The 57,671-nt window shown below is 64.9% G+C and carries 45 protein-coding genes and 2 pseudogenes (1 of these 47 running past the window's edge); 20 read left to right on the top strand and 27 right to left on the bottom strand.

Features of this window, described 5'->3' with window-relative positions; translation table 11 throughout:
* Positions 1–58, bottom strand: the start of a protein-coding gene (locus tag AYJ54_RS11945) for a GntR family transcriptional regulator (protein WP_063699116.1). Its footprint begins 659 nt before the window's first position; 58 of the gene's 717 nt are visible here — the first part of the coding sequence; its start codon is at positions 56–58; its stop codon lies off the left edge, out of view.
* A 97-nt stretch (positions 59–155) separates the two neighbouring features.
* Between AYJ54_RS11945 and AYJ54_RS11940 the strand changes: the two are divergent.
* From AYJ54_RS11940 to AYJ54_RS11920, 5 genes and pseudogenes are all read left to right on the top strand, one after another.
* Positions 156–1,170: pseudogene (locus AYJ54_RS11940) on the top strand (ABC transporter substrate-binding protein).
* Positions 1,170–1,931, top strand: coding sequence for an ABC transporter ATP-binding protein (locus AYJ54_RS11935; RefSeq protein ID WP_063699115.1), 762 nt, complete (start codon positions 1,170–1,172; stop codon positions 1,929–1,931). Before AYJ54_RS11940 ends, AYJ54_RS11935 begins: the two are co-directional and overlap by 1 nt.
* Positions 1,932–1,942: 11 nt before the next feature.
* Complete coding sequence (locus AYJ54_RS11930; protein WP_063699114.1) at positions 1,943–2,806, top strand: ABC transporter permease; 864 nt, start codon at positions 1,943–1,945, stop codon at positions 2,804–2,806.
* Positions 2,803–4,539: an L-arabinonate dehydratase gene (araD, locus tag AYJ54_RS11925; RefSeq protein WP_063699113.1), complete on the top strand. Its 1,737-nt coding sequence runs from the start codon at positions 2,803–2,805 to the stop codon at positions 4,537–4,539. Before AYJ54_RS11930 ends, araD begins: the two co-directional genes overlap by 4 nt.
* 157 nt (positions 4,540–4,696) lie before the next feature.
* Positions 4,697–5,416, top strand: coding sequence for a ribonuclease activity regulator RraA (locus AYJ54_RS11920; RefSeq protein ID WP_063699112.1), 720 nt, complete (start codon positions 4,697–4,699; stop codon positions 5,414–5,416).
* Positions 5,417–5,611: 195 nt separating this feature from the next.
* On the opposite strand, the gene AYJ54_RS49220 is transcribed toward AYJ54_RS11920, so the two are convergent.
* The 5 genes from AYJ54_RS49220 to AYJ54_RS11900 form a co-directional block, all read right to left on the bottom strand.
* Positions 5,612–5,977, bottom strand: coding sequence for a DUF7674 family protein (locus AYJ54_RS49220; protein WP_136623633.1), 366 nt, complete (start codon positions 5,975–5,977; stop codon positions 5,612–5,614).
* A 108-nt stretch (positions 5,978–6,085) separates the two neighbouring features.
* Positions 6,086–8,206, bottom strand: coding sequence for a S9 family peptidase (locus AYJ54_RS11915; RefSeq protein ID WP_063699111.1), 2,121 nt, complete (start codon positions 8,204–8,206; stop codon positions 6,086–6,088).
* Positions 8,207–8,365: 159 nt separating this feature from the next.
* Positions 8,366–9,553 carry a pyridoxal-phosphate-dependent aminotransferase family protein gene (locus AYJ54_RS11910; RefSeq protein ID WP_063699110.1) on the bottom strand — a complete coding sequence of 396 codons (1,188 nt, stop codon included), beginning with the start codon at positions 9,551–9,553 and terminating at the stop codon, positions 8,366–8,368.
* A 187-nt stretch (positions 9,554–9,740) separates the two neighbouring features.
* Positions 9,741–10,466 carry a thermonuclease family protein gene (locus AYJ54_RS11905; protein WP_063699109.1) on the bottom strand — a complete coding sequence of 242 codons (726 nt, stop codon included), beginning with the start codon at positions 10,464–10,466 and terminating at the stop codon, positions 9,741–9,743.
* 240 nt (positions 10,467–10,706) lie between these two features.
* Positions 10,707–12,437 carry a hypothetical protein gene (locus AYJ54_RS11900; RefSeq protein ID WP_063699108.1) on the bottom strand — a complete coding sequence of 577 codons (1,731 nt, stop codon included), beginning with the start codon at positions 12,435–12,437 and terminating at the stop codon, positions 10,707–10,709.
* 428 nt (positions 12,438–12,865) lie between these two features.
* Here AYJ54_RS11900 and AYJ54_RS11895 point away from each other — a divergent pair, with 428 nt between their 5' ends.
* Complete coding sequence (locus AYJ54_RS11895) at positions 12,866–13,714, top strand: caspase family protein (protein ID WP_063699107.1); 849 nt, start codon at positions 12,866–12,868, stop codon at positions 13,712–13,714.
* Positions 13,715–14,031: 317 nt separating this feature from the next.
* Here AYJ54_RS11895 and AYJ54_RS11890 read toward each other — a convergent pair whose 3' ends face one another.
* The 3 genes from AYJ54_RS11890 to AYJ54_RS50625 all read right to left on the bottom strand — a co-directional run bounded on the left by AYJ54_RS11890 (position 14,032) and on the right by AYJ54_RS50625 (position 16,549).
* Positions 14,032–14,922: an efflux RND transporter periplasmic adaptor subunit gene (locus AYJ54_RS11890; RefSeq protein WP_063699106.1), complete on the bottom strand. Its 891-nt coding sequence runs from the start codon at positions 14,920–14,922 to the stop codon at positions 14,032–14,034.
* Between the two features lie 201 nt (positions 14,923–15,123).
* A complete protein-coding gene (locus AYJ54_RS11885) occupies positions 15,124–16,251 on the bottom strand; it encodes a lactonase family protein (RefSeq protein ID WP_063699127.1) in 1,128 nt (375 codons plus the stop codon).
* 160 nt (positions 16,252–16,411) lie between these two features.
* Positions 16,412–16,549 carry a hypothetical protein gene (locus AYJ54_RS50625; RefSeq protein ID WP_161491841.1) on the bottom strand — a complete coding sequence of 46 codons (138 nt, stop codon included), beginning with the start codon at positions 16,547–16,549 and terminating at the stop codon, positions 16,412–16,414.
* 146 nt (positions 16,550–16,695) lie between these two features.
* On the opposite strand from AYJ54_RS50625, the gene AYJ54_RS51250 reads away from it, so the two are divergent.
* Together AYJ54_RS51250 and AYJ54_RS53465 are read left to right on the top strand one after the other, a co-directional pair.
* Positions 16,696–16,872: a hypothetical protein gene (locus AYJ54_RS51250; protein ID WP_201724173.1), complete on the top strand. Its 177-nt coding sequence runs from the start codon at positions 16,696–16,698 to the stop codon at positions 16,870–16,872.
* A 115-nt stretch (positions 16,873–16,987) separates the two neighbouring features.
* On the top strand, positions 16,988–17,110 hold the full coding sequence (locus AYJ54_RS53465; RefSeq protein ID WP_283808651.1) for a hypothetical protein: 123 nt from the start codon (positions 16,988–16,990) through the stop codon (positions 17,108–17,110).
* Positions 17,111–17,245: 135 nt separating this feature from the next.
* Here the strand turns inward: AYJ54_RS53465 and AYJ54_RS11880 are convergent, their stop codons facing one another.
* The 4 genes from AYJ54_RS11880 to AYJ54_RS11865 form a co-directional block, all read right to left on the bottom strand.
* On the bottom strand, positions 17,246–17,605 hold the full coding sequence (locus tag AYJ54_RS11880) for a hypothetical protein (RefSeq protein ID WP_063699105.1): 360 nt from the start codon (positions 17,603–17,605) through the stop codon (positions 17,246–17,248).
* A gap of 301 nt (positions 17,606–17,906) precedes the next feature.
* A complete protein-coding gene (locus AYJ54_RS11875; RefSeq protein WP_063699104.1) occupies positions 17,907–18,833 on the bottom strand; it encodes a hypothetical protein in 927 nt (308 codons plus the stop codon).
* 646 nt (positions 18,834–19,479) lie between these two features.
* The gene (locus tag AYJ54_RS11870) at positions 19,480–22,143 is read right to left on the bottom strand and encodes a bifunctional diguanylate cyclase/phosphodiesterase (protein WP_063699103.1); all 2,664 of its coding nucleotides are present in this window, start codon (positions 22,141–22,143) and stop codon (positions 19,480–19,482) included.
* A gap of 61 nt (positions 22,144–22,204) precedes the next feature.
* Positions 22,205–22,810, bottom strand: coding sequence for a hypothetical protein (locus tag AYJ54_RS11865; RefSeq protein ID WP_245328997.1), 606 nt, complete (start codon positions 22,808–22,810; stop codon positions 22,205–22,207).
* Positions 22,811–23,270: 460 nt separating this feature from the next.
* On the opposite strand from AYJ54_RS11865, the gene AYJ54_RS11860 reads away from it, so the two are divergent.
* The coding region (locus AYJ54_RS11860) for a LysM peptidoglycan-binding domain-containing protein (RefSeq protein WP_245328996.1) at positions 23,271–23,986 on the top strand (716 nt) is incomplete at its 5' end.
* Between the two features lie 329 nt (positions 23,987–24,315).
* The gene (locus tag AYJ54_RS11855; RefSeq protein ID WP_063699126.1) at positions 24,316–25,572 is read left to right on the top strand and encodes a Spy/CpxP family protein refolding chaperone; all 1,257 of its coding nucleotides are present in this window, start codon (positions 24,316–24,318) and stop codon (positions 25,570–25,572) included.
* A 33-nt stretch (positions 25,573–25,605) separates the two neighbouring features.
* Here AYJ54_RS11855 and AYJ54_RS11850 read toward each other — a convergent pair whose 3' ends face one another.
* The 3 genes from AYJ54_RS11850 to AYJ54_RS11840 all read right to left on the bottom strand — a co-directional run bounded on the left by AYJ54_RS11850 (position 25,606) and on the right by AYJ54_RS11840 (position 31,117).
* Entirely contained in the window at positions 25,606–26,040 is a 435-nt protein-coding gene (locus AYJ54_RS11850) for a hypothetical protein (RefSeq protein ID WP_245328995.1), read from the bottom strand.
* A 340-nt stretch (positions 26,041–26,380) separates the two neighbouring features.
* A complete protein-coding gene (locus AYJ54_RS11845) occupies positions 26,381–28,828 on the bottom strand; it encodes an adenylate/guanylate cyclase domain-containing protein (protein WP_063699101.1) in 2,448 nt (815 codons plus the stop codon).
* 249 nt (positions 28,829–29,077) lie between these two features.
* Entirely contained in the window at positions 29,078–31,117 is a 2,040-nt protein-coding gene (locus AYJ54_RS11840; protein WP_063699100.1) for an AsmA family protein, read from the bottom strand.
* 228 nt (positions 31,118–31,345) lie between these two features.
* Between AYJ54_RS11840 and AYJ54_RS11835 the strand changes: the two genes are divergently transcribed.
* A complete protein-coding gene (locus tag AYJ54_RS11835) occupies positions 31,346–32,020 on the top strand; it encodes a Crp/Fnr family transcriptional regulator (protein ID WP_063699099.1) in 675 nt (224 codons plus the stop codon).
* 131 nt (positions 32,021–32,151) lie between these two features.
* Here the strand turns inward: AYJ54_RS11835 and AYJ54_RS11830 are convergent, their stop codons facing one another.
* The 4 genes from AYJ54_RS11830 to AYJ54_RS11815 all read right to left on the bottom strand — a co-directional run bounded on the left by AYJ54_RS11830 (position 32,152) and on the right by AYJ54_RS11815 (position 38,746).
* Complete coding sequence (locus AYJ54_RS11830; RefSeq protein WP_063699098.1) at positions 32,152–35,316, bottom strand: efflux RND transporter permease subunit; 3,165 nt, start codon at positions 35,314–35,316, stop codon at positions 32,152–32,154.
* Complete coding sequence (locus AYJ54_RS11825) at positions 35,316–36,245, bottom strand: efflux RND transporter periplasmic adaptor subunit (RefSeq protein ID WP_063699097.1); 930 nt, start codon at positions 36,243–36,245, stop codon at positions 35,316–35,318. The genes AYJ54_RS11830 and AYJ54_RS11825 overlap by 1 nt, the downstream gene beginning before the upstream one ends.
* A 157-nt stretch (positions 36,246–36,402) precedes the next feature.
* Positions 36,403–37,074: an OmpA family protein gene (locus AYJ54_RS11820; RefSeq protein ID WP_063699096.1), complete on the bottom strand. Its 672-nt coding sequence runs from the start codon at positions 37,072–37,074 to the stop codon at positions 36,403–36,405.
* A gap of 145 nt (positions 37,075–37,219) precedes the next feature.
* Positions 37,220–38,746 carry a caspase family protein gene (locus tag AYJ54_RS11815; RefSeq protein WP_063699095.1) on the bottom strand — a complete coding sequence of 509 codons (1,527 nt, stop codon included), beginning with the start codon at positions 38,744–38,746 and terminating at the stop codon, positions 37,220–37,222.
* A gap of 376 nt (positions 38,747–39,122) precedes the next feature.
* On the opposite strand from AYJ54_RS11815, the gene AYJ54_RS11810 reads away from it, so the two are divergent.
* The gene (locus AYJ54_RS11810; RefSeq protein ID WP_063699094.1) at positions 39,123–39,929 is read left to right on the top strand and encodes an N-acyl homoserine lactonase family protein; all 807 of its coding nucleotides are present in this window, start codon (positions 39,123–39,125) and stop codon (positions 39,927–39,929) included.
* 136 nt (positions 39,930–40,065) lie between these two features.
* Here the strand turns inward: AYJ54_RS11810 and AYJ54_RS11805 are convergent, their stop codons facing one another.
* On the bottom strand, positions 40,066–40,605 hold the full coding sequence (locus tag AYJ54_RS11805; RefSeq protein ID WP_063699125.1) for a MarR family winged helix-turn-helix transcriptional regulator: 540 nt from the start codon (positions 40,603–40,605) through the stop codon (positions 40,066–40,068).
* A 108-nt stretch (positions 40,606–40,713) separates the two neighbouring features.
* On the opposite strand from AYJ54_RS11805, the gene AYJ54_RS11800 reads away from it, so the two are divergent.
* The 5 genes from AYJ54_RS11800 to fahA all read left to right on the top strand — a co-directional run bounded on the left by AYJ54_RS11800 (position 40,714) and on the right by fahA (position 46,337).
* Positions 40,714–42,327: an FAD-dependent oxidoreductase gene (locus tag AYJ54_RS11800; protein WP_063699093.1), complete on the top strand. Its 1,614-nt coding sequence runs from the start codon at positions 40,714–40,716 to the stop codon at positions 42,325–42,327.
* Positions 42,328–42,335: 8 nt separating this feature from the next.
* On the top strand, positions 42,336–42,557 hold the full coding sequence (locus AYJ54_RS11795) for a DUF2783 domain-containing protein (protein WP_063699092.1): 222 nt from the start codon (positions 42,336–42,338) through the stop codon (positions 42,555–42,557).
* Between the two features lie 24 nt (positions 42,558–42,581).
* Positions 42,582–43,538, top strand: coding sequence for an MBL fold metallo-hydrolase (locus AYJ54_RS11790; RefSeq protein ID WP_063682027.1), 957 nt, complete (start codon positions 42,582–42,584; stop codon positions 43,536–43,538).
* 2 nt (positions 43,539–43,540) lie between these two features.
* A complete protein-coding gene (gene hmgA, locus AYJ54_RS11785; protein WP_063699091.1) occupies positions 43,541–44,887 on the top strand; it encodes a homogentisate 1,2-dioxygenase in 1,347 nt (448 codons plus the stop codon).
* 175 nt (positions 44,888–45,062) lie between these two features.
* Entirely contained in the window at positions 45,063–46,337 is a 1,275-nt protein-coding gene (gene fahA / locus AYJ54_RS11780) for a fumarylacetoacetase (RefSeq protein ID WP_063699090.1), read from the top strand.
* Between the two features lie 96 nt (positions 46,338–46,433).
* On the opposite strand, the gene AYJ54_RS11775 is transcribed toward fahA, so the two are convergent.
* Together AYJ54_RS11775 and AYJ54_RS11770 are read right to left on the bottom strand one after the other, a co-directional pair.
* Positions 46,434–46,745, bottom strand: a complete 312-nt coding sequence (locus tag AYJ54_RS11775) for a DUF1272 domain-containing protein (RefSeq protein ID WP_063699089.1) — start codon at positions 46,743–46,745, stop codon at positions 46,434–46,436.
* Between the two features lie 73 nt (positions 46,746–46,818).
* The gene (locus AYJ54_RS11770) at positions 46,819–47,298 is read right to left on the bottom strand and encodes an Lrp/AsnC family transcriptional regulator (protein WP_063699088.1); all 480 of its coding nucleotides are present in this window, start codon (positions 47,296–47,298) and stop codon (positions 46,819–46,821) included.
* A 123-nt stretch (positions 47,299–47,421) separates the two neighbouring features.
* Here AYJ54_RS11770 and hppD point away from each other — a divergent pair, with 123 nt between their 5' ends.
* On the top strand, positions 47,422–48,540 hold the full coding sequence (hppD, locus tag AYJ54_RS11765; protein WP_063699087.1) for a 4-hydroxyphenylpyruvate dioxygenase: 1,119 nt from the start codon (positions 47,422–47,424) through the stop codon (positions 48,538–48,540).
* A 213-nt stretch (positions 48,541–48,753) separates the two neighbouring features.
* Here the strand turns inward: hppD and AYJ54_RS11760 are convergent, their stop codons facing one another.
* The 4 genes from AYJ54_RS11760 to AYJ54_RS11745 form a co-directional block, all read right to left on the bottom strand.
* Positions 48,754–49,860, bottom strand: a complete 1,107-nt coding sequence (locus tag AYJ54_RS11760; RefSeq protein ID WP_063699086.1) for a CaiB/BaiF CoA transferase family protein — start codon at positions 49,858–49,860, stop codon at positions 48,754–48,756.
* 323 nt (positions 49,861–50,183) lie between these two features.
* A complete protein-coding gene (locus AYJ54_RS11755; protein ID WP_063699085.1) occupies positions 50,184–50,984 on the bottom strand; it encodes an FAD binding domain-containing protein in 801 nt (266 codons plus the stop codon).
* A 15-nt stretch (positions 50,985–50,999) separates the two neighbouring features.
* The gene (locus AYJ54_RS11750; protein WP_063699084.1) at positions 51,000–53,342 is read right to left on the bottom strand and encodes a xanthine dehydrogenase family protein molybdopterin-binding subunit; all 2,343 of its coding nucleotides are present in this window, start codon (positions 53,340–53,342) and stop codon (positions 51,000–51,002) included.
* A gap of 81 nt (positions 53,343–53,423) precedes the next feature.
* The gene (locus AYJ54_RS11745; RefSeq protein WP_063699083.1) at positions 53,424–53,909 is read right to left on the bottom strand and encodes a (2Fe-2S)-binding protein; all 486 of its coding nucleotides are present in this window, start codon (positions 53,907–53,909) and stop codon (positions 53,424–53,426) included.
* 339 nt (positions 53,910–54,248) lie between these two features.
* Between AYJ54_RS11745 and AYJ54_RS11740 the strand changes: the two genes are divergently transcribed.
* Positions 54,249–56,288, top strand: a complete 2,040-nt coding sequence (locus AYJ54_RS11740; RefSeq protein WP_063699082.1) for a methyl-accepting chemotaxis protein — start codon at positions 54,249–54,251, stop codon at positions 56,286–56,288.
* A gap of 335 nt (positions 56,289–56,623) precedes the next feature.
* Positions 56,624–57,671, top strand: a pseudogene (locus tag AYJ54_RS11735) (methyl-accepting chemotaxis protein); the annotation flags it as partial.

The raw sequence follows: 57,671 nt of genomic DNA, 5'->3' as shown, positions 1-57,671 counted from the left end.
GGTCGAGCCGGGCGCCGGGGCGCAGCACCGAGCGAGGCGCGGTGTGGGGTAGTTCCATGGTGGCTCCCGCCGGCTTGCCTTTGATGCACTAATATATTAGTGCATCAGGGCGGTCAACGCACGCCGCCGCCCTCCCGGGAAGGAAACGCACAACAATGATCAGATATCTTCGTCACAGCCTTGCCGCGGCAGCGGTGCTCGTCGGCCTTTTCGTGTCCGCGTCGGCCCAGGCGCAGCAGAAATCCGAAATCTCGCTATCGCGGCAGCCCGGCATCTTCTACATGCCGAGCCACATCATGGAGAAGCAGAAGCTGATCGAGAAGCACGCCGCTGCGCTGGGCGTGTCCGGTGTCACCACCAAATGGATCACCTTCTCCGGCGGCGGCGCAGACCGACGCGCTGCTCGCGGGCGGCGTCGATATCCTCAACACCGGCACCGGCAATCTCTTGCTGCTGTGGGATCGTACCCGCGGCGGGGTCAAGGGCATCGTCGCGACCTCGGCGCAGCCGATGACGCTGATCAGCAGGGATCCCAACATCAAGTCGATCAAGGATTTCGGGCCCGCCGACAAGATCACGGTACCGACGGTCAAGGTCTCGACCCAGGCCATTGTATTGCAGATCGCGGCCGCCGAAGCGTTCGGCGCCGACCAGTGGTCGAAGCTCGATGCCAACACGGTGCAGCTCGGTCACCCCGACGCCTATGCGGCGCTGTCCAATCCCAAGCACGAGGTGCACAACCACTTCTCGATTCCGCCGTTCACCTTCCTGGAGCTGAAGAACGTGCCAGGCGCGCATGTCGTGCTGTCCTCGCCTGACGTGATGGGCGGGCCGCTCAGCCAGGCGCAATTCTTCACCACGACCAAATTCGCCGACGCCAATCCCAAGATCATCCAGGCGGTGCGCGATGCGACGAAGGAAGCGCAGGACCTGATCCGGAGCGACACCAGGCAGGCTGTCGAGATCTACAAGGAGATCACCGGCGACAAGACCTCGGTGGAGGAGCTGCTCGACCTCCTGAAGGAGCCCGGCATGATGGAGTGGAATCTCGAGCCGCAGGGCACGATGAAATTCGCCGCGCATCTGTATCGGACCGGGACGCTGAAGACGCAGCCCAAGGCGTGGACGGACTATTACCTGCCGGTCGCGCATGACCTGAAGGGCAACTGATGGCGCTGCTCGATGTCAGCGGCGTGACGCTACGCTACAAGACCACGAGCGCCGTCGTCACCGCAACCGAAAAGGTCTCCTTCACCGTCGACAAGTCCGACCGCTTCGTGCTGCTCGGTCCCTCCGGCTGCGGCAAGTCGACCTTGCTCAAGGCCGTCGGCGGCTACATGATTCCGAGCGAAGGCCGCATGGCGATCAACGATCGCGAGATCCACGGCCCCGGCGCCGACCGCATGATGATCTTCCAGGAGTTCGACCAGCTCCTGCCTTGGAAGAGCGTGCTTGCGAACGTGATGCTTCCGCTCCTGACCGCGCGTCGGTTGCCGCGCAAGGAGGCCGAGGCACGCGCGCGGGCCTATATCGAGAAGGTCGGGTTGACCCGCGTGGTCGATGCCTATCCGCACACGCTGTCCGGCGGCATGAAGCAGCGCGTCGCGATCGCGCGCGGCATGGCGATGGAGCCGGACATTCTCTTGATGGACGAGCCGTTCGCGGCGCTCGATGCGCTGACACGGCGGACCTGCCAGGACGAGCTGCTCCAGCTCTGGAGCGAGACCAAATTCACCGTGCTGTTCGTGACCCATTCGATCGCGGAAGCGATCCGGATCGGCAATCGCATCCTGCTGCTGTCGCGGCATCCCGGCCGCGTCAAGGCCGAGGTCGTCGATGTCGACCGGGTCTCGAATGACGACGGCAGCGCCGGCCGGCTGGAGAAGGAGATCCACGATCTCCTGTTTGCGCAAGCCGAAACGGCGCATTGAGAGAGGCCGCCATGGGCGAAGCGAGAATCCTGCTGCGAGCCGCGCCGGCCGCCACGTCCACTGGAGCCGGCGAAGTCGAGCGCAAGCTCAGCGTGCTTGAGCTGCTGTGGAACGACGGCTTCGTCCGCAAGACCGTCATCATCCTTTTCCTGGCCGCCATCTGGGAAGCTTACGGCGTCTATCTCGACAATCCCCTGCTGTTTCCGACGCTGCACGACACCTTCATCACGCTGTTCGAGCGGATCAAGGACGGCACCATTCCGATGCGGGCCTGGACCTCGCTGAAGGTACTGTTCATGGGCTATTCGGCCGGCATCGCGCTTGCCGCCATCTTCACCGTGCTTGCGATCTCGACCCGTATCGGCACCGATTTCCTGGAGACGGTGACGGCGATGTTCAATCCGCTGCCGGCGATTGCGCTGTTGCCGCTGGCCCTGATCTGGTTCGGGCTCGGCAATGGCAGCCTCGTCTTCGTGCTGATCCATTCGGTGCTGTGGCCGGTCGCACTCAATACCCATTCCGGCTTCAAGAGCGTGTCGAACACGCTGCGCATGGTCGGCCGCAATTATGGCCTGCGCGGCCTGCCCTATGTCGCAAAGATCCTGATCCCGGCCGCCTTCGGCTCGATCCTCACCGGCCTCAAGATCGGCTGGGCGTTCGCCTGGCGCACCCTGATCGCCGCCGAGCTCGTGTTCGGCGTGTCGTCAGGGCAGGGCGGGCTCGGCTGGTTCATCTTCGAGAACCGCAACCTGCTCGACATTCCCGCCGTCTTCGCAGGACTGCTGACTGTGATAATCATCGGGCTCTTTGTCGAGAACCTGATCTTCCGCGCGATCGAGCGGAATACCGTCCAAAAATGGGGCACCCAATCATGACCAAGAAGAAAACGCCCGACCAGCTCCGCAGCGCGCGCTGGTTTGCGCCGGACGATTTGCGCTCCTTCGGCCACCGCTCCCGCGCCATGCAGATGGGCTATGCACCGGAGGAGTGGAAGGACCGCCCGATCATCGCGATCCTCAACACCTGGTCGGACGCCCAGCCCTGCCACATGCACTTCAAGTCGCGCGTCGACGACGTCAAGCGCGGCATCCTGATGGCCGGCGGCCTCCCGCTGGAGCTGCCGGCGCTGTCGCTGTCGGAATCGCTTCTGAAGCCGACCACCATGCTCTACCGCAACCTGCTGGCGATGGATGCGGAGGAACTGCTGCGCAGCCATCCCGTCGATGGCGTGGTGCTGATGGGCGGCTGCGACAAGACCACGCCGGCGCTGCTGCTGGGCGCGACCTCGATGAACATCCCGGCGATCTATCTGCCGGCAGGCCCGATGCTGCGCGGCAACTGGAAGGGCAAGACGCTCGGCTCCGGCTCCGACGGCTGGAAGTATTGGGACGAGCGGCGAGCCGGCAAGATCTCCGACAAGGATTGGGTCGACATCGAAGCTGGCATCGCCCGCAGCTACGGCACCTGCATGACCATGGGCACGGCCTCGACCATGACCGCGATCGCCGAAGCGATCGGCATGACGCTGCCGGGTGCCTCCTCGATTCCGGCGGCGGACGCCAACCACATCCGCATGGCCTCCGAATGTGGCCGCCGCATCGTCGAGATGGTCTGGGAGGATCTGACGCCGAAGACCATCCAGACCCGCAAGGCCTTCGAGAACGCGATCGCGGTGGCGATGGCGATGGGCTGCTCGACCAATGCGATCATCCATCTGATCGCGCAGGCCCGTCGTGCCGGCCAGGACATCGGGCTCGACGATTTCGAAAAGGCGAGCCGGAAGGTGCCCGTGATCGCCAATGTCCGGCCGAGCGGTGATGCCTATCTGATGGAGGACTTCTTCTATGCCGGCGGCCTGCCGGCGCTGATGAGCCAGATCAGGCCGCATCTGCATCTCGACTGCATCACGGTGACCGGCCAGACGCTGGGCGAGAACATCGACGGCGCCGAGGTTCACAACGACGACGTGATCCGCTCGATCGACAATCCCATCTACAAGGAGGGCGCACTCGCGGTGCTCAAGGGCAATCTCGCGCCCGACGGCTGCGTGATCAAGCCGAGCGCCTGCGCGCCGCGCTTTCTCAAGCATACGGGGCCGGCGCTGGTGTTCGACGACTATCCGTCGATGAAGAAGGCGGTCGACGATCCCAATCTCGACGTCACCGAGGACCACGTCCTCATCCTGCGCAATGCGGGGCCGCAGGGCGGTCCGGGCATGCCGGAATGGGGCATGCTGCCGATCCCGACCAAACTCGTGAAGCAGGGCGTGCGCGACATGGTGCGCATTTCCGACGCGCGCATGAGCGGCACCAGCTACGGTGCCTGCATCCTGCACGTCGCGCCCGAATCCTATGTCGGCGGCCCGCTGGCGCTGGTGCAGAACGGCGACCGCATCACGCTCGATGTCGCCGCGCGCACCATCAATCTCGATGTGCCTGAAGCCGAGCTCGCCAGGCGCCGCGCCGCCTGGAGGCAGCCCGAGCGCCGCTTCGAGCGCGGCTATGGCTGGATGTTCTCGAAGCACATCAAGCAGGCCAATGACGGCTGCGACTTCGACTTCCTGGAGACCGGCTTCGGCGCGCCGATCGGCGAGCCGTCGATTTATTAGTGACCCCGTCATTCCGGGGCATCGCGAAGCGATGAGCCCGGAATCCATCGCGCCGCAGTGCGTGCTGCTCGATGGATTCCGGGCTCGATGCTCCGGGCCGCGCTTCGCGGTCCCGTCGGATCGCCCCGGAATGACGACCAATGAGAGAGACCTAGCAATGTCAAAACTCAGCGACGCCACCCGCAACAAGCTCAAGACCGTCTCGACCGCCACGGTCGCCACCGCGCTGTTCAAGCGCGGCCTGCGCATCCAGATGATCCAGGATGTGCATCCGCTCAGCCCGGAACAGCCGACCATGGTCGGCGAGGCCTTTACGCTGCGCTACATGCCGTCGCGCGAGGACCTCAATACCATCGACGTGTTCCGCGACCGCGCGCATCCGCAGCGCAAGGCGGTCGAGGACTGCCCGCCCGGCGCGGTGCTGGTGATGGACAGCCGCAAGGACGCGCGTGCGGCATCAGCCGGCGCGATCCTGGTGACGCGATTGATGAAGCGCGGCGTCGCCGGCGTTGTCACCGATGGCGGTTTCCGCGATTCCGCGGAGATCGCAAAGCTCGGCTTTCCCGCCTTCCACCACCGGCCGAGCGCGCCGACCAACCTGACGCTGCACCAGGCGATCGAGATCAATGTCCCGATCGGCTGCGGCGATGCGCCGGTGTTTCCCGGCGATGTCATCCTGGGCGACAGCGACGGCGTCATCGTCATCCCCGCACATCTTGCGGATGAGATCGCCAACGAGACCTTCGAGATGACGGCCTTCGAGGATTTCGTCACCGAGGAAGTCGGCAAGGGCCGCGGCATCTTCGGCCTCTATCCGGCCACCGATCCGCAGACGATGACCGATTTCGCGGAATGGCGGAAGAAGAACGGGCGATAGTCGGCGTCCGGACGGTCATCTCACGTCGCTAAGCAAGCCGGTCCGGCTCCAAATCAAATCAGCGAGGCAAGCTGCCACTCCGTCTAAGCGCTCAGCGTGGAAGCGCATCTGGGTAGCCGCTGTCCATACTCACTGTCGTCCCGGCGAGGGCCGGGACTCACAACCCGGGTAGCTTGGCAAAGACCGGTAGCTGCATTATGCGGCTAACCAGGCCTCCGTGTGATGCAGCGATCGTGGACCTAGAAGTGAAGCCACTTCCTTCCATACGCTTTCACTTCGGACGGCCCGAGTCGCCAAAGCTTCGATGAGGCCTGTAGCGACGGCCGTTACCAGTCCTTGGTCGCTACTCTCCATCGCCTGCTCAATCAACGAAAATACGCGGCGGTTGGCATCAACGCCAGCGCGGCCAAAGTCTTCAGCGATCCGATCACCAAGGGCGGCAAATAGCGTCGTGACAGGCGGCTCTCCCGGCTGCCATTCCTCAAGAACTTCTTGGTATGCAGCATGTACGCCGCCAGAGGCTGCTACCAACAAATTTACAAAATCTTCACAGCCCATCATCACCGTCCTCCCGGCGGTGCGTAGCCCGGATGGAGCGCAGCGCAATCCGGGACAGTCTTGCCGGATGCCTAATCCCGGATTTCGCTGCGCTTCATCTGGGCTACAATGCTACACCCCTGCCTCCGCCGTCCCCACCGCCCACAGCGCAAATGCATAGACGATCGCGACTTCATCGAGCCGGTCGAAGCGGCCGGAGGCGCCGCCGTGGCCGGCGCCCATGTTGGTGCGGAGCAGGACCGGGCCGCCGCCGCTCATGGTGGCGCGCAGGCGTGCGATCCATTTGGCGGGCTCCCAGTAAGTGACGCGGGGATCGGTAAGCCCTCCCATCGCGAGGATCGCTGGATAGTCTTTCGCTTCGACATTGTCGTAGGGCGAGTAGGACAGGATAGTCCTGAAATCCTTCTCGCTCTCGATCGGGTTGCCCCATTCCGGCCATTCCGGCGGCGTCAGCGGTAACGTGTCGTCGAGCATGGTGTTGAGCACGTCGACGAACGGCACTTCGGCGACGATACCGGCGAACAATTCGCCGGCGCGGTTGGCGACCGCGCCCATCAGCATGCCGCCGGCCGAGCCGCCATGGCCGACGATGCGCTTTGCGCTGGTGTATTTCGCGTCGATCAGCGCGCGTGCGCTTGCGGCGAAATCGTCGAAGCTGTTGGTCTTCTTCTCGCGCTTGCCGTCGAGATACCAGCCCCAGCCCTTGTCGGCGCCGCCGCGGATATGGGCGATGGCATAGACGAAGCCACGATCAACCAGCGACAGGCGGTTGGCGTTGAAGGATGCCGGCATCGCCATGCCATAGGAGCCGTAGCCGTAGAGCAGCAGCGGCGCCGTGCCGTCGAGCCTCAAGCCGCGCTTATAGAGGATCGAGACCGGCACCTCCGCGCCATCATGGGACTTCGCCATGATGCGCGTGGTGACGTAGTCGGCTGCGTTGTGCCCGGACGGAATCTCCTGGCGTTTGCGCAAGACGCGCGTGCGCTTCGCCATGTCGTAGTCATAGACCTCGGACGGCGTCGTCATCGACGAATAGGAAAAGCGCAGATTCGTCGTCTCGAATTCGTAGGAGCCCATCGTATCGAGCGAATAGGCCGCCTCGTCGAACGCGATCGCGTGCTCTTCGCTATTGGTGAGGTCGCGGATGATGATCCCCGGCAGCGCATTGGCGCGCTCCAGCCGCACCAGATGGCCGGCATAGAGATCGAAGTCGATGATGTAGATGCCCGCGCGATGCGGGATCAAATCGCGCCAGTTTGCCCGCTCGGGAGATGCGAGCGGCGCTGTGACGATCTTGAAGTCGATCGCATCATCCGCATTGGTGAGGATGAAGAGCTGATCGCCGCGGTCGGCGAGCGAATATTGCACGCCCTCTTGCCGCGCCGCGACGAGGCGCGGCGGCGCCTCGGGATTATCGAGATCGATCAGCCGCTGCTCGGAGGTCTCGTGATCGCCGCCCGCGATGACGCAGAAGCGGCCGCTGGTGCTCTCATGCAGATGGGTGAACCAGCCGGCGTCCTGCTCCTCATAAACCAGGACGTCGTCGGCCGGCTTCGTCCCGAGCCGGTGCCGCCACACCTGCATCGGGCGGTGATTGTCGTCGAGCTTTACATAGAAGAAGCTCTTTGCATCCTTGCTCCAGACGATGCCGCCGTCGGTCGCCTCGACGACGTCGTCAAAGTCCTTGCCCGTCGCCCAGTCGCGCACGCGGATCGAAAAATATTCGGAGCCCTTGGTGTCCGCGCTCCAGGCTTGCAGCCTGTGGTCGGGCGAGTGCCGGCTGCCGCCGAACTTGAAATATTTGTGGTCTTTCGCGAGCGCGTCGCCATCGAGCACGATATCGCTGTCGCCGCCCTCGCGCGGCATGCGGCCGAACAGCTCGTGTTGTCCGCCTTCGCGGAATCTCCGGAAGTAAGCGAACGGCCCGTCGGGCGAAGGCACGCTGGAATCGTCCTCCTTGATCCGCCCGCGCATCTCGCGCACCAGCGTCTTCTGCAGCGGCGTGGTATGCCCGAGCAGGCTCTCGGTGTAGGCGTTCTCCTCCTCGAGATATTTGCGGATGTCGCCATCGAGCACCGCAGGATCGCGCAGCACCTCCTGCCATTTCGCGTCCTTCAGCCAGGCATAGTCGTCGGCAACGGTGATGCCGTGCCGGGTGAAGGAATGCGGCCGGCGCGGGGCGACGGGAGCGGTCTGGGTCTTGCTGGTGGTCTTGCTGGTGGTCTTGGGCAAATCGATCCTCGTGCGAGTGCTTCGTGTCTCGCACCTATATCAGATCGATCGCGGGGGATTTAAAGAACCCAGCACTCCGATGTCGTCCCGGCCTTCGCCGGAACGACGGCGGAATTTGTGGCTGCGCTTCTCCCCGCACGGGGGGAGAGGCGAAGAAACCTACGCCTCAACCTGCTGACCGAGATACGCAACCGCCGCCTCGAGCCCGCCTTTGCCGTGCGGGATCTTCAGCGCGTTCAGTGCGATCTCGACCACGCCGAGCGTGCCGAGCAGCATCGGGGCGTTGACGTGGCCCATATGGGCGATGCGGAAGGCCTGGCCGGAGAGGTCGCCGATGCCGGTGCCGAGCACCACGCCGCATTTGTCCTTGCAATAGCGCTGCAGCACCGCCGGATCATGGCCGTTGCCCATGGTCACCGTTGTCACGGTGTTGGAGCGTTCGTTGGCTTCGGTAACGTTGAAGCCGAGCACCTGGCCTTCCGACCATGAGGCGACCGCGCGGCGCGCGGCTTCGCCGAGCAGGCGATGACGACGGAAGGCATGCTCGAGCCCTTCCTCGTGCAGCAGGTCGATCGCCTGGCGCAGCGCGAACAACAGATGCACCGGCGCGGTGCCGGCATATTTGCGATAGTGCTCGGTGCCCTCGCGCTCGCTCCAGCTCCAGTAGGGCGTGCTCATGTTGGCCTTCTTGTGTGCCTCCAGCGCGCGATCGTTGGCGGCGACGAAGCCGAGGCCGGGCGGCGTCATCAGGCCCTTCTGCGAGCCGGACATCGCGACGTCGATACCCCATTTGTCCATCTCGAACGGCATGCAGCCGAGGGAAGCGACGGTGTCGACCATGTACAGCGCGGGATGGCCGCTCGCCTTGATCGCTTTGCCGATCGCCTCGATGTCGTTCTGCACGCCGGAAGCGGTGTCGACCTGGACGACGACGACCGCCTTGATCTTGTGCTCCTTGTCGCGGCGCAGGCGCTCCTCGACCTCGTGCGGCCGCACCGCGCGCCGCCAGTCGCCCTTGAGCACCTCGACCTCGGCGCCCATCAGCGCCGCGGCATTGCCCCAGCCGACTGCGAAGCGGCCGCTTTCCAGCACCAGCACCTTGTCGCCGCGCGACAGCACGTTGCTGAGCGCCGCTTCCCAGGCGCCGTGGCCGTTGGCGATGTAGATGTAGGATTTGCCCTTGGTCGCAAACAGCTTCGAGAGGTCATGAAGCAGGCTCTCGGTCAGATCCGTCATCTGCTTGGAGTAGATGTCGATCGCCGGACGGTGCATCGCCCGCAGCACCTCGTCGGGCATTGAAGTGGGCCCGGGGATGGCCAGAAATTCCCGGCCCGCGCGAACGGTCATTGTCGTTTGTCCTTGTTGCTTGAGAACAGGCTGATGGGTTGCTCGATCACGCTTTTACGCGCCGCGGGGACCCAGGAAAAGTACGTAAAATGCAGGTCTGAGGTGGCTTTTTGTTTTGAGCATGGTCTTAATCGGAAAACCGCTTCACACTTTGCGCTGACGCGGCCCTTCGGGTCCGGACCATGCGCTATCTCCGCGTCTCGCGGCAGCCGGCGGCTTCCGCCTCCTCGACCGAGCAGAACCAGCGGGTGCCCTTGCTGATCTTCATCTTGATCTGCGTGTACCAGCGGCTGGTCGGGGTATGGTAGATGCATTCGCCCGAGGTGTTGACGTTGCCCTTGATGGTGCAATCCGGCGAGGGCGCGACCGGCCCCGAGGCCGAGGCAAGCAGCACCGCATGCGCGCCCTCGGGCGGCTTGGTGGCGCCCAGGATCGGGGTCCTCTTGTTGCGCACGCGCCAGTCCCATGGCGCGATGAAGGCGCCCTGCCACATGCCGGCCTTGGCCTCGCGCGCGGCGGCCTCGTCGGCGTCGTAGTCGTGGGACATGCGGGTGTAGGCCAGCGCCCAGCCGCTGTGCACCAGCCATTTCTGGATGTCCTCGCCGCCGACCTCGCAGCGCGCGACCGTGCGGCCGCGCCGGTCGATCGATCGGGTATGGCAGACCCAGCTCTTGCCTTCGGTATATTTCGCGAGCTCGTCGCGCGCCGCGACGCCGCAGGTCCAGCGCTCGGCCTTGGTGTTGAGGCAGAGCTGGTCGACCGAGGGCGCGTCGATGCCGCCGAGCCGGATCCGCGTGTTCCCGATCACGACGAAATCGCCGGCGCGGACTTTCGCGGTTCCGGTGATGTCGGCGGCCTGCGCCAGCGACGGGACGACGATCAGGGACAACGCAATCAGGAATTTTCGCAACATGCCGGTCCGCGTATGAGAAAAATTTCGATAAGCCGCGCGATTGTGGTCGGCTTTTGGGCGCCCGGCCAGCGTCTGCCTAACAGATAGGCTTTCAACTTCGCGTCATTGGGTGACAGACCCGGTAGGGTGGGCAAAGCGAAGCGTGCCCACAATCTCTGGCATCGCGGATGTATGGTGGGCACGGCGCGCAAAGAGCGAGCCTTTGCCCACCCTGCGCTTCGGTACCGGGGGCACGAGATGTCACCCCCGCCCATTCATCGCCCGCCTCGCCACCGCCAGCGCCATCAGCACGAACGCCGACGTCACCTCGGGACCGCCGACCAGAATCCGTGTCGGCGTCTTCATCTTGTTCCATTCATAGGCGCGGAACGGGCCGCGGCGGCCGCCTTCGCCGAGCTGGGCGATGATGACGTTGAGCGCCGGCGCAAAGGAGCGTGAGTCGGCGCCGAGATGGCCGAGCGCGATCAACGCCAGCGCGGCATCGAACACGTTCATCTCGGCGGCCATCAGCTCGCCCTTGACGTAGGAGAGCACGCGGTGGCGGATGAAATCGAAATCGCCGTCGGGATCGATCGCGGCCTGCGCTGCCAGCGGCAGTGACAGGAAAGTCGCGTAGCAGCGGCCGAAATAGGCGCTGTAGAGCTCGGGCAGATAATAGATGTGCGAGCGCGGATTGGAAAATGCGCCGCTTGCCGCCAGCCGCTTCTGGAAGCCGAGGATGCGGTGCACGGTGGCGAGCCGCGCCGGCGTTTCCAAAATCTTCCAACGCGCCAGGTTGCGGAAGCTCACCTCGAGAATGTCGAGATTGAGCGTCGGATCGAGATCGTTGCCATAGGGCCGCTCGCCGGCGAGATTGTCGATCCAGGTCGCAACGCCGCCTTCGTAGTCGATATTGTCGTTGAGCGGGACGGTGACCCGCGGCTCGTTGACGCCCGCGCGTACCTGGTAGCCGGCATAGAAGTCGAGCAGCGGCTGGTCGAGGATCGGATCATGGCTGCCTGCTTGCGTCGCTGCGGAGATCGAGCAGGCCGTGGTGTCGCAGTCCGGCACGTAGACGCCGAAGCCGAGGTCCTGCTTGATCTGGGCGAAGAAGCGGGAAAAGCGCGGATGCGGCGCCGGCGCCAGCGCGGTGATGACGTCGAAGCGGACGCCGTCGGTGCCGCGCACCTCCTCGCGGCTGATGTTGACACAGAAATCGACCATGTCGGCGATGGCGCGCTCCGCGGCCGTCTTGTCGGCCGGCGAGGCGAGGCCGGTCTCGACATAGCTCAGCAGCGCTTCGATGAAGAACGCATCGTAATAGGCCGAGCGGTGGCGGATCTGCACCGGCTCCCACATCGGCTCGGCAATGCCGGTCCACGGTGGATTGACGATGGCGCGCGCCTGCGAGCGCGCGATGAAGACACGGGCGAGGTTGAACAGCAGCGACGAGTTCTTGTAGCCGCGCGCGTTCAGGCCGGTCAGCGTCATGATCAGCTCGCGACCGCGGAAGTCGGGATCGCCGATCAGGTTGAAGGCGGCATAGGTCGGCAGGAATCCGTTCTGGCGGTATGAGCGCAAGAGGTGCTGCGCACAGTCGCGGATCGCACCTTCGATCTGCGCCTGCTGCGGCATGGTGCCGGCGAACGGCACCGGCGGCGGCCTGGGATGGTCGAGCGCGATGGTGTCGACGAGATCGGCGACGGGCTGGCCCAGCACCGCCCAGTCGGGCTCGGCATCGTCGCGGGCGCGGACCAGCGCCTCGCGAAGCCGGGTCAGTTTGGCCTCGGCGCGCAACTCCGGCAGGCCGGCGCGGCGCAGCAGGATCCGCAGCGCGGGATTGCCGAGCGCGGTCTTGTAGAATTTTGCCAGATGCGGATCGCCGCTGGCCGGACCCGCCAGCACGGGATCGCAGACGTCGTAAAGCGACGGGCCGTCCTTCCGCGCTGTCAGCGCCCGGCAGGCGGCGCCGGCAAAGTAATGGAAGCTCATGAAATACCTGGTCGCGGGGCCTTGCGCGGGTTCCAGCGAGCGCGCTCTCCCACCCCGCGCCAGAGCCCCTGCAAGTCTTTGAAAAGCTACCCGGATTCGCAGGAAATACAAATGTGACGGAGGTCACGGAAAAAGATGGCCGAGCCGCCACATCATTGAGGCGCTGGAAGGGGGGCGAATGATGAAAAAATACGCAAACCCCGATTTGCTAATTAACTAACAGCTTCAGTGGTTTAGCTCAAATTTTGGGCAATCTATTGCCGGGACGGCGATATCCGGTTAAGGGTTTGTTTGGTGCGGCGCCGCAAATTGCGCGCAATACGGGGACACATCCCCGGCCAATCCCTCAAACCTGAAGACGCCATCGCGTTACTCAACCAGTGTGCGCGCGCTTGGACGGTCTTTGGCACTGACAGGAATGAACCGAGATGAATGTAAGGCAGCTCGACATTTCCCGACGCACGATTGCGGTTGCCGCAGCCCTCATCGGCACGGTGTCGCTCGCGATCGGTGCCCATGCTGCCCTCAACATGCGCGCGCTCGACGCCGCCAAGGCCGTCTCGACCGACCAGATCACGGGCTCGATCGGCCAGACCTCGCGCCTGGCGCTCGTCATCGGCAATGGTCATTATCCCGACGCCAACGCGCCGCTGACGCAGTCGATCAACGACGCGCGTGCGCTGTCCTCGGCGCTGCGCAAGAACGGATTTGACGTCGACATGGTGGAGGACGCGAGCAAGGACGACATGGTCCGCGCCGTCAACCGCCTGAAGTCCCGGATCAAGAGCGACAGCGTCGTCATGCTGTTCTTCGGCGGGTTTGGCGTGCAGGCCGGCCGCGAGAGCTACATGCTTCCGGTCGATGCCGTGATCTGGAAGGAGAGCGATGTGCGCCGCCACGGCGTCTCCATCGACGGCGTGCTCGAGATGATGAAGGAGCAGGGCGCGAAGGCCAAGCTCGTCGTCGTCGACGCCTCCCGCCGTAACCCCTATGAACGCCGCTTCCGCTCCTATTCGCACGGGCTCGCGCCGATCAGCGCGCCCGACAATGCGCTGATCCTCTCCTCCGCCTCGCCCGGCAAGGTCGCCGACGACGGCAAGGGCGAGCACAGCGTGCTGGTCAGCGAGCTCCTCAACAATCTCGACACGAAGGCCGGCGCCGAAGCCATCTTCAACAAGACCCGCGTCGCCATCTCCCGCGCCTCCGAAGGCGACCAGGTTCCGACCGTCTCCTCGTCGCTGCTCGAAGACGTCCAGCTCAACAAAGCCGGCGGCTAGTTTTTCTTAAGTCTAGCGAAGTCTCGTGCCCCGGACGCGGCGCATCATGCAGTGATGCGACGCTGAGCCGGGGTCTATTTTTTTAAGCGCAGTGTCGTAGGGTGGGCAAAGGCGCAAAGCGCCGTACCCCACCATCTCTCCAGGATTCCGATAAAAGAGGTGGGCACGCTCGGCTTTGCCCACCTTACGATTTGCGTATGTAACGCCCACCGTATCCACATCGTTTTGCGAGCGAAGCGAAGCAATCCAGGCTGTTTCCGCGGAGGCAGTCTGGATTGCTTCGTCGCTTCGCTCCTCGCAATGACGGCGGTGAGACCCTACTTCGCTGCTTCCGCGCTCGCCATCACCGGGCGCACGGGATCGCCTTCGCGCAACAGCGCGCCGGCGCGGGCGACGACGATGTCGCCTTCGTTGAGGCCGTCGCGGACCTCGATATTGCCGCCCTGCATGAGTCCAATCTCGACGCGCTTGGTCTCGACGCGGTTGCGCCGGATCACCTGCACCACGGTGCCGGCGGAGGAGTACTGCACGGCGGTCAGCGGCACCGCGACGTTGCAGCTCTTTCCGGTCGTGATCAGGGCGCGCCCGCTGGCGTTGAGCAGGAGCCGGCGCTGCGACGTTATCCCGATATAGACCACGCCCTGCTGGATGTTCGGCTCGACGGTCGGCCCGATGCGGCGCACCTTGCCGTCGAAATCGCCGGCGCCGGAGACGCGCACGATCGCCGGCTGGTTGACCGCGAGCTTCCTCACGTCGCTGGTCGGCACCAGGCCGACGAGATCATATTCGCTGCGCGCCACGATCGTGAACAGCGCCTCGCCCTTGGCCGAGGCGACCCCGCCGATCTGTGCGGTCGATGTCGCGATCACGCCGGCCACGGGCGCCGTGACCTGGAGCGTTCCGCCCTCGGGCAGCGCGAGGCGCGCCAGCACCTGGCCGGCGGTGGTGGTGTCGCCGGCTTCCGCCAGCACCTCCGTGACCTTCAGCCCGGGACGCTCGGGCCGCACCGAGGTCTCCTCGCGCGCGACGATCGTTCCGGTAGCCTCGACAATGTCGGAGAAGCACGATTTGGCCGCCTTCAGCACCGTGACCGCCGGCCCCTTGGGCGCGTCGTCATCGGCGGCGGGTGCGGGCTGGGTGGACAGCACCAACAGTCCGGCGAGAGCAACGAGCTGTCTGGAAAAGGAACGCGCAGGCAATGGACGCATAGATCATTCCGGTTGGGCGTTTGAGGTCCCATCGATAGCAGATGCGCGCACGGCGGGCCATGGCCGGCCCGTGACGAGAATGCCGCAGCCGCGTGGGCGGCGCGATGCCGCCTGTTGAATTGGTCGCGACAATAAAGAGGAGGTTCGCTGTCCCTTACCCTCCCCTGCCCTCCAAGGGAGGGTGGGAGTTTGGCCGGCCCCTTACGGTAGGCTTAAAAACTCCACCCAGTTCGGCTTCTTGCCGGTGGGATAGGCCTTCAGCCTGCTCAGCGCGCCGCTGGTCTGGTCGATGGCATAGACCGTCATGCTGTCGGACAGTTCGCCGACGGCGGCGAGATAGCGGCCGGTGGGATCGATGTTGAAGCCGCGCGGCTGCTTCTCGGTCGGCACGCTGCCGATCGTAGTCAGCTTGCCGCTGGCCGCGTCGACCTTGTAGGCGGTGAGCGTATTGGTGGTGCGCTCGGAGGCGTACAGGAAGCGTCCGTCCGGGGTGATGTGGATATCGGCGGCCCAAGGTTTCCCGTTAAAACCTTCGGGCAGTGCGGTGGTGCGCTGGATCTCGCTCCATGCGCCATTCCTGGCCTCATAGCTGAACGCCGCGACGTCGCCGTTCAACTCGTGGACGAGATAGACGAACTTGCCGCTCGGATGAAACACGAAGTGCCGCGGCCCCGACTTTTCCGGCACCTTGATCGCCGGCGGATCGCTCGGTGCCAGCGTGCCGCTCGTGGCATCGAACGCGAAGCTCAGCACCTGGTCGGAGCCGAGATTGGTCGCGAACACGAAATGGTTGTTGGGCGAGGGCAGGAAGGCATGTGCATTCAGCCCGGTCGGGATCACCTGCTTCGGCTCGCCAACCACACCGTTCGCAAGCAGCGGATTCACCGCGACCTTGTTGCCGCCATAGGAGGCGCTGAACAGGAATTTGCCACTGTGGTCGCTTGCGATGTTGGCCATGCTGTCGGCGAGCGGGCCGTTGCCGATGTGGCTGAGCTGACCTGTCTTGGGGTCGATCGCGAAGCTCACCGCGAGATAGGGCTGCGAGCGGACGCCGACGATCAGTACGCGGCGATCGGGCGTGATTGCGAGCGGCGTCGAGGAGCCGGGCTTCTCGACGCCTTTGAACGCGGCCGTCTGCACCGGCGTCATCTCGCCGCCCTCGGTCATCTTGAACACGCTGATGTCGTTGCTGTCGGCATTGCCGATATAGGCGAAGGTCTCGGCCATGCTGGTGCCGGCTCCGGAAATGAGGGCGAGGGAAGCGACGAGAATTGAGGCGATCGCAGCGCGTGGCGCCGCGGATGCGATGCGGCGGGTCGGTCTGAACATGGGCTCCTCCTGATCGATCGTGCCTGATGGCGGCATTGTCGTTTTGCGGCGAGGATAGCGAGCCGGGCGCTGCTGCACCAAATTCCAGTTGGGATCGATCGATGCCGAAATTGCATCGGTGGCGGTCGCTGCCACAAGCGGGGGCGAGGGGAGACGGCTGCTATCGCACCGCCGCTTCGAGGCTGCGCGAAGGCAAATGCGGGCTGCCGGGATGTTCGGGTGGCCCGAGCACGGTCCACACGGCGACCGCAACCAGGGCGGAAGTCAGGATGGTCCAGGCCACAAGTCGTTTGCGCATCAGGCCAAAATCCGTTCGTCGAAGATGTGATGCGCGAGAGGCGCGCGAATGATAGTGCACTGCAAAAGGCGGCGTTCGTATGAACTCGTTCACACCGAAAGCGCTCACGCGATTGCGAACCAATGCCGCGCGCGCATTGAAACGGCGTGCCTTGCGAAAACGATCTCGAAGGCCAGCCCGACACGGTCGGCAAGCATGGCGGCCAGGCCGGCCAGCCCAAGCCACCGCCACGCCCGCGCAAGGGTCCGCGCGATCAAGATATCGTGGCAAAGCGCCACACCGGTCAAACCGATCGCGGGCCGCCGCCGACCAACGGAAAATAGCGCCGCGCTGCGCCCGCACTTGTCATGCCGAGCCGCAATCGCAATGGGAACGGCCGCCGTGTTCTGCCGTTACCCTGATCCCGCGGGCGGAGGACACTGAAACGGAGGCTGGCACATGTTTTGGATCTATTGGGACACCGCCTGGTCGCTGATCATCAGCGGCATCATGTTCGCCACCATCGTCAGCCATCCCGACTCCGAATTCGCCGAAGTGAGTGCCGCCAGACGGCAGATGTGAACGCCGCGTGTTGAGCGCGATCAACCGGGACAAGCCGAGGCGCTTACTTCACCTCTCCCCGCTGGGGAGGGGTGGACATCCGGGCGGCAGAACTGCACTCAATATCTGATCGCGCTTTCCTCTGAGGAACCCGATCTACGTCATGCTGCCCGGCATGAAGCAGCGGATCATCGCGCGGCCGTTGACGTAATAGGGCCAGACGATGGTGCGGCCGGCGCGGTTCGGCTCGGTGATCACGGCGTCGTCGGGCACCTCGATCCACTCGCCCTGAAGCCGGACGCGGTAATGTCCATCTCTCGTGTCCCAGTCGAGGTCGTCGAGGGCCGTGCCGTCGGCGTCCGCGCAGCAGGGGCCTCCGGCTTTGCTGTGCAGACTCTCGAACCAGCCCTTGAGGGGAGAGTTCGCATAGCGGCCATCGTCGCGGGCATCTGCGGGCGCGCAGATCATGATTGCCGCCGCAACGAGAGGGATCATCCGGGAGATTACGATCGTCATGTCGCCTCGCTCGATATGCGCATGCGCGCAGAAGCGCAGACGCGGCCGTCTGCGATGCGCGTGATGCGGTGTTGAAGGATGCCCGCGGCCGAGGTTCCGGCCGTCTCAGCGGAGCGATAACTGCAAGGCCCGGCGTTTGATCCTATTTTCCGGGAACTGCGGGCGGACCACTGCCCGCGACGCAGGGGGAACCGGCCTCAGGCGGCGGCCGCCGCCTGCTCCGAGAGCGATTGCTTCAGCTTTGATGGTGGTCACGAAACGGACCTCCACCAAGCCAACTAAGTTTTTCGCGATTCCAGTTTCATTTCATCGCAATGGCGCGGTCTATTTCTTGTAATTGCAAGAACGCTGCCCAGGCTTTTCGATATTCGGTGTCTTTGGGATCGATCGTAAGTAGCGCTCGACAGGCCTCTTGGATTTCTTCCGATGAGGGACGCATCGTGATGTTTCCGGACGATTCCGCTTGCTTCCAGCGCTCTTCCACGTCTTCCGCTGAAGCTAGTGCTTCGGATGGGGTTCGTTTCCGGGTTGACCTCGCCAGTGGGTGATCTGGAGGGAACGTGGGCCATGCGACCGGAGGCTGATCAACTCGCCACTGACGTTCATTGCCAAGCCCACGCTTCATCGTCGGATTTGCTTGCTGTCCACTTGCCAAATCAGATGGGACGGTCTGCGCGGCCAACTGGCGGACCTGTTGCTCTATCGTCCCGCTGGACGACGTTCCGCCCGCCGAGCCAAGCGTTGTCCGAGCCGACACGGCTGACGTGTCGGCTGGGGGGGCGACCTTCTGAACGGTTTTCACGACGGACAACACGCCGGGTGATAGAGCCGGCCCCTGCTGCGCGACCTTGTCCTCCTCAGTCGGGCAAGGTCTGAACCCCGAGTGCTGGTGCGTGATCCGGCCGCCGTCATCGATGCGAGCATAGTCAACGGCCGCAGCATAAACGAACGCCGCATCGACAAATTGGCCGGACTTATCTCTGGCTTTGACAGCGCCGCAAACATATCTCGCCGCGTCTGCCTCGACTGAACGTAATGCGTTGAATTTTGCCGAATCCGGATCGATCAGCACATGCCGAACTGCCGCGCGAGCCTTCATGTGTTCTGTGGAGAAGGTGCTGATCACGGCATCTAGATTGATCGTGTCGGGCTGGTAGTACCACTTATACTCCACCGCAAGGAATGCTGCGCCAAAGGTCGCTGCGATCAGGAGAGCGGGTACATTCATGTGCTTGTTCCGGGCGATGGAACTCGGTAAAGTTGTCGTTGATGGCTGATGCCATTTGGGATAGCATTTCCTAACAGTTGCTTAATAGGTTGTGCGGCATATGGTCATCTACCAGAGAGAGAATCGGGCTTGTCTCGGGAACTCCGCTAAGGGACCTATCGCCGACTTCGCGCCACGGGGCTGGTAAACCGCCGCCTGCGCTTCGTTTAAGCGGGCGGCGTTTTTAATTCCCAATTAACAAAAGGCCCCAACTCGGGGGGGGTGAGCTGAGGCCAAGTTGTCGGACCAGCCAACGCTTACGCTGGTCCAGGCACACCAACATGCACTGGGGCCGCGCCATATGCGACCGAGCAGCCGGCTTAACTCGGACTTGCCGCAGTGTCCTAATTCGGTTTCGCTGGTGTCCTACTTGGGACAGCATCGAGTTGGCGGGCATGTCCGCATTGAGCCCGCTCCGATGAAGGCCGAAAAGAGCACGGGTTGGATCAACAGCGAGCTGCGGACACCAATGTAAAGGTCACCTCAGTTGGCGGCTTCCCAATGTCGCCTGTTGGGCCCAAGGCGGACGCGCGGATGGACTCGCTTTGCGCTTCGGAGGGACATGCGGACCATCGCCGATGCCGGGCGCCGGGGACGAGTACGCGCGCTAAGCCGCGGCCGCCTGCGCCGACAGCAACTGTTTCAGCTTTGCCGCAGGTACGGCCGGGCTGAACAGCCAGCCCTGCATCTGGCTGCATCCGAGCTGCCGCAGCACCTCGCGCTGCGCCTCGGTCTCGACGCCTTCCGCCGTCGTCGCCATGTGGCGGGCTGCGGCCATGTGCACCACCGCCTGGACGATCGGAGAGGAGTCCTCGGGCTCGCCGATGTCGCTGATGAAGCTGCGGTCGATCTTGATCTTGTCGAAGGGGAAGCGGTGCAGATAGCTCAGCGACGAATAGCCGGTGCCGAAATCGTCGAGCGCGATGCGCACGCCGAGTTCGCGAAGCTGCTGGAGGATCGTCAGCGCCTCCTCGTCGTCGCGGATGAGGACCGTTTCGGTGATCTCGAGCTCGAGCCGTCCCGGTGCGAGGCCTGATTCCGCAAGAGCAGCGGCGACCTTCAGCGCCAGCGTCTTGGACCGGAACTGCACCGGCGAGACGTTGACCGCGACGTGGATCTGGCCGGGCCAGGAGGCCGCCTCGGTGCAGGCCTGCTTCAGCACCCATTCGCCGATCTCGCCGATCAATCCGGTGTCTTCGGCGACGGGAATGAACTCCGCCGGCGAGACCATGCCGCGCTCCGGATGGCGCCAGCGCAGCAGCGCCTCGCATCCCGTCACCACATTGGCCGCCAGATCGACCAGCGGCTGGTAATGCACCTCGAACTCGCCGCGGGCGAGCGCCTGCCGCAGATCGAGCTCGAGCTGCCGCCGCTGCCTGGCCTTGGCGTCGTATTCGGGGACGAAGAAACGGAAGGTGCCGCGACCCTCGGTTTTCGCCGCATACATCGCAAGATCGGCGCGCTTGAGCAGGTCGTCGAGATTGTCGCCGTGGTCGGGCGCGATCGCAATCCCGATGCTGGCGTCGGTCGGGATCTCCTGGCCTTTGCAGTCCACGGGCGTGCGCAGCGAATTCAGGATCTGCTCCGCCAGGGCTGTCAGCTCGGCCTGATCGCTGCTGCCGGCCTTGATGATGGCGAACTCGTCGCCGCCGAGCCGCGCGACGAGGTCGTTGCCGCTGACACAGGCGCGCAGGCGGTTCGCGACCTGGCGCAACAGCTCGTCGCCGACCTCGTGGCCGAGCGAGTCGTTGATGCCCTTGAACTCGTCGACGTCGATGTAGAGGATCGCGAACGGCTTGCCCTCGGCGAGCTCTGCCACGCGCCGCTCCAGATGCCCGCGCATCAGCACGCGGTTCGGCAGGTCGGTCAGCGCGTCGTAATGCGCCATATGCGCGATGCGCTCGTCCGCGCGGATGCGCTCGGTGACGTCGTCATGGGTCGCGAGCCAGCCGCCGGCGGCGCCGGGCTGGTTCTTGATTTCGATCAGGCGGCCGTCGGCGGTCTCCACGACGGCGCTCTGCGTGCGCCCGACATTGTCCAAAATGCTGTCGCAATAGGAATCGACGTCGCCGTGGAACGAGCCGGTGTCGTAACGATGCTGGATCACGTCGCGGAAATAGGCGCCGGGTTTCACCACGTCGGTCGACAGCCTGTACATCTCGACGTAGCGGCGGTTGCAGACGATGAGCCGCTCGTCCTGGTCGAACATCAGGAGGCCCTGCGTCATGGTGTTCATCGCGGTGTCGAGCCGCTGCTTCTCCACCGAGAGCCTGTGCGTCATCTGGCGGAAGATCAGGTACAGCGTGAGCACGAGCAGCGCGATCGACAGCACGGCGACGGTGACGAAGAACTTGGTTTGCGTGCGCCAGGTGGCGAGCGTCGCGTCCAGCGACTTGGTCGCGACCACGACCAGCGGTTCGCCGGTCAGAAGACGCGAGGCGACGATGCGGTCCTTGCCGTCGATCGGGCTTGCGAGCTGTGTGGTGACGAAGGTGCGCTCGAACACGGCCATCTGCTCGGGCGGCCCCTTGCGGTAATTCTGCCCGATCATCGCATCGACATGCGGAACGCGCGCGAGCAGCTGGCCGTTCTGGTGGTGCATCGCGATCGAGGATTCCTCGCCGAGCCCGGTCGATCCGAAGAACGATTCGAGCTGCTCCGGTGTGATCGCACGCGAGACCAGCCCAAGGAATTCGCCATGCGGACCGGACACGCGCCGCGCGAACACGATCGCCGGCCCTTTGCCGAGCCGACCGGGGACGACCTCGACCTCTTCCTGCGAGGCCGGGTCATTCTTGAGGCGATTGAAATAGGCGCGGTCGGCGACCGAGATATCGGCGACCGGCCAGCGCTTCGACGAATTGATCAGCACGCCCTTGGAATCGAACACGTTGGCGCCGGCGACGTCGGACCAGCCGCTGGCCTTGGTGCGCAGCACCTCGTGCACGGCGAGCGTGCCCATCTCGCTGCGGAACACGTCCGCGGATGCGATGCCATGGCTTTCGAGCTCGGTGATGACGCTCTTCTGCAGTACCGCGAAATCCTCGAACTCGCGGTCGAAATGCCGCGCCAGCAGCCGCACCGCGCTTTCCAGGCTGTCGCGGCCGCTTTCGATCGCGTTCTGCCGGAAGCGGTCGACGGTGAGCGCGGTGCCGACCGCCGTTGCGGCCATCAGCACGAAGCCGCCGACGATCAGCCACGTCAGAGGCGCCCCGCGCCAGCGGCGGAGCAGCGCGCGCATGCGCGCGGTCCATCGGATTGATGTGCCCATCCAGCCCTCCCGTGGGATGCAAGATGCAGCAAAACCGACAAGACCCCGTTACCAGTGACGGTTAGGGAAACATGAATCGGAGCGGAATCAGAGTGTTGGTTGCGTGAATCGGCGGAAAGACAGTCCGGTAGGGTGGGTTACGCTTCGCCACCCCACCCTGCGGTCCTACTTTGCATGGGGTTGTTTTCGAGATTTTTGTGGGGGCGAGCCATCTCGGGTAGCCAGAGGCGTCCGGCCGGCTGTAGAAATAGGCCCAGGCGAGATCGCCGAGCGACTTCCTCGTCGCGCTCACGAAGGCCCCCTTCTCGAGGTGGTAGAGATAGAGGTCCTGCTCGCCCGAGCCGGTCTTCTGCATCCGCACCGGCCATTGCGAATCGTTGGTGAAGCGGAAGCCGGCCGGATAGCCTTGCTCCGGCTTCAGTTCGGTCATCTGCTCGCCGTGCCGGGCCCAGGCCTGCCACTTGACGTCAAAGTCGTCCGGCGTCTCCTTCATGTACTGCTCGAGCTTGGTGACGCTGTCGGGCGAGGTGAAGGCGAGGTCGGCATTGTCGGTCAGGGTGAAGCCCGGTGGCGGGCCGGACGCGGAAAGCGCCGGCGAAGCCGCGAGACTCAAGGCAAGGGCAAAGGCGAGTGCCGGTTGGTGTGCGGCGCGGCGAAATGCGATCACGGAAAAATCCTCAAAACATGCTGTGCAACCTCGCTGGTTTGACATCGGGGATGCGCTCCGGGTTCACGGATGGCGCAGCGGCGCGAATGCAGAAATCGCCGCTCATCCCATCAGCCGACTTGCTGGCTAGCGCAAATCGGCGCAGGTTTGCGCCGTGGGCTGATTTGTGACTAAGGCTGGATAGTTTCGATGATAACCGCGTCAAAAGCATTCATTGCATTCTGCGTCCTGGCGGTGGCTGGAACCGCGCTGGTGATCGGTCCGGCCGAACTGCGCCGTCTGCTGCCAGGCGGATCGACCACCGAGGTCGCCGGCGCCGTCAGGCCGGAGGTCGAGCCAAAGGCTGAAGCCAAGGTTGAAACCAAGTCCGAGGCAAAGCCTGAGCCGAAGCTCGCGGACGCAACGCCCTCGGCGCCGCCCCCGGCCGCGTCGAAGCCGGCGGGCGCCCTCGACGAAACCNGGACGGCCGGGCTCGCCGGTCTCGCGCCGGTCAAGGCGCCGCCGGCCGCAACCGACACCGGCCCCCGCTTCGATGTCGCGCGCATCGACGATCACGGTGAGGCGGCCGTGATCGCGGGCCAGGCCGCGCCTGGTGCGAAGGTCGAGCTGCTGCGCGACGGCCAGCCGCTCGACACGGTCGTTGCCGATGCTTCCGGCCAGTTCGTCATGACCCCGCCGCAGCTTCCCGCCGGCTCCTATGAGCTGACCCTGCGCGCGAAGGCGCCTGACGGCACCGTCACAGAATCCGGCCGTAGCGTCCCGGTGACCATCGCCGAGGCGGCGCCGCCGCCCCAGCGCCTCGCCTCCGCGCGCCCCGACGCCGCGCCTTCTGTCGGCAGGCTGGCCGAGAAGCCTGACGAGAGGCAGGACATCGTTGCGGCCTTGCCGTCCGTGGCGTCGCGCCTCGCATCGGCGCCGGACAGGCCTGCGGTCCGGCAAAGGATGATGGGCGCGCCGAAACCCCGGATCATGGCAAGGGCAGAGGCCGCATCCGCCGCCGAGCCCGGCACAAGCCGGGTCATCTCGCGCGGTGACAGCCTGTGGGCGATCAGCAGGCTCGCTTACGGCGACGGTGCCCGCTTTGCGCTGATCTACAACGCGAACCGCAACAAGATCCATAATCCGAACCTGATCTATCCCGGCCAGACTTTTGTCTTGCCGCAAAAGGCGCAGTGACGTCGGGGCGTTTCGCTGCCGCGAAACCCTCTCTCCCTCTCCCCGCTCTTGCGGGGCCGTGACGAGCATCGCTCGCGCTGGGAGGGGTGGGTGAGGGGCTCCATCTGCGGGCACGGACGTAGAAGGGCAGCTACGGCTGCACAGCACTTGCGTTCGATCCGAATTCGCCCCACGCCACGATGTCACCGCCTTGGTTTGGCAAGGTGACCGGCGCTTCGTGGATTGCGACGCTCACGCAGGCGGAACCTTTGGTTCCCCTGCGCGTCATTGTGATGCGAGGTGGTGCGTGCTTGGCGCTGGAGGAGGGCCAAGTGGTCAGGTCAGTGGTCATGTCGAGATCACGCGTGGGACTGGCGCTCGCCAGCGCGGTCCTGATGGGCTTGGCAGTGCTGCTGCCGAATACAGCGGAAGCACAATTTGGTCTGCGCGGCGGTCCGCTCGGTGTCGCGCGCTTCGCCGTCGGCCATGTGCTCGGGATCGCGCGCCTGCGCCACGCCCGCATGGCGGTGCGAAGCAGCCGCTACCGTACCGCCGCGCTGAGGTCGCATGATCCGCGCGGCGCCGAACGCGGCCAGCCTGCCAACCCTTACGCCTTGCGTGCGGCGCTCACTGCGCAAGCGGCGCTCTCGGGCTGGCATGGCGGCCGCCGTCCGCAGGGCTGGTGGCGACATCCCGACGGCAGCTATGGCTGGGCCGGCCCGGTGTTCTGGCCATTCGCGCATGACGATCTCACCACCGCAATCATCTTCGGCGATTCGACCAGCCTCTCGCTGTATGGCTATGGCGACATCTATGCCGCCATCTTCGTGCCCTATGCGACGGCCGAACTCGTCGCGTACACCGAACCACAGGGCCGTCGCGCACGAAAAATCCCGACGGCACAGAACATTTGCGATGCCAGCGACACCGGCGGTCTTCCGCTCGACCGCATCTTTGCCGCTGTGCAGCCGAACGAAGCGCAGCGCGCGGCGCTCGACGGGCTCGCGGCCGCCTGGACCACAGCGCGCGATGTCATCCGCGCCGCTTGCCCGGCGCAGGCGCCAGCGAATGCTGCCGATCGGCTCGGCCTGATGCAGGCCCGCCTGGAGGCGATGATCAAGGCGACCGATGCGGTCGCGCCGCCGCTTGCAAAATTCTACGATCTTCTCGACGACGGCCAGAGGGCAAAGTTCAACGCGCTCGGCAAGGACAGCCGCGCCGCGGGCCAGGGCAAGGACACGCCGGCGGCGTGCCAGGCCGGCGCCGAGCCGCAATATGACGAGCAGGCGCAGCGTCAGTACGAGCAGCTCGTGAAGCAGCAATGGCCCGCCGACGATATCGCGTCCACCTTGCGCCTCGACGACACCGGCCGCGCCCGGCTCGACGTGCTTCAGGACACCACGCTGCGGACCATGGAGACGCTGAGCTCGTGCCCGACAAAGGCCGCGCCCACGCCTCAGGCCCGTCTTTCGGCGGTGAAGACGCGGCTCGAGACCATGCTCCAAGCAGTCAAGGGCGTGAGCGATGCGCTCGACGATTTCGAGGCTGACTTGAGCGACGAGCAGAAGACGCAGTTCGAGGCGATGGGGCCGAAGCGGGGGGCGTAAGCGACGCGCCGAGTCAAGTTGCCGCTCACGTGCTCAAATGTCATGCCCCCCGCTGGCGCCACCGACGTCAAGCCAGCGCGGCCGTTCCGCGGTCGCAAGCGCAAGCGGTGCGGGAGGGATTGCGAACGCACCGTCATATTCGCGTGCCGTCAGCAGCAGCGTGGCATATTCGTAATCGAGGATGTCGGTCATGCGCGAGAGGCGCGGATGCGTGGGCCGCGCCAGCACCGTCTCGCGGATCTCGGGATCATCAGGCGCGCCGCCGTCATTGTGGTCGGGTGCGGTGGCGAAGAACGACACCATGTCCTCGCCATGCACGCGATAGTCCTCGGGCAGCTTCAGGGTGAAGCCGTGCATCAGCGGATAGCCGGTGACGGGATCGAGCGGCCACTGCTCGCTGCTGATGCCCGGTGGCAGGTCGTAGACCCAGCCATAATGGCGCTCCCGATCGGCGGGACGGTCCAGCATCTGCAAATCATACGCGCACGAAGGCAAGGCAAATGCCACGATCATCTCCATCAGAACTCTAGCCTCGTCGCCGAGGCGACGGTTAGTCGCGGCGAGGGGAGATGTGGTTGTGACGCTATTGCGAGAGTTGCGACGACGATGCCGCGTGCTCCGCTGCGCTCCCTCCCCCCTTGCGGGGGAGGGCAGGGGAGGGGGGTAGCCCAGGAAAAGGTCTATCCGTTGTCGGAATTGAATGTGTTGGGAATGCCAAGATCGAGAGAACATACCGCGTGGCACCCCCTCCCTAACCCTCCCCCGCAAGGGGGGAGGGAACGCAGCGAGTGCGTGGAAGGAGCGAGAGCTACATCCTCCGCCGCGCCGCGGACGCGTCCACCACGTTCTCGACTTCCTCGCGCCAGGACAAGATCTCCATCGCGAGCACGGGATGGTTGAAGCCCTTGAGCTGGAGATCGTCGAGCGCGCGCGCTTCGACCCAGGGCTCGACCATGCCGTAGACGCGGCGGCTCACCACGATCTGGCCGGCCCTGGCTTCATCGCAGAGGCGCGAGGCGAGATTGGTGACGCTGCCGATCGCGGCGTACTCCAGGCGCTGTTCAAAGCCGATCTGGCCGAGCGTGGCGTAGCCCATCGCGATGCCGAGGCCGAAGCCGAGCGAGTGGCCGCGGTTCTTCCATTTCTCGGTCAGTCGGCCGATCGCATCGCGCATCTCGACCGCCATCTTCACCGCGCGCTTGGTGTGGTCGGCGAACTGAATCGGGGCGTTGAACAGGATCATCACGCCGTCGCCGGCAAAGCGGTCGAGCGTGCCCTCGTAGCGGAAGATCAGCTCGCCGAGCGCGGCGTGATATTCACGCAGCACGTTCATCGCCTCTTCCGGCTCGGTCGCCTCCGTGAAGGAGGTGAAGCCGCGCAGGTCGCAGAACACCACGGTCACCTCGCGGCGGTGGCTGTCGAGCAGTGCGTCGTGGCCGTCGGAGGAAGCGATAAGCTGGGCGACCTGCGGCGCGAGGAAGCGCTCGAGCCGCTTGATGCGGCCGATCTCGCCAAGCTGCTTCTCGACGCGCTCTTCCAGCGAGCGATTCCAGTTGCGGAGCTGCTCGGTCTGCTCCTGAAGCTTCGCCGCCTGCTGCTGCACGGTTTCATGCGCGGCGGCGAGTTCGCGGCCCTTGTGGTCGACCTCGGTGAACAGACGCGCATTACGCATCGCCAGCACGGCCTGGTGCGCGAAGGTCCGCATCAGGCCGGTGAGACTCCCCGGGAATTCTCCGGCCGCGCGGTGCAGCACCACCAACGAGCCGAGCGTGCCCTGTTGGTCGACCAGCGGCACCACCAGCACGGAGTGGAAGCCGGCATTGACCGCGACGTCGCGCAGTGGCTGCTCGGCGGCGTGGTCGAGGTCGGCAATCGCAATCGGCTCGCCGCTTCCCGCGGCATCGCTCAGGATGTTCGCGCCCTCGTCGATCGTGACATGCGCGCCCTCGGCGGACTTGTCGATGCCGTCGGCCTCGACCAGGTTGAACTGTCGCTTCCCGGCATCATAGCCGTAGATCAGCACCGCATCGGCATGGGTGATCTCGAGCGCACGGGCGGCGATCGTCGGCAGCACGGCGTTGAGATCGAGCGAGGAGGCGACCGCGCGGCCGACCTCCTCCAGCACCTTGAGCTCGTTGATCGACTGTGCGAGGTCGCGCGTGCGTTCCTCGACCTTGGTTTCGAGACCCGCATAGGTCTCCTGGAGCTGGCCGGCCATGCGGTTGAACTGGCCGGCGAGATCCTCGAGCTCGTCGGAGGTGTGCACGTCGATGCGGTGGCTGAAGTCGCCCTCACCGAGCCGGTGCGCGCCGGCGCGCAGCGCCGCGATCGGGATGATCATGCGGCGGGCGAGCAGCGTGCCGGCGAGGATCGCGACCATCAATCCCATGCCGATCAGAAGCGCGATGCGCACGAGCTGGTCGCGGATCGGCATCAACGCCTGCGTGGTCGGCTGCTCGAACAGCACGCTCCAGCCGAGCTTCGGCACGGCGCTCGCAGCGGTCAGCACCGAATGGCCGTTGAAGTCGGTGCCGGACGAGTCGGGCTCGCGGCCGGGCGCGATCGCGGCGGCGACCTGCGGCAGCTTCGACAGATCCTTGCCGACCTCGGGTCCCTTCGACGACGTCGCCAGCACACGCCCGCGCGGATCGACCACATAGGCGAAGGCGGCCTTGCCGACCTGTGCGTCGATGAGGAAATCGGAGAGGAAGCTCAGATCGATCTCGGCCACGGTGACGCCGGCATTGAAGCCGGAATGCGCCACCGAGATCGACATGAACGGCGACTGGTCGACGAAATGAGCCGGCGCATAGCTGACACCACGGGCAACCGCGTCGGTGAAGCGCATGTCGCGGGAGAGGTCGGCGTTGCTGCCGGTGGTGGTCGATTGGCGCGAGACGCGCAGCACCTCGCGGCCGTCACCGTTGAGCTGGAACAGCTGGCTGACGACCGAGACCTGATGCAGGAGCTGGGCGTAATCGGCGCGGCGCTTGTCGATGGTGTCCTGGCTCGCCCGGGTGACCCAGCTGATCTGGCGCTCGAGCTCGGAAATCGATTGTTCGATCCTTCGCGAAGCAGCCTGCGCCTTGTCTTCCAGCCCGTCGGTCAGCGACGTCTTGGTGGCGCGATAGGAGATCCAGGTCTCCATCGCACCGTTGACCGCGAGCACGAAGACGACGAGGCCGACGAGGGAGACGACGTATTTGGCGAACAGGCCCTCGCGGAGAAGCCCGATCTTGTCTTTCGCTCCTGCCATCCGGATCCTCATGCGCGGCGACCGATGCCGGCGCTATGGGCCGTAGAGGCCCGGCAGCCCTTCTACCATAGTTTGGGCCACCGGGACGGAGCAGCACCCGGCGTGGTTACTCGCCGAGGACACCATGATGGTCGCCGGGGTGGTGAATTGTCGCAGCAGGCGATGGCGTCCCCGTCCTCCGTTCGTCGGACGCCATGGAGGGGTGGGCCATGGAAAGATGGCCTTCGAAGTCCGTGCGTTGGTCGACAATCACCGGCTAAAGAGCTGCCGCAGCACGTCGTTCATCGGCTGGCTGTCCTGCTGCGCGGCCGGCGGATCGTCATGGGCCGGGGGTGCGGGCGAGGCCTGTGGCGCCGGCGTGGCCGGGGTTGCCGGCAGGCCGCGGCTGCTCCGGCCGGTGCCGCTCCCGGCGCCGCCGGAGAGCCCCTGCTGGATCAGATTCCCGATCGCTGCGCCGAGCGGGCCGCCAAGCAGATCGTTCTGCCCCGGCTGCTGCGTTTGCGGATTGGCATTGCCGGCCGCGTTGCCGCCGTTTGACGCGGCGCCGCCGAGACCGAGGCTGCCCAGGATGTTGCCGAGCCCCGCGCCATCCGGGCCGAACAGGCCCTTGCCCATCTCGCGCAGCTTGGCATAGGCGGCGTCCGGATTGTCCAGCATGCCGGCCATGTCCGGATAGATCCGCGGCTGCGACCAGAGGCCTTCGATCATCACGGGGATGCCGAAGCCGACCGGGTCGGAGGTGCGGCCCTGGCCTTCGGTCGTCATCACGAGCTTCGGCTCGACGCGAAAGCCCATCATCTTGGTGCCGAGGTCGATGGTGCCGGCGCCGGTCACCCGCACCAGGGGGCCGATCAGATTGAGATCGGTCGTCACCGCCTGGCCCTTGTCGATGCGGAAGGAGGCGGAGAGCTGCGAGAGGTCCGTGCTCAGCTCCTGGCTATCCTGCCAGCCGGAGAGCGTGCCCGCCGTCAGCGAGCGGATCATCTGCGCGACATTGATGCCGCGGATGGCGCCGTCCTGGAAATTGGTGAACGCCGTGCCCTGCATGTTCGCCATCAACGCGCGCTGGCTGGTGCCGGCGCTGCGCAGCGCGAGCTTGGCTTGCAGCTTGCCGTCAAGCCGGTCGAAATCGGCGAGCCCCTTCAGCAGCGGCAGGGCGCGCACGCCGACGAGGTCGGAATGCATGGCGAAGCTCGGCGCACCGCTGGTCGCATCCAGTATAACTTCGCCCGAGATCTGGCCGCCATAGGCGCCGAGATTGGAGGTGCCGGCCTTCAGCACGCCGCCGGCAAGTTTCGCATCGAGCGCCAGCGGCGCAAGCCGCGCCTCGCCGATATTGGCTTCGTTGGCCGAGATCCTGACCTGCGCGTCGACATAGTTGAGGCCGGAGACGTCGATCGGCGCATTGCTCCAGGGCTGCCCGGCCGTGCCCTCAGGCGACTTCGACAAGGGAAGGGTGAGCCGCTGGAAGTCGAGATCGAGCTTGACCAGCGGCTTGCTGGCGATGTCGACCGAGGCCCAGCCGTTGAACGCGCCGTCGCCGAGCACGCCGGTCAGGCCGTTGATCATCACGACGCCGCCGTTGAGCCGCGTCTCCGCATGGCCCGTGAGTTGCGAGGTCAGCACGTCGGGAATGTCGATGGCGAAATCCACCGGGATGGACTGCCGCTCGATCGGCGGCGCGGGCATGCCGGCCTTGATGTCGAACTTGATGGCGCGCTCGCCGGCGCGCGCGGTGCCAGCGAAATCGACCTTGCGGTCGCGGTCCGTGACGGCCTCGGCATTGATGGCGCTGATGCGGCCCTCGACGCGGTCGCGCACGCGCGAGAATGCGACTTCGCCGTCGGTGATCCTGATGCGGTCGATGCTCGCCCCGTCCATGTCCAGCGATACGGCCGGCGTCGGCGACGGATTGGCATTCGGCAGGCGCTCACGCAGCAATGGCTGGTAGAGTACCGGATGGCTGATGACGAGCTCGCTGATTTTCGGACGGCCCGACCACACGCTGGACAGCGTCATGTCGGCCTGCACGCTATCGACGGTCAGGCGCGTGATGCCGCTGCGGTCCCTGGGGTCCTGAAGCGTGAGGTCGTTCAGCGTGATGTTCAGCGTCGGCCACAGGCTCACCTTGGTCGTACCGTCGATCGACAGGCGATAGCCGGTCGCGTTCTCGACGCGCGACGCAATCGTCGAGGTCAGGAAGCCCGAGGGGATCCCGACCACGAGGAGAAGCGCGATGACGATGATGACGGCGGCGACGGCAGCGCCGGCGAATTTCACTGCTCTCATGTGGACTTTCCAACGACGGATAACGGCGCCGAACCCGGCCGGTCACCCGTCCTTAGCGCGGGAGTTTATCGGGAAGCTGCTCCAAGCGGCCAAAAATAGTCAGGGGGTGCTGCAAAGTTATGTGACTTATGACACACTTCTCCGGCGCGACTTTTACGCGATTCTGATGTTGTTGGTTCCAAGGAATTTGCCAAGGGATTTACCAAGCGAATTGATAAGGGAATTGAGATGAGCAAACAGGCCGAATTTGCGGTCATTCTGAAGATGAACCCGATGTTCGCGGATCTTGGCGCGGACGAACTCCAGCGGCTGTCGAACCTCTGCCACACCCAGCATCTGGCAAACGGCGAGGTCCTGTTCCAGAAGGGCGATGCGGGCGATGCGCTGTTCGGCGTGCGCCGCGGCCAGATCCGCATCGAGACCGGCGCCTCCGACGGCAGCCGGCTGACGCTGAATTTCATGGGGCCGGGCGACCTGTTCGGCGAGGTCGCGGTGCTGGATGGCCAGAGCCGCACGGCGGACGCGACCGCCGGCGAGGCCAGCGAGTTGTTCGTGCTGCGGCGTGAAGACTTCCTCGCTTTCCTCGAGCGCGAGCCGAAGGTCGCGATCAAGCTCATCGCGCTGCTGTGCCAGCGCATCCGCTGGCAGAGCGAGCGCATGGAAGAGTCCATGCTGCAGCCCCTGCCGGTGCGGCTGGCGCGGCGGCTTTGCGCACTCGCCGCCGACTTCGGCTCCGAGGTGCACATTTCGCAGGAGCAACTCGGCGTCTTCGTCGGCGCCGCCCGCGAAAGCGTCAACCGCCAGCTTCAGGCCTGGCGCAAGGACGCGATCCTGGATCTCCAGCGTGGCCGCATCCTCCTGAAGAACATGACGAGGCTGACGTCGATCGCGCGGAATGAGTAGGGGGCAGCTACGCTGCTTCCGGTGCGTCGTCTAAAGCAAGCAATCTGGATTGTTGGCCAGGGGCGACCGCATATGGTCGTCCCTCGTCACTGAACTCGAAGAACACCATCTCCTCGTCAGGCTCGGAAACCCTACTCCGCCGCGGGGTGCACGACATTCTTCGACGCCCGCGCCGCTTCCGCCGGCGTGGCTCCGGCGGGCGGAGCTGCACGGTGATCGGCGCTTTCAGCATCCTCGCTGTGCACGATCAGCCGCTTGCCGAAGCGCCAGATCAGGTTGCCGATGTCGTCCATCACCATGAACATCGCGGGCACGAACACCAGCGACAGCACGGTCGAGAAGATCAGGCCGCCGATCACTGCGAGCGCCATCGGCGAGCGGAACTCGCCGCCGGCGCCGACCGCGAGCGCGCTCGGCATCATGCCGGCGACCATTGCGATCGTGGTCATCACGATCGGGCGGGCGCGCTTCATGCCGGCGTCGATCATCGCGTCATCCCGCGGCTTGCCGGCGCGGATCGCTTCGATCGCGAATTCGACCAGCATGATCGCGTTCTTGGTCACGATGCCCATCAGCATCAGGATGCCGATCCAGACCGGCGTGGTGAGCTGCTTGCCGGTGACGAGCAGGGCGGCGATGGCGCCGCCGATCGAGAGCGGCAGCGAGAACAGGATGGTGATCGGCTGCAGGAACGTGCCGAACAGCAGCACCAGCACCGCATAGACCATCATCAGGCCCGCCGTGATCGCGGTGGCGAAGCCGTCGGACAGTTCGTTGAGGCTTTCGGCATCGCCGGAGGGTGAGACCCTCACGCCTTTCGGCAGGCTCTTCATCACCGGCAGCTCGTAGATCTTCCTGGTGGCGTCGCCCAGCGCGGCGGAGCCGACGAGGTCGGCGGCCACGGTCGCCTGGCGCTCGCGGTCGTAGCGGTTGATGCTGGTCGGACCCTGGTCGAGCTTGACGTCGGCGATGACAGAGAGCGGCACGCCGCCCTTTTCGCCGTGCTCGCCGAGCGGCACGCGCAGCTGCTCGAGCGTCTTGAGATTGCCGCGCGCGGCGTCCTCGAGCTGCACGCGGATCGGCACCAGCCGGTCGCCGACGTCGAATTTGGCGAGCGCGGGGCCGACGTCACCGATGGTCGCGACACGGATGGTCTGCGACAGGCTTTCGGTCGAGACGCCGAGGCGCGCGGCGAGATCGGCGCGCGGCTCGATGCGCAGCTCCGGCCGCTCCAGCGCGGTTTCCGAGATCACGTTGGAGATGGTCGGGATTCGCTTCATCTGCGTCGCAAGCTCGCTCGCGACGTTGTTGACGATGTTGGCGTCGACGCCGGTCACGACCAGCGAGATCGCGCGCAGGCCGTTCTCGTCCAGGAACCAGAACCGGATGTCGGGGATGTTCTCCAGTTCCTGGCTGATCGAGAATTCCAGCTCGCGTTGGGTGATATCGCGTTCGGTCTTCGGCGTGTAATTGATGATCAGGGCCGCGCGACGCACCTCCTGTGTCCCCGGCGGAACACGGCCGCCGTCGACGAAGATGCTCTTCACTTCCGGCCGCTTGCGCAGCCGCGCGACGATGTCCTCGGTGACCTTCTCGGTATAGGAGAGCTGGGTGCCGGGTGGCAGCTCGATCGCGAGCAGCGAGCGCGCGCTGTCCTGCGCGGGCAGGAAGCCCTGCGGCAGCAGCGTGATGCTCCAGATCGAGGCGGCGAAGATCGCAAATCCGATCACCACGGTGATGAAATAGTGCTTCACCGACCAGGCCACGATCTTGTGGTAGGTGCGCAGCACGCGCCCCGGCGGCGGCTCCTCGTGATTGTGGTGCTTGAGGAAGTAAGCCGCCAGCATCGGCGTGACGAAGCGCGCCGCAAGCAGCGAGAAGAACACCTGCACCGAGACGGTGATGCCGAACTGCTTGAAGAACTGCCCGGCGATGCCCGACATGAAGCTTGCCGGTGCGAAGATCGCGATGATCGTGAGCGAGATCGCGATCACCGCGAGGCCGATCTCGTCGGCGGCCTCGAGCGCGGCACGATAGGGCGATTTGCCCATGTTCATGTGCCGCACGATGTTCTCGATCTCGACGATGGCGTCGTCGACCAGAATACCCGTCGACAGCGTGATGGCGAGGAAGCTGACAAGGTTGAGCGAGAAGCCGAGGAGGTCCATCGCCCAGAACGCCGGGAAGATCGACAGCGGCAGCGAGATCGCGGCAATGATCGTGGCGCGCAGGTCGCGCAGGAACAACAGCACGATGATGACGGCGAGGATGGCGCCTTCGAACAGGGTCGAGATCGCCGCCTCGTAGTTGCCCTTGGTGTATTCGACCGAGGTGTCGATCAGCTTGAGGTCGACGTCGGGATAGGCGGCCTTGAGCGCGTCGATGCGCTTCTGCACGGCGGCGGCGACCACCACGTCGCTGGCGCCCTTGGAGCGCTTGATGCCGAGTGCCACGACCGGCTCGCCATTGAAGCGGGCGAAGGTGCGGCGGTCGGCGATGGTATCGGTGACGGTGCCGAGATCGTCGAGCCGGACCTCACCGCCGCCGAACAGCGGGATCATGGTGCCGGCAAGGTCGCTCAGCGTCTTGGCGCCGGCCAGTGTCCGGATCGCCTGGTCGTTCTTGCCGATTTCGGCGCGGCCGCCGGCGACGTCGACATTGGTGCCGCGCAGGCTCTGGCTGACATTGACGGCGGTCAGCCCCATAGCCTGCAGGCGATCGGGGTCGAGTGAGACCAGGATCTCGCGCTCGACACCGCCGATGCGCTCGACCTGGGCGACGCCGCGCACGCCCTGGAGCGCACGCTTGACCACGTCGTCGACGAAATAGGACAGCTGTTCCGGCGTCTTGCCGGGCGAGATCGCGGCGTAGGTGACGATCGGAAGGCCGATCACGTCGACGCGCTGGATCAAGGGCTCGGTGACGTTCTGCGGAAGGTTGGAGCGCACGCGCGTCACGGCGTCCTTGACGTCGTTGAGCGCACGGTCGGTGTTGGTCTCCAGCGCGAACTGGATCGTGGTCACCGACAGGCCGTCGGTGATCGACGAGGTGATGTGCCGCACGCCCTCGACGCCGGAGACCGCGTCTTCAACCGTCTTGGTGACCTGGGATTCGAGCTCGGCGGGCGCCGCGCCGAACTGCGACACCGCGACCGAGATCACGGGAATGTCGGCCGAGGGCAACCGCGTCACCGCGAGCTTGGTGAAGGAGACCCAGCCGAGGATCAGGAGAATGATCGAAAAGACGACCGACGGCAGCGGATTGCGGATCGACCATGCCGAGATATTGAGAGCCATCAGCGTACTCGCGATCGATCGATTTCATCGGCGAAGACAGTCTTGATCTGGTCGCCGTCATGCAGCGAGCTGCCGGCGTCGGCCACGACGATTTCGCCGACGTCGAGACCTTCCAGGATTTCCGTCGAGGTGTCGGACGTCAGTCCCACCCGCACCTTCCGCGTCTCGACCGTATTGCCTTTGACCACCTGGACGGTGAGATGGTCAATGGCGGTCTTGGGAACCGCAACGCCGCAGCTTCGCTTGGCGTCGATCGAGGCACGGGCGAACATCCCGACCTTCAGCGAGGGGTTGTTGGTGACGCTGATGCGGACGCGGCCGAGCTGGGTGTTGCGGTCGATTTCGGGCGAAACCAGCCGGACCCGTCCGATCAAATCGGGCGCGTCGTCGCGGCTGATCCGTACGGTGGCGCCGGGGTTGAGCTTGGGCATGTGGACGGCCGGAACCTGCGCGTCGAGCTCGATCTCGCCGTTGACGGCGATGCGGAACATCGGACCCGCCTGCGGCGAGGCCGGCGCACCGACGATGGTGCGGACTTCGGTGACGAGGCCGGCTGCGGGGGCCTTCAGCGAGATCGGACCTTGCTGGCCGGGCCGCGCCGGCTGGCCGGGAATCTGCGGCGGCGGCGTCAGACGGGCCAGTTCCTGGTTCTCGGTCACGGTCGCGCCTTCCGTGACGAAGACATCGGTGACCCTGGATCCTTCCTGGTCGGCCACCACCACGGCCTCGCGCCGCGGCACGAAGAAGCCGGTCACCCGCACCAGATCGGAGAAGCAGGCATTGGTCGACTTCGTCACGACAACGAGCGCCTCGCCCGGCGTTTCCTTTGCTTCCGGACGATGCCGATGTTCGAACAGGTAATAGCCGACGCCGAGCGCAACCATGAACAGCACGGTTCCTGCAGGCTTGAGATAGTCAGTGAGGTTCATCGCCGGATCATCCTGGCCTGGCTCACGGCCGTCCGCACGAGGCCTTTTGAGAGGGGTTCCCTGAAACGAAGCGGCGTCCCGCAAGGCTGCGGGACGCGCTCTGGAGGCGAGACTTTACACCACATCACGACCGGTCAGTTGGAGAATTGCGTCCCGGTCACTTCGATGCGGCGGTCTTGTTTTCCATGTTGACGACCTGCACGCGGCGGTTCACCTCCGCCATCGGCTGGCTCGGGTCCTTCAGCTTGCTCTTGCCGTAGCCGACGGTGACGAGATCGGTCGCGGGGATGCTGTACTTGTCGACGAGGTAGCGCTTGATCGAATCCGCGCGGCGCTCCGACAGGTCCTGGTTGTAGGCTTCGCTGCCGGCGGCGTCGGTGTGACCGGCGACGACGAAGGTCGAGCCCTTCAGGTCCGGGCTGGTCAGTGCGCGGCCGAGCGCCTGGACCGAGGGCAGCGACTTGGCGCTGATATTGGCCGAGTTGTAGTCGAAGGTGATCTCGAGATCGATGTTCGGCTTGTCCTTGGCAGCCGTCGCGATCTCCTCGCGCTCGGTGACCGAGAGCGAACGCGTTGAACGGCCGCGGACGGACTGGATCAGCTTGGTCTCCGCCGCGCTCGGCGCCGGATCAGTCTGCGGGCCGATCGAGAGGCCGCGGGTCAGGGGCTTCTTCGGCAGCGGGGCCAGTGCGCGAACGATCTCATCCTCGCTGACGTCTTTGCTGTTGCCGTCATCACCGGCGCGCACGGGCGAGACTGCCAGCGACAGGGCGGCGCCGATGGTGATGATGGAAAGGATTGCGGTAAGTCCCTTTGCAGCCAATCTCATTGCCCGTCCCTCCTGCGCAGCCAGACCGCGCGGTTCCAAAAAAACCTTGCAATAAGCCCCCAGAAGGCTGTTTGCGGCATCGTCAAATTAGTCTCCGGCGGGGCCGCAGGGTTCGAGGCGCGCCCCGCCTCAACTTAAAAAAATATCAACGCACTCCGTAACTTGCGAACTCCTGAACGATGTTCGGGTCCATCGCCTTGGCATTCGCAATGTCCAGGGCCCCCTCTTGCGCCGAGCCGTTGCGCTGCTTGGCGAGGCCCCGGCCATAGAGCGAGGAGGTCAGGCGCGGATTGATCTTCAGGGCCGCGTCGAAATCGGCGATGGCGTTCTTCACCGCTCCCGATTTCAGGTTGACGAGGCCGCGGCTGTCCAGCGCATCGACGAAATTCGGCCGCAGCCGCAGCGCCTCGTTGCAATCCTTCAGCGCGCCCTGGAGATCGCCGACCACGGTGCGGGTCCAGCAGCGGTTGTTCAGCGCCTCGACGTCCTTCGAATTGATCCTGAGCGTGTCATCAAAATCCTTGATGGCGAGGTTGTAGGCCCCCTTGCTGGCATAGACCTGGCCGCGCCGGTACAGCGCGTTCACGTCGTCCGGATTGGCCGCGATCTTCGCCGTCAGGCCCTTGATGGTGGGATCGTCAGCCAGCACGGCCTGGCTTGGGCCGGCATCGGTGCTTGTGCTCGGCGTGGTGCCGGGATCGGCCGGCTTCACCGGTGGCGGCGGCGGAGGCAGGGCGGCGTCGACCTGGGGCTTTGGCGACGGTGCCGGGGTGGGGGCCGCAGTCGTCTCCGGTGGCTTCGGCGGGGGAGGCGGTGATGGGGGAGCCGAAGGCGCAGGCGGCGGGTTGTTCGCGACCACGGGGGGCGGTGGTGCGGGAGGAGCCGGCGGCGGTGTTGTCGCCGTCGGACGCGATCCGCTGGCGCCCGGAATGAAGGAAAAGTCCTCGGCCAGCGAGGACGAGATCCAGGGCACCTGCTCGCCACGCGAGGCGCGAGTGACGCCCATCTTGGTGCGGTTCAGCGTCTCCTCGGCCATCAGGTCGGGGACGCGGATTTCCTTTAGGAGTTCCTGGACGAACAGGCTGTGGTCGCCGCCGGCGTCCGAGACCACCGAGGCCAGCGCCGCCGAATACATCACCAGCGTGCCATTCGGCGCGATGACCGGCGTCAGCCCGGCGGAGAAGCTGCGGAACCGGCGCTCGAACGGGTTGCGCCTGGAGGCATCGATCAGCGCGATTTTGACGCCGGCGCCACGGGTGTTGAGCTCGCCGAGGACGGTTTCGAGGCTGAAGCCGTCACGGCGCACGTCGGACTCGGTCCAGATCTGTGCATCGACCGGGATCATGTAGCTCTGGCGCGCCGACTGGATGCCGAAACCGCTGAAGAACACCAGCGCGACCGAGCCCGGCTTGATCTTGCCATAGAGCTTGTCGAGGGCGCGGCGCATGCCATCGCCCGTCAGGTTCTCGCCGGTCTCGACGGAAAAGCCATCGCGCTTGAGCTCGTCGGCGACGTCACGCGCGTCGTTGATCGGCTCCTTCAGCGGGCTGTCCGCGTCCGGATATTTTGCGTTGCCGATGACCAGCGCAAAACGGTCGCCGGCCGCAAGCGATGGCGCGGTCGGGACGAGCGAGACAAGCAACGGTAGAAGAAAAAGGAAGCGAATTTTCATAATCAGCGCGGTCCAGCCAAAAGGGCGCCCTTCCCAGCTTGCGCCGCGGCGACCTTAACTTACGCTATTTGCTTTATCAAACCGGGGGGAGGGGGCGTCAACCGCTTGGAGATTCGGCGTTATCGCGACAACTGACCGCGAGGCCGCGGTGAGATGCGAGGGGAATAAATTGGCTGTCACGGCTTCGCTCGACGAAAGTTCGATTCAAGGTCCAAACCTCTTGGGGCGGTCCATGTTAGGCCGGCCACCACGACGAAATTGTGATTGGTCTCACAATGTGGCCCGCGGTGCGCGCGCCGTTTGACGTTTGCGGCCGACAATGGCTTGGTGCGCTGGATCGTCCCGAAAGGCCCCCTTCAGAAAAAAGCAAAACACCATGGGAAACGTCTACGAAATCTACGCACTCCGCTATGCGACGATGTCGCCGCGCACCCCCCACATGAACTTCCTGTTGCCGGATCCGCATGACAGCGCGGCACAGGACCTCGACTACTTCGTCTGGCTGATCCGCGGCGGCGGCCGTGAACTCCTTGTCGACACCGGCTTCAATGCCGAGGAAGCGAGCTTGCGGGCCCGCAAGCTGACGCTCAATCCGGTCGATGCGCTGGAGCGCTTTGGCGTCGCGGCGTCAAGCATCCGCGACATCATCGTGACGCATCTGCATTACGACCACGCCGGCAATCTCGACTGCTTCCCGAATGCGCGCTTCCATCTCCAGGAGCGCGAGATGAGCTACGCGACCGGGCGCTGCATGTGCAACGGCCTGTTGCGACATCCGTTCTCGGTCGAGCACGTCACGCTGATGGTGCGCCACGTCTATGGTGAGCGCGTCACCTTCTATTCCGGCGATGGCGAAGTCGCGCCCGGCATCACCGTGCACCGCGTCGGCGGCCATTCCGATGGCCTGCAGGTGGTCAAGGTCGAGACCGCGCGTGGGCCGGTGGTGCTGGCGTCCGATGCCACGCATTACTACGCCAATCTCCAGCGCCGGAGCCCGTTCCCGATCGTCTACAATGTCGGCGACATGGCGCAGGGCTGGGAGACGATCGAGCGCCTCGCCGGCCATCCCGACCGCTACATACCCGGCCACGATCCGATCGTGACGGAGATCTATCCGCGCGCCAGCGACAAGGTCGATGCCTGGGCCCTGCATCTGCCGCCGTCGAAGTCGTTTGCGAAATGACGGCGTAGCCGTCATTCCGGGGCGCGCGTAGCGCGAACCCGGAATCCATTTATCCGCGTGACCGGTGGCGCAATGGATTCCGGGCTCGCCGCTAACGCGGCGCCCCGGAATGACGGAGGAGACTGAACGGAGGAGGCTAATACGCCTCCTTGGCGTCCGCCTCTTCGCTGGTCTGGATCAGATCGAGGCTCTGCTCGACCTTGCCGAGCAGCGCCGACAATTGCTTGCGCTCCTGCGCTGTGAGGCAGGAGAGAATCTCGTCTTCCCGTCGCAGCAGCTGCGGGAACAGCTCCTCGTAAAGCGCGCGGCCACTCTTCGTCAGTTGCAGGCGGAATTCGCGGCGGTCGGCTGCGTTCTCGACCCGCTCGATCAAGCCGTCATGCAGAAGCGTTGTTACCGCGCGGCTGATGGTCGATTTGTGTGTGCGGGTGCATTGCGAGATGTACTGCGCGCTACAGGCGTCGTTGCGGAAGCCGAGCGTTGCCAGCACGCGCCAGGCCGGAATGTCGAGGCCGTGGCGCTCCTGATATTCGACCGCGAGCGCGGCGCTTACTTCTGCCGCGAGTCGATTCAGGCGGAACGGCACGAACTTGAACAAATCGAGTCGCGCCTTCCCTTTCGGCAATGTCTCGTCCGCGTCACGTGTCTTCAGCGCGGTATCCGTTGTCCTCGCCAAGATGGGCTCCGAATTCCAGTTGACGGCCGGCCGGCTCCGGTCCAAAATAGTTGCACGTGAGACTATCTAGCAGATCAGTCCTCTCCTGACCAGAGCCGAGGTTAGCGCATGGCGCAGGCAAAGACCCAGTTCGGCTACCGCCGCCACCCCGATCAGGACCGCCCCGGCCCAAACCCGGCCGAGCACGCGGTCGTCGTGGTTGGCGCCGGCCCGGTCGGGCTGTCGCTGGCGATCGACCTTGCCCAGCGCGGCCAGCGCGTCGTCCTGCTCGATGATGCCGACCGCATCGGCGAGGGCTCGCGCGCGATCTGCTTCTCCAAGCGTTCGCTGGAATATTGGGACCGGCTCGGCGTCGGCGACCGCATGGTCGACAAGGGCGTGGTGTGGAGCGTCGGCCGCATTTTCCACGGCGAGTCCCAGCTCTACCAGTTCAACCTCCTGCCCGAGGACGGCCACAAGCGTCCGGCCTTCATCAATCTCCAGCAATATTACGCCGAGGCCTATCTGGTCGATCGCATCAGCGATCTGCCGGGGATCGATCTACGCTGGCGCAACAAGGTGACGGCGCTGGAGCAGCGCAACGACTCCGTCGTGCTGACCATCGAGACGCCCGAGGGCGCCTATCGCCTGCATACGCAATACGTCATCGCCTGCGACGGCGCACGCTCCTCGCTGCGGCAGATGGTCGGTGCCGAGTTCGCCGGCCAGGTGTTCGAGGATCAGTTCCTGATCGCCGACGTCAAGATGACCGCGGAATTCCCGACCGAGCGCTGGTTCTGGTTCGATCCGCCGTTCCATGCCGGTCGCTCCGCGCTGTTGCACCGGCAGCCGGACGACGTCTGGCGCATCGATCTCCAGCTTAGCCGCGATGCCGATCCCGTCTTCGAGAAGAAGCCGGAGAACGTGCGGCCGCGAATCGCGCGCATGCTCGGTCACGACAAGTTCGAGTTCGAATGGATATCGCTGTACAAATTCCAGTGCCGCCGGATGGACCGTTTCCTGCACGGCCGCGTGATCTTCGCCGGCGACTCCGCGCATCAGGTCTCGCCGTTCGGTGCACGCGGCGCCAATTCCGGTCTTGAGGACGCGGAAAATCTCTCCTGGAAGCTCGATCGCGTGCTGCGTGGCCGCTCGCCCGCAAGCCTGCTCGAGAGCTATCATGTCGAGCGCAGCCTTGCCGCCGACGAGAACATCCGCGAATCCACCCGCTCCACCGATTTCATGGCGCCGAACACGCCTCAGGAGGCGCGGCTGCGCAAGGCGGTGCTGTCGCTCGCCAAGGAAACCGAGTTCGGCAAGCGCATGGTCAATGGCGGCCGGTTGTCAGTGCCTTGCAGCTATGATTCGCCGTTGTCCTCGCCCGATGCGGATGCGTGGCGCGGCGGCCCGCGGCCCGGCTGTTCCATGCTGGATGCGCCGGTCGGGGAACGCGCAGGCGAACACGCCTATCTCACGGACGTGTTCCGCAAGGGAGGAACGGACTTCGCCCTGCTCTCGTTCAGCAATCGCGCAGCAGTGGAGGCGCCCGACGGCGTCAAGAATATCCGGATCGGCGGTGAGGACGGGCTGGCCGATTCCGCCGGCCTTGCCGCGAAGCGTTACGACGCCGAGCCGGGCTCCGCCTATCTGCTTCGGCCCGACGGCTATGTCGCGGCGCGCTTCCGCCATCCGACAGGGGCTTCGATTGCGGCGGCGCTGTCGCGCGCGGAAGGTTTGAATTGAGGTCTCGCATGCCGCTCTCCACCAGCTCGAATTTCGCGCGGCCCGACGACGCCTTCCGCGCCATCGTCGAGGCGCATCGCGGGCTTTCAGACGCAGAGAGCGCGGATTTTGATGCGGCCCTGGTGCTGATCCTCGCCAACCATATCGGCGACATCGACGTGCTGCGCGAGGCGATCGTGCTCGCCAGGCGGCGCATGATCGACGACCAGCAGCAGCAGCAACAACAATAACCCTGTGACTTAAAGGATGACCTGATGGCGAAGAACTTCGCATCCACCGGCGATCTCTCGGAGAAGAAGATCACCTTCTCCGAGATCGGCACCGATCTCTATGCCTTCACCGCCGAGGGCGATCCGAACACGGCCGTCATCGTCGGCGACGACGGCTGCCTCGTGTTCGACGCACAGGCGACGCCTGCGATGGCGAACAAGGTGATCGAGCGCGTCCGCACCGTCACCGACAAGCCGATCAAATATGTGGTGCTGTCGCATTATCACGCCGTGCGCGTGCTGGGCGCATCCGCCTACAAGGCGCAGGGCATCGTCGCCTCGCAGGAGACCTATCGGCTGATCGAGGAACGCGGCAAGCAGGATTGGGACTCCGAATACGGCCGCTTCCCGCGCCTGTTCCAGGACGCCGCGAGCATTCCCGGCCTGACCTGGCCGACGCTGACCTTCGAAGGTGAGATGTCGATCTATCTGGGAAAACGCGAGGTGCGGCTGATGCAGTTAGGGGCGGGCCACACCTCAGGCGACATCGTTGCCTGGGTGCCGGATGCGGAGGTGATGTTCTCCGGCGACCTCATCGAATATCACTCGGCCTGCTATTGCGGTGATGCGCATTTGCGCGAATGGCCGCTGACGCTGAACGAGATCCGCAACTTCAATCCGAAGGCGATCGCGCCGGGCCGCGGCGATGCACTGAAGGGCACCACCACCGCGCGCGAGGCGATCGCGATGACGCGTGACTTCGTGTCGACGCTGTATGGCGCAGCCGAAATCTCCGTCGCCAAGGGCCGTACGCTGAAGGAGACGATGGCGGCGACCCGCGAGGTGATGGATCCCAAGTTTTCGAGCTTCGCCATCTATGAGCACTGCCTGCCGTTCAACGTGTCGCGCGCCTTTGACGAGGCATCGGGGATCGACGACCCCGTGATCTGGACCGACAAGCGCGACCAGGAAATGTGGGCCGCCCTGCAAGGAGGAGGATAGTCATGAACATCAACACCTCGCCGGATCAGATCGTTCGCAGCTCCGCCCAGGTCACGCCGGGCTACATGTCCGGCTTCGGCAACAGTTTTGAGACCGAGGCGCTGCCGGGCGCGCTGCCGATGGGGCGCAACTCGCCGCAGCGCTGCGCCTACGGGCTCTATGCCGAGCAGCTTTCGGGTTCGCCCTTCACCGCCCCGCGCGGCACCAATGAGCGCTCGTGGCTCTATCGCATCCGTCCCTCGGTGAAGCATTCGGGACGCTTCGAGAAGGTCGACGCCGGCCTGTGGCGCTCGGCGCCGTGTCACGAATACGATCTGCCGATCGCGCAGCTTCGCTGGGACCCGGCGCCGATCCCGAAGGAGGAGATCACCTTCCTCCAGGGCGTGCAGACCATGACGACGGCCGGCGACGTCAACACGCAGGCCGGCATGGCCGCGCATGTCTATCTCATCACCAAATCGATGGTGGACCAGCACTTCTACAATGCCGATGGCGAACTGCTGTTCGTCCTTCAGCAGGGAAACTTGCGCATCGTCACCGAGTTCGGCCGCATCGATGCCGAACCCGGTGAGATCGTGATCATCCCGCGCGGCGTCAAGTTTCGCGTCGAGATCCTGAACGGGCCGGCCCGCGGCTATCTCTGTGAAAATTACGGTGGCGCCTTCACGCTGCCGGAGCGGGGCCCGATCGGCGCCAACTGTCTTGCCAACGCGCGCGACTTCCTCACGCCGGTCGCGAGCTACGAGGACAAGGATACGCCGACCGAGCTCTACGTGAAATGGGGCGGCTCGCTGTTCAAGACGACGCTGCCGCATTCGCCGATCGACGTCGTCGCCTGGCACGGGAACTACGCGCCATACAAATACGATTTGCGCAGCTTCTCGCCGGTCGGCGCCATCGCCTTCGACCATCCCGATCCTTCGATCTTCACGGTGCTGACCTCGCCGTCGGAGACGGCCGGCACTGCGAATATCGACTTCGTGATCTTCCCGGAGCGCTGGATGGTTGCCGACAACACCTTCCGTCCGCCCTGGTATCACATGAACATCATGAGCGAGTTCATGGGCCTGATCTACGGCGTCTATGATGCCAAGCCGCAAGGTTTTGTCCCCGGCGGCATCTCGCTCCACAACTGCATGTTGCCGCACGGCCCGGACCGCGAGGCTTTCGACCATGCCAGCAACAGCGAGCTGAAGCCGGTCAAGCTGACGGGCACCATGGCCTTCATGTTCGAGACCCGCTACCCGCAGCGCGTCACGGAGCACGCCGCTAAATCGTCGACGCTCCAGGACGACTACGCGGATTGCTGGAAGGGCCTGGAGAAGCGGTTCGATCCGAATAGGCCATAACGTTTTTCCCTCTCCCCTTGTGGGAGAGAGGGTGGCTCGAATGAGCGTAGCGAATTCGAGACGGGTGAGGGGTTTGTCTCCGCGGATACAGACCCCTCATCCGGCGCAATCTCCCTCCGGTCGATTCCGCCACCTTCTCCCACAAGGGGAGAAGGAAGAAAGGACCAAGCCAAAAGTGACAACGCACCCCAACGATCCCAGCCTCCGCTCCTTCATCGACGTTGATCCCGCTTCCGACTTCCCGATCCAGAACCTGCCCTATGGTGTGTTCTCGACCGCGGCCTATCCGGCGCCGCGCGTCGGTATCGCGATCGGCAACTACGTGCTCGACCTCTGGGCGCTCGAGCAGGATTGCCGGCTCGATGTCGGGCCGCTCGGCGTGTTCTCCGCGCCGTCGCTCAATTCGTTCATGGCGTTGGGACCGAAGGTCTGGGCGAAGACGCGGGCACGGATCAGCGAGCTCTTGCGCCACGATCATCCTGAGCTGCGCGACAATGAAGAGCTGCGCAAACAGGCGCTAGTGCCGATGCGCGATGCCAGGCTGCATCTGCCGTTCACGGTCTCCGGCTACACCGACTTCTATTCCTCCAAGGAGCACGCCACCAATGTCGGCGTGATGTTCCGCGGCAAGGATAATGCGCTGCAGCCGAACTGGCTGCACATGCCGATCGCCTATAACGGCCGCGCCTCCACCGTCGTGGTCTCGGGCACGAAGGTGAAGCGGCCGCGCGGACAGCTCAAGCCGCCGAATGTCGAGGTGCCGAGCTTTGCGCCGTGCAAGCGGCTCGACTTCGAGCTGGAGATGGGTGTCGTGGTCGGCCAGCCCTCGCCGATGGGCGGCATGCTCACCGAGCAACAGGCCGAGGAGATGATCTTCGGCTTCGTGCTGCTCAACGACTGGAGCGCGCGCGACATCCAGCAATGGGAATATGTGCCGCTCGGACCGTTCCTGGCCAAGGCCTTCGCGACCTCGATCAGCCCGTGGGTGGTGACGCGCGAGGCGCTGGAGCCATTCCGCCTCAACGGGCCGGAGCAGAGCCCCGCGCCGCTCGATTATCTCAGGCAGAGCCGGCCGCAGAACTATGATTTGGAGCTCGACGTCTCCTTACGCGCGGCCGGCACGAATGCGGCTGACACCATCAGCCGCACCAACTTCAAATACATGTACTGGTCCTCGGTGCAGCAACTGACGCACCACGCCTCCAGCGGCTGCGCGATGAATGTCGGCGATCTCCTGGGGTCCGGCACCATCTCCGGGCCGGAAAAGAACCAGCGCGGCAGTCTTTTGGAGATCAGCTGGAACGGCACCGAGCCGGTGGAATTGCCTGGCGGCGCCAAGCGCTCGTTCCTGGAGGACGGCGACAGCCTCGTGATGCGCGGCTGGTGCCAGGGCAACGGCTACCGCGTCGGGTTCGGCGAGGTCGAGGGGACGATTTTGGCGGCAGAGTGAGATTATTGTCATTCCGGGGCGATGCGAAGCATCGAACCCGGAATCTCGAGGTTCCGGGTCTGGTCCTTCGGACCATCCCGGAACGACGGAGAGGGCTCACCGCGCCTCCGGCGGCACGTCGCGTATCCTCGCGCAGTGCGCCGCGACGTCCTCGCGGCTGTACTTCAAATGCACCCGCTTATCCGACGGCACATGCCTGGTTACGCAGACACCCGGCCGCCATTCCTGCCTGGGGCGGATCGGGCGCGGCGCGAAGCCGCCGCCGCAGTTCGGGCAGACGTTGGAAAGCTTCGTCTCCACGCAGTCTGCACAGAATGTGCATTCATACGAGCAGATCCGCGCGTTCGTTGCGTTCGGTGGCAGGTCGCAGTCGCAATATTCGCAGTTTGGCCGAAGCTGGAGCGCCATGGCTCAATCTCCCTTTTTGGCGCGGATCATCGCAGATCGCGGGTGCGGCGCGAATGCCGCATTTCCCTCGATTTCAGCCGGGCGTGATCTCCTTGAGCGGCAGTCGCGAGCTTTCCTTCAGCCGGTCCAGCACGATCGAGGAGCGCACATGCGCCACGCTCTGGTGCGGCATCAGCACGTCGTTGACGAGGTTGGAGAGGCCCTTGAGGTCGCGCAGCACGGCCTTCAGCGCATAGTCGGCGTCGCCCGTGAGCGAATAGGCCTCCTGGATCTCGTCGATGCGATTGACCAGCGTACGGAAACGCTTGGCATTGTCCGGGGAATGGGTCGCCAGCGTCACCTGAATGAAGGCGATCACGCCGAAACCGAGCGCTTCGCTGGAGAGGTCGGCGTGATAGCCGGCGATGACTTTCTCCTCCTCCAGCCGCATCCGCCGGCGCGAGCATTGCGAGGCCGACAGCCCCGCAAGGTCAGCGAGCTCCTGGTTGGTGAGGCGGCCGTCGTCCTGGAGCGCGCCAAGGATCCTGAGGTCGAAGGAGTCAACCGAGACCATGCGTCATTTATCCAATCAATGCACAAACCGTGCATAGAATAGCCAAATCGCGTCCCGTTTGCACGCTCATTGCGCGCTCCATGAAGGATAGTTCTTGCCAGTAGCAATTTGGGAGAGCAGCCAATGGGTCCGTTTCCGCACGATGCACCGCCGGCCACGATCAGCGCCGACAATCCGATGGGCACTGACGGGTTCGAGTTCGTCGAATATGCGCATCCCAATCCGCAAGAGCTGCACGCGCTGTTCAAGCTGATGGGCTACGCGCCCGTCGCGCGCCACAGGACCAAGAAGATCACGGTCTATCGCCAGGGCGACATCAACTATCTCGTCAACGAGGAGCCCGGCACCCACGGCTTCGACTTCGTCGCCGCGCACGGCCCCTGCGCGCCGTCGATGGCATTTCGCGTGGTCGATGCGAAAGCGGCTTACGAGCGTGCGATTTCGCTCGGTGCCGAGCCGGCCGACGCGTCAGCGGCGCAGAAGACGCTCGACGTGCCCGCGATGAAGGGCATCGGCGGCAGCCTGCTGTATCTGGTCGATCGCTACGGCGCCAAGGGCTCGGCCTATGATGGCGAGTTCGAGTGGCTGGGGGCGCGCGATCCGCGGCCCAATGGCGCCGGGCTGTTCTATCTCGACCATCTCACCCACAACGTCCATCGCGGTCGCATGGATGTGTGGGCGGGCTTCTACGAAAGGCTCTTCAACTTCCGCCAGATCCGCTTCTTCGACATCGAGGGCCGGGCCTCCGGCCTGTTCTCGCGAGCGCTGACCAGCCCCGACGGCAAGATCCGAATTCCGATTAACGAGGACGCCGGCGATTCCGGCCAGATCGAGGAATATCTGAAGGTCTATCGCGGCGAAGGCATCCAGCACGTCGCTTGCGGGTGCCGCGATATTCACCGCACGATCGAAGGCCTGCGCGAGGCCGGCCTGCCGTTCATGCCGTCGCCGCCCGATACCTATTTCGAGCGGATCGACACGCGCCTGGCGAAGCACGGCGAGGACGTCGCGCGGCTTAAGACCAACGGCATCCTGATCGACGGCGAGGGCGTGGTCGACGGTGGCCAGACCAAGGTGCTGCTGCAGATCTTCTCCGCCAACGCGATCGGCCCGATCTTCTTCGAATTCATCCAGCGCAAGGGCGACGACGGTTTCGGCGAGGGCAATTTCAAGGCCCTGTTCGAATCGATCGAGGAGGATCAGATCCGGCGTGGGGTGTTGAAGGTGGACAACGCGGCGTAGGCGCGTGGCTCGCATTGGACGCGAGCTGTTTCCAACTCACCGGTGTCGTCCCGGCGAAGGCCGGGACCCATAACCCCAGGGAGTGGTTGTGGCGCGCAGGCGGTAACCCCGAATCTTCGCCAAACTGCTCCCTGGGGTTATGGGTCCCGGATCTGTGCTCGCTACGCTCGCTTGTCCGGGACGACAGCGGAGTTTGACGCGGCTGCGGGGATTCTACCTCTTCCACTCCTGTGCCACCGCACCAATCTCCATCGCCTCCGGCTCACGAACCGCCGACGGCGTGCGCGAGAAGCGTGGCGCGGGGGCGGGCTGTTTCACGCCGTGGCGCTCGACGAAGACGTTGCGCGCGACCATGTGCGGATGCTCGGTTGCTTCCGACATGGTCAGCACCGGCGCGAAGCAGATGTCGGTGCCTTCCATGACCTTGCACCAGTCCTCGCGCGTCTTGCTCTTGAACACGGCCGTCAGCTTCTCCTTCAGCGCCGGCCAGGCCTTACGGTCCATCTGGGCGTCGAAATCGGCGTCGGTCAGGCCGGCGTGCTCGCGCAAAAGCGCATAGAACTGCGGCTCGATCGAGCCGATCGAGATGAAGTGGCCGCAGGCGCATTCATAGACACCATAGAAATGAGCGCCGCCATCGAGGAAATTCTGCACGCGGCCTTCGGTCCAGCGGCCGATCGTGGTCATGTCGAAGAAGAACGACATCAGCGACGCCGCGCCGTCGCACATGGCGGCATCGACCACCTGGCCCTTGCCCGACCGTGAAGCCTCCAGCAGCGCGGCCAGTACGCCGACGACGAGATAGAGCGCGCCGCCGCCGAAATCGCCGACCAGGTTGAGCGGCGGCACCGGCGCCTCCTTGGTGCCGATCGCGGCCAGCGCGCCGGTGATGGAGATGTAGTTGATGTCATGACCGGCGGCATTGGCGAGCGGGCCTTCTTGGCCCCAGCCGGTCATGCGGCCGTAGACGAGCTTCGGGTTGCGCGCGAGCACGACGTCCGGGCCGAGGCCGAGCCGCTCCATCACGCCAGGACGAAAGCCCTCGATCAGCGCGTCGGCATTTGCAAGCAGGTCGAGCACCTCCGCGATCGCTGCCTTGTCCTTGAGGTCGAGCTCGATCATCTTGCGGCCGCGCCCCGCGACCGACTTCATGCTCTTCTTTGCGCCGACACGGTCGAGCGTGACGACGTCGGCGCCCATGTCGGCCAGCATCATGCAGGCGAACGGGCCGGGTCCGATGCCGGCGAATTCGACGATGCGAAACCCTGCGAGCGGGCCGGAGGCGCGGACGGAAGAGGCGGGAGAAGGTTTGTCGAGCACGTTCTTGTTTCCTCGGGTCGCAAGGGATGCGCGAGGTGCGGCAACCGCTTGGGACGTTCCTCTGTGGACGAGTTAATTGGCTGATTAACTTTTCTCGCCTTACACAGCACGAGGCAAGCGCTTTTCATGCATAGGCGCATAATAAAAGCGGCGCGCATCGCTGCGCGCCGCGGAAGATTTGTGTTGAGGCGCTAAAGCGCGATCATTATCGCGCTTTAGCTTTTTGTTTGGGCATGATCTCCGCGCAAACGCTTCGCGTTTGTCGCGAGGGACCGCTGCACACTTTGCGCTGGCGCGGCCCTTCGGGTCCGGATCACGTCCTATCAGCCGGCGGCGGCCACCGCGCGCTGCGCCATCACCTTGACGAGGTTGGCGCGGTAGTCCGACGAGCCGTGGATGTCGGACAGAAGTCCGCTCGCCGAAATGCTGACGCTGTCGATCGCGGCTGGCGACCAGTTCGCCTTCAGCGCGGCCTCGATGGCGGGAACCCGCATCACGCCACTCTGCGAGGCGCCGGTGGCGGCAACGCGGACCTCGCCCGATTTCGTCTGCGCGACGAACACGCCGGTCAGCGCGAAGCGCGAGGCCGGATGCGGGAACTTTGCGTAGCCCGCCTTCGCCGGGACTGGGAACGACACCTGCGTGATGATCTCGCCGTCTTCAAGCGCAGTCGCGAACAGGCCCTGGAAGTAGTCGTCGGCGGCGATGGTGCGCTTGTTGGTCTTGATCGTCGCGCCGAGCGCCAACGTCGCGGCCGGATAGTCTGCGGCCGGATCGTTGTTGGCGAGCGAGCCGCCGATCGTACCGCGATAGCGCACGGCGGGATCGCCGATCAGCGACGCGAGATAGGCGAGCGCGGGGATCGCCTTCTTGGCGGCATCGCTGGTCGCCACGTCGTAGTGCGGCGTGGCGGCCTTGATTGTCAGCGTATCGCCGGAGGCTTCAACGCCGATCAGGTCCTTGATCTTGCCGAGATCGATCACGTCCGAGGGCGCGGCAAGCCGCTGCTTCATGACCGGAAGCAGGGTCTGGCCGCCGGCGAGGAATTTCGCCTCGCTGCCCTTGGCGAACAGGCTGGCCGCTTCGTCGACCGAGGAGGCGCGATGATAGGTGGTCTGGTACATCTTCGTTGCTCCCTCTTATGCCGCGTGGATCGTGCGCCACACCCGGTCCGGGGTTGCTGGCATTTCCAGATTGTTCTTGCCGATCGCATCCGTGATCGCGTTGATCACGGCCGCCGAGGCGCCGATCGCGCCGGCCTCACCGCAACCCTTGATGCCGAGCGGGTTGCCCGGGCACAGCGTCGTGGTGTGGGAGAGCTTGAACGAGGGGAGGTCGTCGGCGCGCGGCATGGTGTAGTCCATGAACGAGGCCGTGACCGGCTGGCCGTTGGCATCATAGATCGCGTGCTCGAGCAGTGCCTGGCCGATGCCCTGGGCGAGGCCGCCATGGACCTGGCCCTCGACGATCATCGGGTTGATCAGCCGGCCGAAGTCGTCGGCCGCGACAAAGTTGACGAAGGAGGTCTTGCCGGTGCCGGCATCGACCTCGAGCTCGCAGATATAGGCGCCGGCCGGGAAGGTGAAGTTGGTCGGGTCGTAGAAGGCGGTTTCCTTCAGGCCCGGCTCCATCCCGTCAGGCAGATTGTGCGCGGTGTAGGCGGCGAGCGCGACCATCGGGAAGGCGATCGCCTTGTCGGTGCCGGTCACCTTGAACTCGCCGTTCTCGATGACGATGTCGGCTTCCGACGCTTCGAGCGCATGCGCGGCGATCTTCTTGGCCTTGGACTCGACCTTCTCCATCGCCTTCAGTATCGCGGTGAGACCGACGGCCGCGGAGCGCGAGCCGTAGGTGCCCATGCCGAACTGCACCTTGTCGGTGTCGCCATGGACGATCGAGACCTGGCTGATCGGAACGCCCAAACGATCCGCGACGAGCTGGCAGAAGGTGGTCTCGTGACCCTGGCCGTGGCTGTGCGAGCCGGTGAGGATCTCGATGGTGCCGACCGGGTTGACGCGCACCTCGGCCGATTCCCACAGGCCGACACCGGCGCCCAGGCTGCCGACCGCCTTCGACGGCGCGATGCCGCAGGCCTCGATGTAGCAGGACACGCCGATGCCGCGCAGCTTGCCGTCCGCCTTCGCCTTGGCCTTGCGGGCCGGGAAGCCGGCATAGTCGATCGCCTTCATCGCGGCATCGAGCGACGCATTAAAGTCGCCGGTGTCATAGGCCATGATCACGGGCGTCTGGTGCGGGAACTGGGTGATGAAGTTCGTCCTGCGCAGCGCGGCCGGATCGACCTTCAGCTGCCGCGCCGCCGTCTCCATCATCCGTTCGATCAGGTAGCTCGCCTCGGGGCGGCCCGCGCCGCGATAGGCGTCGACCGGCGTTGTGTTGGTGTAGACGCCGATCACCTCGGCATGGATCGCCGGGATGTTGTATTGGCCCGACAGCAGTGTCGCATAGAGATAGGTCGGCACTGACGACGAGAACAGCGACATGTAGGCGCCGAAATTGGCGTAGGTCTTCACCTTCAGGCCGGTGATCTTGTTGTTGGTGTCGAACGCCATCTCGGCATGGGTGACATGGTCGCGGCCATGCGCGTCGGTGAGGAAGGCCTCGGTGCGGTCGCCGGTCCACTTCACGGGACGGCCGACCTTCTTCGACGCCCACAGCGCCACCATCTCTTCCGGATAGATGAAGATTTTCGATCCGAAGCCGCCGCCGACGTCGGGCGCGATCACGCGCAGCTTGTGCTCGGGCGCGATGTTGTAGAACGCCGACAGCACGAGGCGGGCGACGTGCGGGTTCTGCGAGGTCGTATAGAGCGTGAAATGCTCCTCCGCCGCGTCGTAATCGGCGATCGCCGCGCGCGGCTCCATCGCGTTCGGTGCGAGGCGGTTGTTGGCGAGGTCGAGCTTCACCACATTGGCGGCCTTCGCGAAGGCGGCATCCACCGCGCCCTCGTCACCGATCACCCAATCATAGACCTGGTTGCCCGGGGCTTCGGGGTGAAGCTGCGGCGCGCCGGCCTTGATCGCGGCGGTGACGTCGGCGACCGCCGGCAGTTCTTCGTAATCCACGACCACGGCCTCGGCCGCGTCGCGTGCGAGATTCTTGCTCTCGGCTATCACCACCGCCACGGCCTGGCCGACGAAGCGCACTGTCTCCGGCGCCATCGCGGGCCATGCGCCCATCTTCATCGGGCTGCCGTCCTTGGAGGTAATGGCCCAGCCGCAGATGAGGTTGCCGACCTTGTCGTCGACGATCTGCTTGCCGGTGAGCACCGCGACCACGCCCGGCATCTTCAGCGCGGCGGAGGAGTCGATCCCCTTCACCTTGGCGTGCGCGTGCGGGCTGCGGATGAAATGGGCATAGGTCATGCCCGTCAGTTTGATGTCGTCGACGTACCGGCCCTTGCCGGTAATGAAACGCTTGTCTTCCTTGCGCACGACGCTTGCGCCGATGCCTTCAACACCCATTGTCCTGTCCTCCCGACCGGAAATTGTTATCCGCCCTTTCCATCGAAAGCGGCGGCGGTATTTTTGTTCGAGGCGTGCCGCTTACTCGGCCGCCTGCGCAACCTTCATGCGGCCGGCCGCATCCAGCACGGCTTTGACGATGTTGTGGTAGCCGGTGCAGCGGCAGATATTGCCTTCGAGCTCGTGGCGGACGGTGGCTTCGTCGAGCTGGCCGCCATAACGGTGCACGATGTCGATCGCCGACATGATCATGCCCGGCGTGCAATAGCCGCACTGCAGTCCGTGATTGTCGCGGAAGGCGGCCTGCATCGGATGCAGTTCGTCGCCCTTGGCGATGCCCTCGATCGTGGTGACGTCGGCGCCGTCGGCCTGGCCGGCCAGCATGGTGCAGGATTTCACCGCCCGGCCGTCGATGTGCACGACGCAGGCGCCGCACTGGCTGGTATCGCAGCCGACATGGGTTCCTGTGAGATTGAGGTGATCGCGCAGGAGATGGACCAGCAGCGTGCGGTCCTCGACGTCGACAGCAACAGCCTTGCCGTTGACTGTCAGTTTGACTGTAGACACGGTGGAGTCCTCCCGGAATGATTTTGATTGTTTCTAATTAGAGACAGCGACCCGGAACTTTGCAACTAGGATTTTGGTCTCCCGCGTCATGGAAAAGTCACCGATCCGGATGCGGGCGCAATGATTTGCGCGGGGCGTATCGGTCGTTCCCGACAGGGCCGGGCAGCGGGTGTGGGATGCCAGTCGTCATCGCATGTGGTCGGCCGCTGGCCGACAGGGCCGAAGATTGCGCCGGTGTGCCGAATTTACCGCCCTTTATCGATTCTGCCTTAGTTTTGCGCATCCGGTCAGGGGGCGGGGCGCCCCCGGATCGCGGCTGAATAGAAAATGGGGGTTGGAATGTCCGGGCGTATCGCGTCGCCGTCTAAGCGCACAATATTTCCCACCCTCAGGTTCCGAGCAAAAATCATCCTCGGCTTCGCCGCGGTGCTGGTGATCTCCGCCGGCAGCATGGCTTTCTCTTATTTCGGCTTCGAGCGGGTGTCGTCCGGGGTCGGCTCCTACCGCACCAGCGTTTCCGAGGCCGACCTCGCCCGCAACATCGACCGCGAGCTGCTCGCCTATCGTTCAGCGGTCCGCTATTTCGTCGTCACCGGCAAGGAAGACGACGCCAAGGCGGCGCTGGACACGGAGGCGAGCCTCAAGAACGCCATCGACCAGGCGATCAAGGGCGCCAAGAAGCCGGCGCGGCAGGACAGCCTCAACAGGCTTGCCAAGGAATTCTCGAATTTCTCGGCGACCTTCGCCAAGGTCCTCCAGGCCAAGCGCGACAGCGCGCTCCTGGTGCAGAACCAGCTCACGCGCAACGCCAACCTCCTGAAGTACAAGCTGGACGACATCGGCAATAATGCCTCCGACGCCGAAGCACAGTCGATCGAGTTCGGCACCAAGCAGGTCAACGCCCAGTTCCAGACCGCGACCGCGGCCGCCACCAACTTCGTGCTGACGTCCGACCAGGCGATCGCCACCAGCGCGCTGGCGCGGCTGAAATTCGTCGATAATTCGCTGGGCGCGGTCTATTCCATGGACGACAAGATCGTCGCCGGCCTGAAGGACGCCAAGGCGTTGCTCGGCGCCTATCGCGAGGCACTGGAAAAGCTGATCGCGAACGCCAAGATGGTCGATGATCTCGTCACCGAGATGAGCGGCTCGGCGGGCGCGATCCTCCAGGGCGCCACGGCCATGAAGGCGGATCTCGTCGCCGAGCAGCAGAGGCTGGATTCGGAGTCGGAAGCCACCATTGGCCAGACCGAGCATCTGATCCTGACGCTGGCCATTGGTGGCACCCTGCTCGGGGCGGTCTTCGCCTTCCTGCTAGGCACCGGCATCTCGCGTCCGATGATCGCGATGTGCAAGGCGATGCGCGAATTGGCTTCCGGCAATTTCGACGTCGTGCTGCCGGGCCTTGGCCGCAAGGACGAGATCGGCGAGATGGCCGGCGCGGTCGAGGAGTTCAAGATCCAGGCTGTCGCGAAGGCCGAGCGCGATGCCGCCGCCAGCGAAGCCCAGAACAAGGAGCAGGCCGCCGCGCGCCGCTCCGAGCTGATCCGCTTCGCCGATGATTTCGAGAGCGCGGTCGGCGCCATCGTCTCCAACGTCTCGGCCTCCGCCGTGCAGCTGGAATCGGCGGCCTCGACGCTGACCCGCACCGCCGAGACCACGCAGACCCTGTCGAGCCAGGTCGCCGGCGTTTCCGAGCAGGCCTCGAGCAACATGCAGTCGGTCGCGACCGCGACCGAGGAGCTTTCGGCCTCGGTCGAGGAGATCGGCCGCCAGGTCCGCGACTCCAGCCGCATCGCCGAAGCCGCCGTGGTTCAGGCCAAGGAGACCGATGGCCGCATCGGCAAGCTGTCGCATGCCGCCCAGCAGATCGGCGAGGTCGTGAAGCTGATCACCGCGATCGCCGAGCAGACCAATCTCCTCGCGCTGAACGCCACCATCGAGGCGGCCCGCGCCGGCGAGGCCGGCCGCGGCTTTGCGGTCGTCGCCAGCGAGGTGAAGTCTTTGGCGAGCCAGACGGCGAAGGCCACCGACGAGATCTCCTCGCACATCGCCGGCATGCAGGGCGCGACCGCCGAGTCGGTCGCCGCGATCAAGGAGATCGGCGCGACCATCGGCCAGATTTCGACGATTTCGACGTCCATCGCCAGCGCCGTGGAGCAGCAGGGCGCCGCGACCCAGGAAATCGCCCGCAGCGTCCAGAACGTGGCCCAGGGCACGCAAGCCGCCGCCACCGATATCGGCCAGGTCAACCGCGGCGCCGCCGAGACCGGCTCGGCGTCGGAAGAGGTCCTCAACTCGGCCAAGTCCCTCTCCAGCGAAAGCACGCGTCTGCGCGCCGAACTCGACCGCTTCATGGGGAATATCCGGGCGGCGTAGCGCTCGGACCGCGCCACCCGCTCAATCGTCGTCCTGGCGAAAGCCAGGACCCAACCCCAGGGAGCGGTTGCGGCGCGAAGTTGGTAATCGCGCGTCTTCGCCCAACCCAATCCTGTGGTTGGGTCTTGGCCTTCGCCGGGACGACGAGCGGAGATTGAGGTTGCTACTCTCAACTCCTAACGGCGCGAAGAGCCCCAACCGCGTCACCTGACCGCAAGTTGCGAAGCCGCAAATTTACCGCGGCTTATCCTTTCCTCCGTAACGTGCGCCTGAGTCGGGGAGCGGGCTGCTTCCGGGCTGCGCCTGGTTTTCCGCGAATGGAATGGGGTGGGGGAATGTCCGTCAAGTCCAAGCCGAGCACATCGAAGCTGCCAACGCTGCGCTTTCGCGCAAAAATCATCCTCGGCTTCGTGGCGGTGCTCGCCATCCTCGCCGTCAGCATGGCCTTCGCCTATTTCGGCTTCGAGCGGATCGCCGACGCCGTGGCGTCCTACCGCACCAGCGTGTCGGAAGCCGACCTGGCGCGGACCGTCGATCGCGAGCTGATCGCCTATCAGGGGCTGGCGCGGGCCTATACGCTGACCGGCGCTGTGGACGATGAGACCGCGGCAAAGGCGGCCGAGGGGAATCTGAAGGCAGCGATCGCAAAGTCGATGGCAGCCACGACCACGCCCGCGCGCCGCGAACAGGTCGGCAAGCTCGAGGCCGAGTTCCAGAGCTTCACCAAGGTGTTCGGCGAGATCATCACGCTGACGCGCGAGAACGCCAAGATCGCGTCTGACGAGCTCAACGGCGTCGGCAACAAGATCCGCTTCAAGTTCGACGATCTCGCCGATACCGCGGCGCTGGCGGGCCTGGCCTCCGTTCAGACCACGGCCAAGGACGTCACCTCGCAATATCTCGCCGTCTCCACTTCGGTCAGCGCCTTCGTCGCCAAGCCGGAGCCGAAGACGTCCGACGGCGTGATCGCGCGCATCAAGTTCCTGGAGACCCTGCTGGTCTCGATCTATGCCAACGATCAGAAGATCACTGAGCGGGTCACCGAGATCGGCAACCTCCTGAAGCAGTACCGCACCTCCTTCGCCAAGCTGTCCGAGAACGTGAAGGTCATCGTCAAGCTGAACGGCGAGATGACCAAGACGGCGGCATCCATCCTCAAGGCGTCGGGCGAATTGCGGGCGGACGTGACGGCCGACCAGCAGCGCATCGAGGCAAGCGCCAATGCGACGATCGGGGAGACCGAGCGGCTGATGCTGATGATGGCGCTGGGCGGGCTGGCCGTCGGCGCCGTGCTGGCCTTGATGCTCGGTAACGGCATCTCGCGTCCGATGATCGCGATGTGCAAGGCGATGCGCGAATTGGCTTCCGGCAATTTCGACGTCG

It is taken from the genome of Bradyrhizobium centrolobii, assembly GCF_001641635.1.
GTDB classification, from domain to species: domain Bacteria; phylum Pseudomonadota; class Alphaproteobacteria; order Rhizobiales; family Xanthobacteraceae; genus Bradyrhizobium; species Bradyrhizobium centrolobii.
The sequence above is the reverse complement of the archived record's forward strand: the minus strand, read 5'-3'. Positions and strand labels throughout refer to the sequence as shown.

Bases quoted from the DNA above. Each gene is read 5' to 3' on its own strand.
- AYJ54_RS11935 (WP_063699115.1), top strand. From the start codon at position 1,170: ATGGCGCTGCTCGATGTCAGCGGCGTGACGCTACGCTACAAGACCACG.
- AYJ54_RS11930 (WP_063699114.1), top strand. From the start codon at position 1,943: ATGGGCGAAGCGAGAATCCTGCTGCGAGCCGCGCCGGCCGCCACGTCC.
- araD (WP_063699113.1), top strand. From the start codon at position 2,803: ATGACCAAGAAGAAAACGCCCGACCAGCTCCGCAGCGCGCGCTGGTTT.
- AYJ54_RS11920 (WP_063699112.1), top strand. From the start codon at position 4,697: ATGTCAAAACTCAGCGACGCCACCCGCAACAAGCTCAAGACCGTCTCG.
- AYJ54_RS49220 (WP_136623633.1), bottom strand. From the start codon at position 5,977: ATGATGGGCTGTGAAGATTTTGTAAATTTGTTGGTAGCAGCCTCTGGC.
- AYJ54_RS11910 (WP_063699110.1), bottom strand. From the start codon at position 9,553: ATGACCGTTCGCGCGGGCCGGGAATTTCTGGCCATCCCCGGGCCCACT.
- AYJ54_RS11905 (WP_063699109.1), bottom strand. From the start codon at position 10,466: ATGTTGCGAAAATTCCTGATTGCGTTGTCCCTGATCGTCGTCCCGTCG.
- AYJ54_RS11900 (WP_063699108.1), bottom strand. From the start codon at position 12,437: ATGAGCTTCCATTACTTTGCCGGCGCCGCCTGCCGGGCGCTGACAGCG.
- AYJ54_RS11895 (WP_063699107.1), top strand. From the start codon at position 12,866: ATGAATGTAAGGCAGCTCGACATTTCCCGACGCACGATTGCGGTTGCC.
- AYJ54_RS11890 (WP_063699106.1), bottom strand. From the start codon at position 14,922: ATGCGTCCATTGCCTGCGCGTTCCTTTTCCAGACAGCTCGTTGCTCTC.
- AYJ54_RS11885 (WP_063699127.1), bottom strand. From the start codon at position 16,251: ATGTTCAGACCGACCCGCCGCATCGCATCCGCGGCGCCACGCGCTGCG.
- AYJ54_RS50625 (WP_161491841.1), bottom strand. From the start codon at position 16,549: ATGCGCAAACGACTTGTGGCCTGGACCATCCTGACTTCCGCCCTGGTT.
- AYJ54_RS53465 (WP_283808651.1), top strand. From the start codon at position 16,988: ATGTTTTGGATCTATTGGGACACCGCCTGGTCGCTGATCATCAGCGGC.
- AYJ54_RS11880 (WP_063699105.1), bottom strand. From the start codon at position 17,605: ATGACGATCGTAATCTCCCGGATGATCCCTCTCGTTGCGGCGGCAATC.
- AYJ54_RS11875 (WP_063699104.1), bottom strand. From the start codon at position 18,833: ATGAATGTACCCGCTCTCCTGATCGCAGCGACCTTTGGCGCAGCATTC.
- AYJ54_RS11870 (WP_063699103.1), bottom strand. From the start codon at position 22,143: ATGGGCACATCAATCCGATGGACCGCGCGCATGCGCGCGCTGCTCCGC.
- AYJ54_RS11855 (WP_063699126.1), top strand. From the start codon at position 24,316: ATGTCGAGATCACGCGTGGGACTGGCGCTCGCCAGCGCGGTCCTGATG.
- AYJ54_RS11850 (WP_245328995.1), bottom strand. From the start codon at position 26,040: ATGCTGGACCGTCCCGCCGATCGGGAGCGCCATTATGGCTGGGTCTAC.
- AYJ54_RS11845 (WP_063699101.1), bottom strand. From the start codon at position 28,828: ATGGCAGGAGCGAAAGACAAGATCGGGCTTCTCCGCGAGGGCCTGTTC.
- AYJ54_RS11840 (WP_063699100.1), bottom strand. From the start codon at position 31,117: ATGAGAGCAGTGAAATTCGCCGGCGCTGCCGTCGCCGCCGTCATCATC.
- AYJ54_RS11835 (WP_063699099.1), top strand. From the start codon at position 31,346: ATGAGCAAACAGGCCGAATTTGCGGTCATTCTGAAGATGAACCCGATG.
- AYJ54_RS11830 (WP_063699098.1), bottom strand. From the start codon at position 35,316: ATGGCTCTCAATATCTCGGCATGGTCGATCCGCAATCCGCTGCCGTCG.
- AYJ54_RS11825 (WP_063699097.1), bottom strand. From the start codon at position 36,245: ATGAACCTCACTGACTATCTCAAGCCTGCAGGAACCGTGCTGTTCATG.
- AYJ54_RS11820 (WP_063699096.1), bottom strand. From the start codon at position 37,074: ATGAGATTGGCTGCAAAGGGACTTACCGCAATCCTTTCCATCATCACC.
- AYJ54_RS11815 (WP_063699095.1), bottom strand. From the start codon at position 38,746: ATGAAAATTCGCTTCCTTTTTCTTCTACCGTTGCTTGTCTCGCTCGTC.
- AYJ54_RS11810 (WP_063699094.1), top strand. From the start codon at position 39,123: ATGGGAAACGTCTACGAAATCTACGCACTCCGCTATGCGACGATGTCG.
- AYJ54_RS11800 (WP_063699093.1), top strand. From the start codon at position 40,714: ATGGCGCAGGCAAAGACCCAGTTCGGCTACCGCCGCCACCCCGATCAG.
- AYJ54_RS11795 (WP_063699092.1), top strand. From the start codon at position 42,336: ATGCCGCTCTCCACCAGCTCGAATTTCGCGCGGCCCGACGACGCCTTC.
- AYJ54_RS11790 (WP_063682027.1), top strand. From the start codon at position 42,582: ATGGCGAAGAACTTCGCATCCACCGGCGATCTCTCGGAGAAGAAGATC.
- hmgA (WP_063699091.1), top strand. From the start codon at position 43,541: ATGAACATCAACACCTCGCCGGATCAGATCGTTCGCAGCTCCGCCCAG.
- AYJ54_RS11775 (WP_063699089.1), bottom strand. From the start codon at position 46,745: ATGGCGCTCCAGCTTCGGCCAAACTGCGAATATTGCGACTGCGACCTG.
- AYJ54_RS11770 (WP_063699088.1), bottom strand. From the start codon at position 47,298: ATGGTCTCGGTTGACTCCTTCGACCTCAGGATCCTTGGCGCGCTCCAG.
- hppD (WP_063699087.1), top strand. From the start codon at position 47,422: ATGGGTCCGTTTCCGCACGATGCACCGCCGGCCACGATCAGCGCCGAC.
- AYJ54_RS11755 (WP_063699085.1), bottom strand. From the start codon at position 50,984: ATGTACCAGACCACCTATCATCGCGCCTCCTCGGTCGACGAAGCGGCC.
- AYJ54_RS11750 (WP_063699084.1), bottom strand. From the start codon at position 53,342: ATGGGTGTTGAAGGCATCGGCGCAAGCGTCGTGCGCAAGGAAGACAAG.
- AYJ54_RS11740 (WP_063699082.1), top strand. From the start codon at position 54,249: ATGTCCGGGCGTATCGCGTCGCCGTCTAAGCGCACAATATTTCCCACC.